The following is a 57671-nucleotide window of genomic DNA, read 5'->3' as shown; positions in this document are numbered from 1 at the left end:
GGCTTCGTTGTTCTCGTCGTGAGCCTTCACGTTCTTGTTGCGACGCATGACCTTGCCGTAAAGGGCGTGCTTAACACGGTCCTCAACGTCAACGACGATGGTCTTCTGCATCTTGTCGGAAACCACGTAACCACGGAGGGTCTTGCGGTCGTTGCGCTCTACAGCTGCGTCCACGACGTTATCCTTCTCGCTCATTACTTGGTTTCCTTGCCCTTCTTGGTCTCTTCAACCGGGACAACAACTTCCTTACGAAGACCCAGCTCGCGCTCACGCATTACGGTGTAGATGCGTGCGATGTCGCGCTTGATAGCCTTCAGGTTGCCGTGAGTTTCAAGCTGGCCGGTAGCCGACTGGAAACGCAGGTTGAACAGTTCTGCCTTGGCCTTCTTCAATTCCTCGTTCAAACGAGTATTATCGAAGCCGTCCAGGGAGTCGACGCTTAGATCCTTAGAACCAATAGTCATCCCTATTCACCACCCTCACGACGCACGATGCGTGCCTTCAATGGCAGCTTGTGGATTGCGAGACGCAATGCTTCCTTAGCTACCTCTTCTGAAACGCCATCAAGTTCGAACAAGATGCGTCCTGGCTTTACGTTTGCAACCCACCACTCCGGGGAACCCTTACCGGAACCCATGCGGGTTTCGGCTGGCTTCTTGGTCAGTGGACGGTCTGGGTAAATGTTGATCCAGACCTTACCGCCACGCTTGATGTGACGGGTCATCGCGATACGAGCTGCCTCGATCTGACGGTTCGTCACGTAAGCAGGAGTAAGAGCCTGAATGCCGTATTCACCGAAAGCAACAGTGGTTCCGCCCTTGGCAGCGCCGGAGCGCTTCGGGTGGTGCTGCTTACGGAACTTCACTCGACGTGGGATAAGCATTTAAGCCTGTCCTCCTTCCGCAGCCGGAGCTGCAGCGCCCTTACGCTCTGGACGACGACGACGCTCTCCACCACGTGGACGATCGTTGCCACCGCCGCGACCACCGCGAGCCGGAGCTGCTGCGGCCTGCTGTGCAGCAAGTTCCTTGGCGGTTACGTCGCCCTTGTAGATCCAGACCTTCACGCCGATACGGCCGAAGGTGGTCTTGGCTTCGAACTTGCCGAAGTCGATGTTCGCACGCAGGGTGTGCAGCGGCACACGACCTTCGCGGTAGAACTCCTTGCGGGACATTTCTGCACCGCCAAGACGACCGGAGCACTGAACGCGGATGCCCTTGGCACCAGCGCGCATTGCCGACTGCATGGCCTTCTTCATCGCGCGGCGGAAAGCCACACGCGAAGCAAGCTGCTCGGCGATGCCCTGGGCGACCAACTGGGCCTCCATGTCAGGGTTCTTGACCTCGAGGATGTTCAGCTGAACCTGCTTAGCCGTCATCTTCTCCAGTGCGCCACGGATGCGATCTGCTTCGGCGCCGCGGCGGCCGATCACGATGCCCGGACGTGCGGTGTGGATATCCACACGAACACGGTCACGAGTGCGCTCGATCTCGACGCGGGCGATGCCTGCACGATCCATTCCGGTGGACAGCAATGCGCGGATCTTTACGTCTTCTTTTACGTAATCTGCGTAGCGCTGTCCTGGCTTGCTGCTATCGGCGAACCAGTGCGAAACGTGGTCAGTGGTGATGCCGAGACGGAAACCGTTCGGGTTTACCTTCTGTCCCATTTAGTTCTCCCCACCCTTCTCCGGGGTTGAAACAACCACGGTGACGTGGCTGGTGCGCTTCTTGATCTGGAATGCGCGACCCTGAGCTCGCGGCTGGAACCGCTTCATGGTCGGACCTTCGTCAACAAACGCTTCGCTGATGATCAGCTCGTCCTCATTGAATGCTTCACCTGCACGGTCTGCAGCGGCACGGGCGTTAGCCACTGCCGATGCAACAACCTTGTACACTGGCTCCGAAGCTGCCTGTGGGGCAAACTTCAGGATAGCCAGCGCTTCGTTGGTCTGTAGACCACGAACAAGGTTGACGACGCGCCGGGCCTTCATAGGCGTCACGCGAATATGGCGCGCAATTGCCTTGGCTTCCATTGCTTTCCTTCTCTCGTCTCTCGAAGAGGGGTAAGCATCTCTAGATCCCTAACGGGACCTAGCGACGCTTGCCCTTCTTGTCGTCCTTTACGTGGCCACGGAACGTGCGGGTGGCTGCAAACTCTCCGAGCTTGTGGCCAACCATTGATTCGGTGACAAACACTGGAATGTGCTTACGACCGTCGTGCACGGCGATGGTGTGTCCCAGCATGTCCGGGATAATCATCGAACGGCGGGACCACGTCTTGATGACGTTCTTGGTGCCCTTTTCGTTTTCAGCTTCGACCTTAAGGAAGAGGTGCTGATCGACGAAGGGGCCTTTCTTCAGGCTGCGTGGCATGTTTCCAGGCTCCTATCGCTTGTTCTTGCCGGTACGACGGCGACGCACGATAAGCTTGTCGCTGTCCTTGTTCGGACGACGAGTGCGTCCTTCACGCTTACCATTAGGGTTGACCGGGTGACGACCACCGGAGGTCTTACCTTCACCACCACCGTGTGGGTGATCGATCGGGTTCATGGCGACACCACGCACGGTTGGGCGAACGCCCTTCCAGCGCATGCGGCCGGCCTTGCCCCAGTTGATGTTGATCTGCTCGGCATTGCCAACTTCGCCGATGGTTGCGCGGCAGCGCACATCAACGTTGCGGATTTCACCCGAAGGCAAACGCAGCTGAGCGAAGCGGCCCTCACGAGCCACCAGCTGGATCGAAGCGCCAGCGGAACGTGCCATCTTGGCACCGCCGCCCGGACGCAACTCGACCGCGTGGATTACGGAACCAACCGGGATATTGCGAAGCGGCAGGTTGTTACCTGGCTTGATATCCGCGTTTGGACCGGCCTCAACCTGGTCGCCCTGCTGGAGCTTGTTCGGAGCAACGATGTAGCGCTTGGTTCCATCAATGTAGTGGAGCAAAGCGATACGTGCGGTGCGGTTCGGGTCGTACTCGATGTGAGCAACGGTTGCCGGAACGCCGTCCTTGTCGTGACGACGGAAGTCGATCACGCGGTAGGCACGCTTGTGTCCGCCACCCTTGTGTCGGGTGGTGATCTTACCGGAGTTGTTGCGGCCGCCGCTCTTGGTGAGCGGGCGAACCAGCGACTTTTCCGGAGTCGATCGGGTGATTTCTGCGAAGTCAGCTACCGACGAGCCGCGAAGGCCCGGGGTAGTTGGCTTGTACTTACGAATTCCCATTTTTCTTATTCCTCGTTAAAGTGGTCTCCGCTTAGGAAAGCGGACCGCCGAAGATGTCAATCGATCCTTCTTTCAAGGTGATGATTGCGCGCTTGGTATCCTTGCGTGCACCCCACCCGAACTTGGTGCGCTTGCGCTTACCGGATCGATTCATGGTGTTTACGGACTCAACCTTGACGTTGAAGATAGCTTCAACGGCATTCTTGATTTCCGACTTGTTCGAACGTGGGTCGACCAAGAAGGTGTACTGACCTTCATCGATCAGGCCGTAGCTCTTTTCCGAAACGACTGGTGCGATGACCACATCGTGCGGAGCCTTTGAGAAGACGCTCACTTGGCTTCCTCCTTCTGGACCAGTGCTTCGAAGGCAGCCTTGGTGAAGACTACGTCATCCGAAACCAGAACATCGTAGGTGTTCAACTGGTCGACGTATAGGACGTGCACGGAATCAAGGTTGCGCACCGAAAGTGCTGCAACATCGTTCGCGCGATCAATTACGACGAGCAGGTTCTTGCGCTCGGTCAGCGAACGCAAGGTTGCCAGAGCTTCCTTGGTCGACGGGGTTTCACCGGCAACCAGGTTCTCGATCACGTGGACACGATCGAAGCGTGCGCGATCAGACAGGGCGCCGCGCAGTGCAGCAGCCTTCATCTTCTTCGGGGTACGCTGCGAGTAATCACGTGGGGTTGGACCGTGGACAATGCCACCGCCGGTCATGTGTGGAGCACGGATCGAACCCTGACGGGCGCGGCCGGTACCCTTCTGCTTGAACGGCTTGCGACCGGCGCCGGAAACTTCCGAGCGGTCCTTGGTCTTGTGGGTACCCTGGCGGGCAGCAGCAAGCTGTGCAACGACAACCTGGTGCAACAGCGGGACGTTGGTCTGTACGTCGAAGATACCTGCTGGCAGGTCGACGTTAAGTGCCTTAGTCATTTACTTATGCTCCCTTCACGGCGGTGCGTACGAGAACGACGCGACCGCGAGCGCCTGGAACGGCACCCTTGATCAGCAGAAGGTTCTTCTCAGCGTCGATGGCGTGAATGGTCAGGTTCTGAGTGGTTACGCGCTCAGCACCCATGCGACCGGCCATCTTCTGTCCACGGAAAACGCGACCTGGGGTCGATGCGCCGCCGATGGAACCTGGCTTGCGGTGGTTCTTGTGCGCACCGTGGGAAGCCGGAGCACCCTTGAAGTTGTGACGCTTCATAACGCCGGCAAAGCCCTTACCCTTCGAGGTGCCTACAACGTCGACCTTCTGGCCTGCGTTGAACAGCTCGACGGACAGTTCCTGTCCAGCGGTGTACTCGGCTGCATCTTCAGTGCGCAGCTCCACCAGGTGACGACGTGGGGTCACGCCGGCAGCTTCAAAGTGACCAGCCAGTGGCTTGGTGACCTTGCGTGGGTCGATCTGGCCGTAGCCGATCTGGACTGCGGTGTAGCCATCACGCTCAGCGTTAACTAGCTGGGTGACAACGTTGCTGTCAGCCTGCACGACGGTGACTGGGATCAGAATGTTGTTTTCATCCCAAACCTGGGTCATGCCGAGCTTCGTGCCCAACAGTCCCTTGACATTACGGGTTGCGGTCATAGTTTTCTCGCCACCTCCCCTTAAAGCTTGATTTCGATGTTGACATCCGCTGGCAGGTCGAGACGCATCAGCGAATCAACAGCCTTCGGGGTCGGATCAACGATGTCGATCAGACGCTTGTGCGTGCGCATTTCGAAGTGCTCACGGCTGTCCTTGTACTTGTGTGGCGAACGGATAACGCAGTACACGTTCTTTTCCGTTGGCAGCGGCACTGGGCCGACTACGGTTGCGCCTGCGCGCGTGACCGTCTCAACGATCTTCCGGGCCGAAACGTCAATGACCTCGTGGTCATACGACTTCAGCCGGATGCGGATTTTCTGTCCCGCCATGGCGTCATGCCTCTTTCTGTTAGCACTATCTAGAATTACTGTGCCTATATACGGGCCCTTGCGGACCGGCACGCCTTACGCTGCGGCTGAATCCGGATCAGATCCGGGTTCCTCACCCGCAGGTGGCTCCGACCCCCGCGGTCGGGCGTGTCGTGTAAATTTTAGTCACGACAAAACCGACAGGGTTTTCACTTTGTGCGAAGGTCTTTTGGTTTGCAACGGTTGTATCGATCCCGAACCCCAGGCATTATCCTGTGTGAGAGTCGATCCCGGTCGCGCAAACCACTACCGATTACCCCTCGCGGGGATCGGGTTGCAATCAAGCAACTTATCTAGTCTGACAGGTCGACCGCCGTGGCGCAAATCTTTTGCCCGGATTCGGGCCAGTGATCTTGACCTCACGAACCGGCATTGCCGCGATCTCGGCGTGCTTGCTCCGCGTCCCGCGGGTCAACCTCCTCGCTCTTGGGCTTGCGTTCAACGCGCACCAGCTTGAGCACCGCCGCGACAATCAGCGCGACGCCGGCAAGCACCAGCCAAAGGAATGCCAAGTACCGCAAGAACCACAGCACCGCCGCGGTAATGGCGATCGCGCCCCACCAGATGTAGCGCTTCTGCCCCAGCTTCAGGCCGAGAACGATCAATGCGGCAAAGAAGAAGAGGCTAAAGACCTGCGCCGCCCCATTGCCATCTGCCAGGGTGCTCAACTGGGTCAGCGAGGCAAGAACGGCGGACGCGACCAGATACCCATGGGCCACCGGGGAGCGTCTGCCCATGAAGTGGCGAACGGCCAGGATGCCGGCAACGAGCGTGAAGTACAGGAAGAAGATGCTGATATCTGGCAGGTGAAGGATCCGGGTGTAGCTGCTGAAGCCCAACAATGCGCCGAGCACTATCAGCACATCGCTCCCCCACCGAAGCCAGCGCGTCGGCAATTCGTACATCCGGACTAGAGCGGCGGCACCAAAGATCAGCACCGCACCGGCAATAGTCCACACCGCCCGCAGGTCGTTGAAATGCACCAACGCCCCGGCGATCAGGGTGCCAAGAATCATCGCCGCGAAATAGATACGCGCAGCGGCTCCGCTGGCCTCGCGGGTGGTCACCAGTTCTCGGGGAAAATGTGGAACCGGCTCGGCGAACCGGCCGTGCAAGAGCGAAATGATCAACAGCACCATTGCAGTGAATAGCAGCTGCCAGGTTGGGTCCATCCAGGGTTGCAGGCCTGATGGCCTAGTCCCCCGCCAGAACTCGATGCCTTGGCCAATGGCTCCCAGCAATGCAAGACTGGCGCCGGCGGCCAACCACGGGATTTTCCGGGTGTGAACCAAAAGCCCGAGCTGTAGCGCGGCAACCAGGAAGATCAGCGCGAACCACCCGGGGGCGGGAGCTACGAACCCAATGCAGAACAACGCGAAGACCGTGCCAAAGATCGGCGAGAAGCGCAGTGTGGCCGAATCGCGCAATCGCCACTGCATCGCCAGGCTGATCAGAGCCAGTGCCATGAGCAGAATCTGAATCATCTGCACAGACCACCACGGTCCGTGAATCCAGCCGGTGGCTGAGTAGCTTTGCACGCCTTGGACGTAGCACAGGCCGCACAGTCCCATGATCGCTGCGAAGAGCAGGAACTCCGCATGCTTCGACTGCCCCCTGATGCCCAAGAAGCCTGCCACCGAATGAATGATCCACAAGGACAATCCCAACAGCATGGTGCCACGGTCAGGCAACCCAAACATCGCATCACCGATGAGTAGGACTAGCGGCAGCAGGCAAACCAGTCCAACGGTAATCCACCGCATCTCGCGGCTCAACCGTCGTCCGGTTCGCATGACGAGGCACAAGCGAAGCAGTTGCGGGACCATAACCGATACCAGCAGCAGTGCGAAGCGACCATGGGAATCAAAATTCATCATGTCCACAAACCACCAGATGCTCAGGGTGAAGGTGATTTGTGCGGCGCCTGCGTAGCTCATCTTCCAGCGTGCTGACTGAACCAGCCGCGCACCACGCAGATAGAAGACTAGATTCACAAGTCCCACAAAAGGCAGGGTGTTTTGTGGCCCCTGGAAGCTGAGCAGGAAGAGTCCACCACTAGCCGCCAGCACCATGGTGCGCAATATTTGCACTGCGCGTTCCTGGCCGAAGCCATCGTTGCGCCAGCCGGCCAGAATCACGCTGGCCAACGTTAGTACGATTCCTGCGAAGAACCAGTTGCCGGCAGGTATTCCAAGGAAGCTTGCCGTCCCTGCATCCACGCCAGCAACTTGGTTCACCATAGCTCCGAGGTACCCCAGGGTGATCAACATCAGCAGCGCGGAAGCACCGAAACGAATGAGTTGCCCACGCGTCCGGTCGGCTAGCCGAGCGCCTTGGAGCGTCGAGAAGAGCCACAGCGCAAACAAAGGTACCCACAGGCCGACCACCCCCGCTAGCTGCAGCGAAACATTCTCCGACACGTTCATCGCGTACCAGCTTGACCTAGCCGTTTGGTGATCCAAACCGCTCAGCATCTGCTGCACCGTGCGACCGGCAAATCCGCCGAAGACAAGGAACCCGATCCACCGGGTCTGGTCTAGCGCCAGATGCCAGCGGCGATCCGTTTCGCTGCGCATCGCGAGCGTGAGTCCCACAAGAGCCACGGCTACCCCCGGCAACACCCGCCAGCCAAACAAATCGCTGGCGGTGATCGCCAGCAGGACAAGCGCTACGATGGCGACTGCTTCAATCTTTCCTCGCTTGCCCAAGGCTGGAACCGCGAAGAGCTGGAGCACGGGAATCAACAGCACCGCATACCACCAAGGAATGAGTTCTCCGGTGGCATTGAGCATAACCGCGAACGTTGAGGCGCAGACCAGCGCCCAGAGCAGCATCCGTTCGGCCCGCCACCAGTTGGCTGGCACCGTGAAAAGCCGGCGATAGCCTTGCGCATAATGCGTGATCGCTAAGGCCTGCGCCGCCCAAAGAAGCGCGATGAGCACCCACGTAGTCCCTGGTTCCCAGGCCAGATAATTTGAGGTGGCGAAAATCAGCAGCATGAAGCTCACGCGTGCCGCGTAGAGCCGATACAGCCGGAACCTCACCAGCAATCTGATGGAGAGCAGCAGGTGGGCTGTCACCAAGAAGAACACCCACACCAAGTCGCGGGCATGCAAGGTGGTCCATATGACTAATGCCAGGCCGAGCACCAACAGCGGCAGCAACTGCGCGGTGGCGGACACGGCCGAGTAGAAGAGCGAGGAGCGAACCTTTGCGCTGCGCACGGCCAGGACAAGCAACACCAGGGAGAGCAACAGTATGAAGAGCAGGTAGAACAAGATGCCGCGTTGCACCGTGGCCGCGCAGGCCATGGTGGTGGACACCAATACGAAGACCGCAATCCAAGCTAGTACCCGGGAGCGTAAACGGAGGGTGGCAAAACCCACGGCAAGGGTGCCCAGCACCGAGAAGACCAGCCACGCCACTGCCGCTGACACCGACAGCGTCAGGTAGGTCGCGATTCCCGATAATGGCAATAAGGCCAATCCGGTTCCGGCGAAGGCGCTGGCGGCAGGCTTGAGATTCTGCTTTGCGCCGTGCACATAGAGTCCTCCCCCGTAAAAGGCCGCGGCCAATGCGAACAAGGCGATGAGCTTAGGCAGCGGCGGTAATGCGAAACTCAGGAACAGGGCTCCGGCGGCCACGATCAGCAGGGCGGCCACGTAGAGGGTGACGTTGATATTGCGCAGTTCTCGTTCACGCGGGGTCAGCTGCTTCACCGGGCGGACAGGCGCTGCGGGTGCTTGGACCGGCGGCCGCGCATAGACCTGTGCAGAGGGGTTCGCCACCGGGGCACCCAGGGGCCAAGTGCTCGCCTCTTGGCTCGGTGGCGGCAGAACGTGCGTGGAAGGTTGCTGGGTGCGCGAAGGCATCGCCGACGGCTGCTGGGCGGTACGCGCCGCGTAATTAGTGGCGGCGTTGTAGCCTTCCTGCCAGGCTTGATGCTTAACCTCGGAGTTCACCGCGTGGTTCCTGCGGCCAACGCGAAAGCCTATGAAGAAGCTGGCTGCCACGAGCAGGAGAACCAAAATGAACCAGAACATGCCGCGACCTTAGATCGATGAACTCGCAGAGGGATATCCACGCAATCCAATTAGACCACTGTATTGACATACTTGGCACTTAACGCACGGATGTTAAGCAAAAAGATCTCCACCCCTTCCGAAGAAGTGGTGGAGATCTTTTTTGTCAGACCAGTAGGCCTAGATCAGTTAAGCAGCGAACTACTTGGTGATCTTGGTGACCTTGCCCGAACCAACGGTGCGGCCGCCTTCACGGATAGCGAAGCCGAGGCCATCTTCCATGGCGATTGGCTGAATCAGCTCAACCGACATTTCGGTGTTGTCGCCTGGCATGACCATCTCGGTGCCCTCTGGGAGGGTGATGACGCCGGTCACGTCGGTGGTGCGGAAGTAGAACTGCGGACGGTAGTTCGAGTAGAACGGGTTGTGACGTCCGCCTTCGTCCTTCGACAGGATGTAGACGTTGGCATCGAAGCCGGTGTGTGGGGTGATCGAGCCTGGGGCTACGATAACCTGGCCACGCTCGACATCGTCGCGCTTCAGACCGCGAAGCAGCAGGCCACAGTTCTCGCCGGCCCATGCTTCGTCGAGCTGCTTGTGGAACATCTCGATACCGGTAACGGTGGTCTTCTGGATCGGACGGATGCCGACAACTTCGACCTCCGAGTTGATCTTCAGGGTGCCACGCTCGGCGCGACCGGTCACAACGGTACCGCGACCGGTGATGGTGAAGACGTCTTCGATTGGCATCAGGAATGGACGATCGCGATCACGAACTGGGTTCGGGATGTAGGTATCGACAGCATCCATCAGTTCCTCGATGGACTTGGTCCACTCAGCATCGCCTTCCAGAGCCTTCAGGCCCGAAACGCGGATAACTGGTGCATCGTCGCCATCGAAGCCCTGCGAGGAGAGAAGTTCGCGAACTTCCATTTCGACGAGCTCAAGGAGCTCCTCGTCCTCAACCATGTCGGACTTGTTCAGTGCAACCATCAGTGTTGGCACGCCAACCTGGCGGGCCAGCAGAACGTGCTCGCGGGTCTGAGCCATCGGGCCGTCGGTAGCAGCAACCACGAGGATTGCGCCGTCCATCTGAGCCGCACCGGTGATCATGTTCTTGACATAGTCAGCGTGGCCTGGAGCGTCAACGTGTGCGTAGTGACGGGTCTCGGTCTGGTACTCAACGTGCGAGATATTGATGGTAATACCGCGCTGGCGCTCTTCTGGCGCCGAGTCAACCGACGCGAAGTCGCGCTGCTCGTTGAGATCAGGGTACTTTTCAGCAAGTACCTTGGAGATGGCGGCGGTCAACGTGGTCTTACCGTGGTCAACGTGACCAATGGTGCCGATGTTGACGTGCGGCTTGGTCCGCTCGAACTTTGCCTTTGCCACAGGTTCCTCCTAGAAACGTTTTACAGAAGACTTACTTTCGTTTGCGCGATTCGCAAACGAACTGGAATCAGTCTACTGGGGGCTTGGATATTTACGAAAATTTCGGTCCTGCGCGGGTCCTGCATGTGATGCAAATCCCTCGTTGGCCGTTTGCGAGGCCGGCTTCATTGGCAATAAAGCCGGCTTCGCGATCGGCCACTCCCCCACACTGGCGGGGTCACGGCCAAGTTTGCTTCCTGGACGATTACTCGCCGCGGGCCTTCTGGATGATCTCTTCGGCAACTGCCTTCGGGACCTCAGAGTAGCTGTGGAAGGTCATCGAGTACACTGCACGACCCTGGGTCTTGGACCGCAGATCACCAATGTAACCGAACATCTCCGACAGTGGCACGTGGGCATTGATAACCTTCACGCCAGCTGCATCGGACATCTCGGTGATCGAGCCACGGCGGGAGTTCAGGTCGCCGATAACGTCGCCCATGTACTCTTCCGGGGTACGAACTTCGACGCTCATCAGTGGTTCAAGCAGGATTGGGTTAGCGCGGCGTGCGCCTTCCTTGAATACCTGTGAGCCAGCGATCTTGAACGCCATTTCCGAGGAGTCAACGTCGTGGTAAGCACCGTCGATGACGGTAGCCTTCACGCCGACCATCTGGTAACCAGCAAGGATGCCGTACTGCATGGCGTCCTGGATACCGGCGTCGATGGATGGGATGTACTCACGAGGGATACGACCACCGGTGACGGCGTTCTTGAACTCGTAGGTAACTCCGTCGACAACCTCTAGAGGTTCGAACGATACCTGGACCTTTGCGAACTGGCCCGAACCACCGGTCTGCTTCTTGTGGGTGAAGTCAACCTTCTCCACAGCCTTCTTGATGGTTTCGCGGTATGCGACCTGTGGCTTACCAACGTTGGCTTCCACGCGGAATTCGCGCTTCATGCGGTCCACCAGGATATCCAGGTGAAGCTCGCCCATGCCGCCGATTTCGGTCTGGCCGGTGTCGTCGTTCAACGAAACGGTGAAGGTTGGATCTTCCGCAGACAGCTTCTGGATAGCGGTCGACAGCTTTTCCTGGTCACCCTTGGTCTTAGGCTCGATGGCCACGAAGATCACTGGTGCTGGGAACGACATCGACTCAAGCACGATCGGGTTCGCTGGATCGCAAAGGGTATCACCGGTGGTGGTATCCTTCAGGCCGATCACGGCGTAGATGTGACCTGCGTGGATCTCTTCAACAGGCTGTTCCTTGTTGGCGTGCATCTGGAAGAGCTTGCCAACGCGTTCCTTCTTCTGCTTCGTCGAGTTCAGCAACTGAGTACCTGAAGTTGCCTTGCCCGAGTAAACGCGGATGAAGTTCAGCTGGCCGAAGAATGGGTGAGCGGCAATCTTGAAAGCCAGTGCCGAGAATGGTGCATCCTCGGTAGGCTCGCGAGTGAGCTCAACTTCTTCGTCCTTTGGATCGTGGCCGATAGTCACGCCAACATCCATTGGGTTTGGCAGGAAGTCGATCACTGCGTCGAGCATTGGCTGCACGCCGCGGTTCTTGAAGGCCGAACCACAGTAGACCGGGTAGATCTCCGAGTTGATGACCATCTTGCGAATGCCGGCCTTGAGCTCGTCATTGCTGATCTCTTCGCCTTCGAGGAACTTCTCCATGAGCTCGTCAGAGCCCTCGGCGACATCCTCAACCAGCTTGGCGCGGTACTCGTTGGCCTTTTCCAGCATATCTGCAGGAATTTCGCGAGTCTCGTAGGCGGCACCCATGGTGACGTCACCCTTGGAGTCGCCTTCCCAGACGAATGCCTTCATGGTCATCAAGTCGACGACGCCGATGAATTCGTGCTCGGAACCGATAGGCAGCTGCATCACCAATGGCTTGGCACCCAAGCGCTTGACGATGGTATCTACGGTGAAGTAGAAGTCTGCACCCATCTTGTCCATCTTGTTGACGAAGCAGATGCGTGGAACGTTGTACTTGTCAGCCTGACGCCAAACGGTCTCAGACTGAGGCTCAACGCCTTCCTTGCCATCGAACACGGCAACGGCGCCATCGAGCACGCGCAGCGAGCGCTCCACCTCAACGGTGAAGTCAACGTGGCCAGGGGTGTCGATGATGTTGATCTGGTTGTTGTTCCAGAAACAGGTCACGGCCGCGGAGGTAATGGTGATACCGCGTTCCTTTTCCTGCTCCATCCAGTCGGTGGTCGACGCACCGTCGTGGGTCTCACCGAGCTTGTGATTCACACCCGTGTAGAACAGGATGCGCTCAGTAGTAGTGGTCTTACCAGCATCGATGTGTGCCATGATGCCGATATTTCGGACCTTATTCAGGTCAGTAAGCACGTCCTGTGCCACGTTGTCTCCCTAAAAGGTGAGGCTAGGATTGGCTGGGTGCCTTTTGACACCCAGCAATTCCAAGCGGTTCTTACCAGCGGTAATGGGCGAAGGCCTTGTTGGACTCGGCCATCTTGTGAGTGTCTTCGCGACGCTTCACAGCGGCACCCAGACCGTTCGATGCATCCAAGATCTCGTTCATCAAACGCTCGATCATGGTCTTCTCGCGGCGAGCCTTCGAGTAGCCAACCAACCAGCGCAGTGCAAGTGCGGTTGCGCGGCCTGGCTTGACCTCGACGGGAACCTGGTAAGTAGCGCCACCAACACGGCGTGAACGAACCTCGAGGGCCGGGCGGATGTTATCCATGGCCTTCTTGAGAGTCGTCACAGCGTCGGTGCCGGACTTTGCGGCCGCACCTTCGAGTGCACCGTAAACAATGCGCTCTGCAGTGGACTTCTTGCCGTCGACGAGAACCTTGTTGATCAGCTGAGTGACCAATGGGGATTCGAAGACCGGATCAGAAACTAGTGGGCGCTTTGGCGCCGGACCCTTACGAGGCATTACTTACCATCCTTCTTCGCGCCGTAGCTGGAACGAGCCTGCTTACGACCCTTAACACCCTGAGTATCAAGAGCACCACGTACAATCTTGTAACGAACACCTGGGAGGTCCTTTACACGACCACCGCGAACGAGCACGATGGAGTGTTCCTGCAGGTTGTGTCCGACACCTGGAATGTAAGCGGTAACTTCGATGCCACCGGCAAGGCGCACACGTGCGACCTTACGCAGAGCCGAGTTAGGCTTCTTCGGGGTGGTGGTGTACACACGGGTGCATACGCCACGACGCATTGGGTTGCCCTTGAGGGCAGGAGCCTTGGTCTTGACGACCTTAGGCGAGCGGCCCTTACGGACCAGCTGCTGAATAGTAGGCACTTTCGTGTCCTTCCATTGTCTAAGTTTGTCGGCACCACAACCGAACAGAATCTGCGAAGTTGTGGAGCTAGCTGCTTGCTTTGCGGCCAACAGGAACGGAAAGTCCCTAGGCGTGCGAAAGTGTGGCATTTGTTGCGCAACCTGCCCGCAACCCGGACCGAGTCCATTTTGCCACACCTAAAACAATTGATCTCAGTCTAGCATTAAACCGCCATCGCTCTAGTTTCCGTAAGCTATCTCACCAATGCACTGATCCTATCGAGCCAAGCTGAACGGCGGCGATACCGCAGGTGACCACGGGGTGAATCTAGCAGCGTAGTTTGCGGCAAATCATCTTTAGTAGACTATTCCCCCACTGATCTATCCTCTAATTGGACCCTGCTTAAATGGAACGCCCGCTCTTCTAAGTCAGGCCTAAGCCCGCGATGACGTTAGCGACCAGAGATCTGGAGCCAAGAAGCGAACAAGACTAGTCGATTCGTTGATCCGCCCATTCTTGTATGAGTGTCACCAACGCTGCAGAAGCGTTGGTGCTCAAATGCCCCGGCGCATCGTGTACCTCGCCGGCGGCAACAATGATCTTGTACTTACTCTCCGGAACCACCCGCACGGCGGCAACATCTATCGCAGAACGCGCCGTGCATAGCGGATCTTCCTTCAGGTCCCGACTTCTCAGATTCCGGTCGGTGAGCATCAGGCCATATACACCAGCGAGCGTACCGTCACTGAACGAGGCCAGAACCCGCTCCCCCGCATCCAATGGCATCTTCTTTGCAAATTTGGCGAAATGCTTGGCGTACTTCTTATCGTCTGCGTATTTCACCTCAGTGCCCAGACCCAGCTCTTTCACCCGCCCACGAATGTCGCTTGCGGTCCCCGGAGCTTCGCTGGCTACCTCACTCCCGGTACTCGTGAGCGTTTCAAGAATCATGGTGATGATGCTGACAAGCAACTGACCGAACGATTCGGAGTTCTGTTCATCAGCTAGCGACCTGGCATCATCCCAGTCGTAGCCTTTGATCGCCTCCGAAGCGATAGTGGCGGCAGACCCCGCGATACCGTTCGGTCCCACGTAGAGCGGGTACTGCCGTTCCTCACCCTTGCTAAACACCAGATCCATGGTGTCCTTCACGATCAGTCGCCGGTCCGTGACCAAGAATCCCTGCGCTTGCCGCTTATTGGTTAATTTTAGTGCCACGTCGTAACCGATCCAGATGATCGGCAATTCGTCATCCCCAGCAGGAGACACCAGCATCATCTGCTCTATCGCCCGCCATAACACGCCTTGGCCGTCTTCCCACGTAGGGTGCTTGTATCCGGGAACAAAAACAAAATCGGCAATGTCCGGATGCAGCACCGCCAGCTGGGATGCTTTGGCACTGAGCCTGCTCAGTACTTCTCTGCGCTCAGCTGGCAGGGACGACTCGTAGCTCTCAAGGTTCATGTCAGTCATCCTAACCACGAATCCTGGTGTTGGCACCACAATTAAACGAGGAAACGCCCGCCACACGCAAAAGCGTGTGGCGGGCGTTTTGACTAACTAGTCAGAATCCGTGTTTAGCGGAAGTCCGAACCGTGGTCGTAGTCGTCCATCGAGATGGCCTGGAACTCTGGCGAAAGGTTGCCCTCCAGCGCATCGTCGTACAGGCCCGAAGAGAAGGCCGAAGAACCGGTGAACAAAGTTGCCTTTGCTTCGTCGGTTGGCTCGACATTGATCTGGGTGTAGCGATCCAAGCCGGTACCGGCCGGGATCAACTTACCGATGATCACGTTCTCCTTCAGACCCAGCAATGGATCCGACTTGCCTTCCATCGCAGCCTGAGTCAGGACGCGGGTGGTTTCCTGGAAGGAAGCAGCCGACAGCCATGAATCGGTGGCAAGCGATGCCTTGGTAATACCCATCATCTCGTCACGACCGGCGGCCGGGCGCTTGCCCTCGGTGACTGCCTTCTTGTTCGCAGCGGTGAAGCGCGAACGGTCGGCCAGCTCGCCCGGAAGCAAGTCGGTTTCGCCGGATTCGATGACGGTGACGCGACGCAGCATCTGGCGGACGATGACTTCCACGTGCTTATCGTGGATGCCTACACCCTGGGACTGGTACACGTCCTGGACCTCACGGACCAAGAACTTCTGAGCTTCACGTGGGCCGAGGACTCGAAGAACCTGCTTCGGATCCAAGGTACCGCTGGTGAGCTGAGTACCGGCGACGATGCTTTCGCCCTCTTCAACCAACAGGCGAGCACGACGCAGAACCGGGTAGGCCTGCTTCTCGTCGCCGTTGTCTGGAGTGACGACAACGCGCAGCTGCTTCTCGTCGTCCTCGATCGACACGCGACCGGTGACCTCGGACATCGGAGCCACACCCTTAGGGGTACGGGCTTCGAACAGTTCCTGGATACGAGGCAGACCCTGGGTAATATCGTCAGCCGATGCGACACCACCGGTGTGGAAGGTACGCATGGTCAGCTGGGTACCAGGCTCACCGATGGACTGTGCGGCGATAATGCCCACGGCCTCGCCGATGTCCACGGTCTTGCCGCTGGCCAGCGAGCGACCGTAGCACAGAGCACAGGTTCCCACGGCCGAATCACAGGTCAGCACGGAGCGGACACGGATCTCATCGACGCCGGCTGCGTACAGCTGGTCGATGAGCACGTCGCCCACATCGGCGCCGGCTGCTGCCAGCACGTTGCCGTCCGCGTCCTTGGCCTCGGTGGCCAGAGTGCGGGTGTAAGCCGAGTTCTCGACGGTTTCGTGCATCATGCGCACACCAACGGAGTTGTTGGCGATCGGCACGGTCAGGCCGCGGCGGGTGCCACAGTCTTCTTCGCGCACGATAACGTCCTGTGAAACGTCCACCAGACGACGGGTCAGGTAACCCGAGTTAGCGGTCTTCAACGCGGTATCGGCCAGACCCTTACGGGCACCGTGGGTCGCGATGAAGTACTCCAGAACCGACAGGCCTTCGCGGTACGAAGACTTGATCGGGCGAGGAATAATTTCACCCTTAGGGTTGGACACCAGACCACGAATACCGGCGATCTGCCGCAGTTGCAGGTAGTTACCACGAGCCTTGGAAGTCACCATGCGGTTAATGGTGTTCAGCTCTTCCATGCCGTTCTTCATCGCCTCGGCAACCTCATCGGTAGCCTTGGTCCAGATGTCGATCAGGTCCTGGCGGCGTTCGGTATCGGCAATCAAGCCCTTATCGAACGAAGCCTGAACCTTCGCGGCACGAACCTCGTAAGGAGCAAGGATGGCTGCCTTGTCCATATTCGAGGTAATATCCGAGATTGCCACGGTGACGCCCGAGCGGGTTGCCCAGTAGAAACCGGCATCCTTCAGGTTGTCCAGGGTTTCGGCGGCGGTGATCTTCGGGTAGCGCTCGGCCAGATCGTTGACGATCTCCGAAAGCGCATCCTTGCCGGTCACGTGTGCAACCCATGGGTAGTCCGCTGGCAGGGTGTCGTTGAACAACACCTGGCCCAGCGAGGTCTCCAAGAGCGCATCGGTGCCTGGCTCCCAGCCTTCCGGAGCTGGCTGCTCCTCGGAAGGAACGAAGTTCGGTACGCGAATCTTGACCGGTGCGTTCAGGTGCAGCTCACGCAGGTCCATTGCCATAATGGCTTCGGCAACCGAGGTGAAGGTGCGTCCGGCACCGGCTTCGGTAGCGCGCTTGGTAGTCAGGTGGTGCAGACCGATGATCATATCCTGCGAAGGAAGTGCCACCGGGCGGCCGTCCGAAGGCTTCAAGATGTTGTGCGAGGACAACATCAGGATGCGCGCTTCGGCCTGGGCTTCTGGGCTCAGCGGCAGGTGAACTGCCATCTGGTCACCGTCGAAGTCGGCGTTGAAGGCAGCACAAACCAGTGGGTGCAGCTGCAATGCCTTGCCCTCGACCAGCTGAGGTTCGAACGCCTGGATGCCCAAACGGTGCAGGGTAGGTGCACGGTTCAGCAGTACCGGGTGCTCGGTGATGATCTCTTCGAGAACATCCCAAACCTGTGGGCGGTAACGCTCAACCATGCGCTTGGCGCTCTTGATGTTCTGTGCGTGGTTGAGGTCAACCAGGCGCTTCATCACGAACGGCTTGAAGAGCTCCAGGGCCATCTGCTTAGGCAGACCACACTGGTGCAGCTTCAGCTGCGGACCAACCACGATGACCGAACGGCCCGAGTAGTCAACACGCTTGCCGAGCAGGTTCTGACGGAAACGACCCTGCTTGCCCTTGAGCATGTCGCTCAGGGACTTCAGCGGGCGGTTACCCGGTCCGGTGACCGGACGGCCACGACGACCGTTGTCGAACAGCGAGTCAACAGCTTCCTGGAGCATGCGCTTTTCGTTGTTCACGATGATCTCGGGAGCACCGAGATCCAGCAGGCGCTTCAGGCGGTTGTTGCGGTTGATCACGCGGCGGTACAGGTCGTTCAGGTCCGAGGTGGCGAAACGGCCACCGTCGAGCTGAACCATCGGACGCAGCTCTGGCGGGATCACCGGAACGGAATCCAGCACCATGCCCTCTGGCGAGTTCTGGTTGACCAGGAAGGCGTTAACCACCTTCAGGCGCTTCAGTGCGCGGGCCTTCTTCTGGCCCTTGCCCTCGTCGATGATCTTCTTGAGCAGTTCGGCTTCGCCGGCAAGGTCAAAGTTCTGCAGGCGCTTCTGGATCGATTCTGCACCCATGGAGCCTTCGAAGAACAGTCCGTACTTCTCACGCATGGTGCGGTACAGGCCTTCATCGCCCTCAAGGTCAGCGACCTTCAGGCCCTTGAAGCGTTCCCAGACCGCACGCAGGCGCTCTGCTTCGAGCTTCGCGCGCTTGTCGATCTGCAGCACGGTCTTCTCTGCCAGGGTGCGAGCCTTGTTCAGCTCGGCGCCCTTGGCACCGTCGGCCTCCATGCGCTCAAGCTCGGTTTCGAGCTCGGCGGCAATGGCCTTCTTGTCGGCTTCCGCGTTGTTTGCCAGGTTGCGCAGTTCCAGATCATGCTGGGCCTGCAGGTTAGGCAATTCGGCGTGGCGACGCTCTTCGTTGACGCTGGTGATCATGTAGGCAGCGAAGTAAATGACCTTTTCGAGGTCCTTCGGAGCCAGATCCAGCAGGTAGCCCAAACGCGATGGAACGCCCTTGAAGTACCAGATGTGGGTCACTGGAGCGGCAAGCTCGATGTGTCCCATGCGCTCACGACGAACGTTAGCGCGGGTCACCTCGACGCCACAACGCTCACAGATGATGCCCTTGAAACGTACGCGCTTGTACTTACCGCAGTAGCATTCCCAGTCCCGGGAAGGGCCGAAGATCTTTTCGCAGAAAAGTCCGTCCTTCTCTGGCTTCAGGGTGCGGTAGTTAATGGTTTCCGGCTTCTTGACTTCGCCGTAGCTCCAACCGCGAATTTCTTCTGCGGTAGCAAGGCCAATGCGCATGAGGCCGAATGAGGAATCGCTGGACATAGGGTCCTTTTCTCTCTTCTTTGGTGTCTGAAGTCGATACGAATAAGTAAGTCTTGGTGAGCCGCTACGCTCGCTGGGCCCGCGGGCCGCTCAAGGCAGCGGTGGAACCTAGACCTCCTCTACGGAGTTTGGCTCCGACCGGGAAAGGTCGATGCCCAGCTCTTCCGCTGCACGGAACGATTCCTCGTCCGATTCACGCATTTCGATAGTGTTGCCGTCGGTACCAAGTACCTCAACGTTCAAGCACAACGACTGCATTTCCTTGATGAGCACCTTGAACGACTCTGGAACACCTGGCTCCGGAACGTTCTCGCCCTTGACGATGGCTTCGTAGACCTTCACACGACCGTGGATATCATCCGACTTGATGGTCAGAAGTTCCTGCAGGGTGTAAGCGGCGCCGTAAGCTTCCAGGGCCCAAACTTCCATCTCACCGAAGCGCTGGCCACCGAACTGGGCCTTACCACCAAGTGGCTGCTGGGTAATCATGGAGTATGGACCGGTGGAACGTGCGTGGATCTTGTCGTCCACCAGGTGGTGAAGCTTCAAGATGTACATGTAGCCAACGGATACCGGATCCGGGAATGGCTCGCCGGAACGACCGTCGAACAGACGGGTCTTACCGGTGTTGCCGATCAGACGGTCGCCGTCACGAGTGACGTTCGTCGAATCCAGGATTCCGCGGATTTCCTCTTCCGAGGCACCGTCGAAGACCGGGGTGGACACGGTGGTCGGACCGGACTGGCGAGGCAGGTTAGGCAGGTTTCGCACCCAAGCCGGCTCGTTCTCGATATTCCAGCCCTGCTTGGCAGCCCAACCCAGGTGGATTTCCATAACCTGGCCGACGTTCATTCGACCTGGCACACCCAGTGGGTTCAACACGACGTCAACCGCGGTTCCGTCCTCGAGGAAAGGCATATCCTCAAGTGGCAGAATTTTGGAGATAACGCCCTTGTTGCCGTGACGGCCGGCAAGCTTGTCACCGTTGGTGATCTTGCGCTTCTGTGCCACGTACACGCGGACTAGCTGGTTCACGCCTGGGGACAGGTCATCATCGTTGTCGCGATCGAAGATGCGCACGCCGATGACGGTACCGGACTCGCCGTGCGGCACCTTCAGCGAGGTATCGCGCACTTCGCGGGACTTCTCACCGAAGATCGCGCGCAGCAGGCGCTCTTCCGGGGTCAGCTCGGTCTCGCCCTTAGGAGTGACACGGCCTACCAGGACGTCGCCTGCTTCAACCTCGGCGCCGATGTACACGATGCCGCGGTCATCAAGCTGGGAGAGGATGTCCTCGGACACGTTCGGGATATCGCGGGTGATTTCCTCGGCACCAAGCTTGGTGTCGCGGGCATCGACTTCGTGCTCTTCGATGTGAATCGAGGTGAGCACGTCCTCGAAGATCATGCGCTGCGAAAGGATGATCGCATCCTCGAAGTTGTGCCCTTCCCATGACATGAATGCCACGAGCAGGTTCTTACCCAGGGAAAGCTCGCCCTTGTCGGTCGAAGGACCGTCGGCGATGATCGACTGGAATTCCAGGCGATCGCCCTCGGTGACCAGCACGCGCTGGTTGTACGCGTTGCCCTGGTTCGAGCGTGCGAACTTCATGATCGGGTACATCGACTCGGTGCCGTCATCGTTCATGACAACAACCAGGTCCGCGGAAACCTCGGTGACAACACCTGGCTTCAGGGCGACCACGGAATCGCCGGCGTCGATAGCGGCGTACTTCTCCATGCCGGTACCAACCAGTGGCGATTCGGAGGCCAACAGCGGCACAGCCTGGCGCTGCATGTTGGCGCCCATCAGTGCGCGGTTCGCGTCATCGTGCTCGAGGAACGGAATCAGTGCGGTGGCAACCGACACCATCTGGCGTGGCGAAACGTCCATGAAGGTCACTTCGCTCGGCTCAACGATGACGGGCTCGCCGCCACCGCCCTTTTCACGGACCAACACGGCATCTTCTTCGAAGCGGCCGTCTTCGCCCAGCGGAGCGTTGGCCTGTGCGATGAAGTGCTGCAGCTCGTCATCTGCGGTCAGGTACTCGACCTCGTTGGAGACAACGCCGTCCACTACCTTGCGGTAAGGGGTTTCGATGAAGCCGAAGGAGTTGATCCGGCCGTAGGTAGCCAACGAACCGATCAGGCCAATGTTCGGGCCTTCGGGAGTTTCAATTGGGCACATACGTCCGTAGTGGGACGGGTGAACGTCGCGAACTTCCATGCCTGCGCGGTCACGGGACAGACCGCCTGGGCCCAGTGCCGACAAGCGGCGCTTGTGGGTCAGGCCGGCTAGCGGGTTGTTCTGGTCCATGAACTGCGAGAGCTGCGAAGTACCGAAGAACTCCTTGATGGCAGCTACCACCGGGCGGATGTTGATCAGCGTCTGCGGGGTGATCGCCTCGACGTCCTGGGTGGTCATGCGCTCGCGCACAACACGCTCCATACGCGAAAGACCGGTGCGGATCTGGTTCTCGATCAGCTCGCCCACGGCGCGGATACGACGGTTGCCGAAGTGGTCGATGTCGTCCACGTTAACCGATACGTCGACGATCTCGCCCTTGCGGGTGCCGGAGATGGTCTTCTCGCCTGCGTGCAATGCAACGAGGTAGCGGATCATGGCGACAATGTCGTCTACCGACAGCACCGCAGGGCTCTCGGCGTCAACCGGAGTCTCGACACCCAGCTTGCGGTTGATCTTGTAACGACCGACCTTGGCCAGGTCGTAGCGCTTTGGCTCGAAGTACATGTTGCGCAGCAGACCCTGTGCGGCATCAACCGTTGGCGGCTCGCCCGGACGCAGCTTGCGGTAGATATCCAGCAATGCTTCGTTCTGGTCCTTGATGTTGTCCTTTTCCAAGGTGGCACGCATCGAGTCGTACTGACCGAACTCGGACAGGATCTTCTCTTCGCTCCAGCCAAGGGCCTTGAGCAACACGGTGACCGACTGCTTGCGCTTGCGGTCCAGGCGCACACCGATCTGGTCGCGCTTGTCGATTTCCAGCTCGAACCAGGCGCCGCGCGAAGGAATGATTCGCGAGGAGTAGATGGTCTTGTCACTGGTCTTGTCCGGAGCGGACTCAAAGTACGCACCAGGGGAACGGACCAGCTGCGACACAACAACACGCTCGGTGCCGTTGATGACGAAGGTGCCCTTGTCGGACATCAGTGGGAAATCGCCCATGAAGACGGTCTGCTGCTTGATCTCGCCGGTTTCATTGTTCATGAACTCGGCCTTGACATACAGCGGTGCCGCGTAAGTGGCGTCGCGATCCTTGCACTCAGCGATGGAGTACTTTGGGTCAGCGAATTCCGGATCGGAGAAGCTCAAGGACATAGTGTCCTGGAAGTCTTCGATCGGGGAAATCTCCTCGAAGATTTCAGCCAAGCCCGAGGTGTCTGGCACGCTGGTGTCACCAGCGGCTTCGGCCTTGGCTAGGCGAGCCTTCCAGAGTTCATTGCCGATGAGGCGGTCAAAGCTCTCAGTCTGCAATGCCAGCAGGTTAGGCACTTCAAGGGGTTCGTGAATCTTTGCAAAAGAAAGTCGGCCAGCGTATGCAGCATCGCGAGCCGAACTAGCGGTTTGGTTGTTAGGGTTGCTCGAGGCGACCAAGATGGATCCTTCCAAAGACCGTCAGGTTTCCGAACGCCAACCGTGCTAAGGTGCCTGTCATAGGACAAGCCCTCTTGTGACGACGCGAACCCACCGCTATATGAAGGCCGCGCGCAAACAGGTATGGCGCAAATTTCTACTCTACCGGAGTATTTTAAGCTTGTCGATATCCGCCGGAGAGATTCGTGCTATAGTTTCTTGCCGCCTTTTTAGGTCGCCGGAAATTTCCCGGAATTCGCAAGCGCACCCCTCTCCCGGCGGCGACCGCGGCCAAACCCAGTTCGCCCAACGCCTCAGCGTTTTCCCACGTGAACTGGCAAATAATCATCTGCTCCGGGGCTTCGAAGCACGACCACGCAGAACACGCTCGCTTCCCCATGGGCTCCATTGCATTTTTCTGTGTTGTTACTCACAGCAGGCGTTCCAGCTTCTGGTTTGGCCACCCTTACGGCCCATGCGGCTCACCTTCGAATCACCTTTATAAGCATCCGGGGACCGCTCCCCTGCCCTTCCGCACCCATTGAGGCTGCGTTCTCGGTATCGGCTTGCGTCACGATTCTGGCCTGGCGCACTTTTCCAGCAACGACAAACGCTTAACCTGGTGTCGTCTGAAATTCCGGACTGCTGATCTAAAAAGTCCCTACTACCAACCCTGTGATCACGATTACATAGACAGGTAGCTCGACGGGGACGCCGAGGAATTCGATATTCCAGCTCCCGCTCGAATCCCCTAGTTTTCCAAGGAGAGCAGTGAGAACCAGTCAACCAGCCCAGAGCCTCAAACGAGGCTTGAGCACTCGGCATATACGATTCATTGCCCTAGGATCAGCAATTGGAACGGGACTGTTTTACGGCTCGGCAGGCGCCATACAAATGGCTGGACCGGCAGTACTGCTCGCTTATCTTGTTGGTGGCGCCGTGGTCTTCATGGTCATGCGGGCGCTGGGCGAGATGGCGGTTCGCAATCCGGTCTCGGGGTCCTTCGGCAGCTACGCATCTACGTATGTCGGACGTTTTGCCGGCTTCGCCACCGGTTGGACCTACACCTTCGAAATGTTCGTCGTCGCCTTAGCTGATGTGACAGCCTTTGGCGTGTATATGGGCTTCTGGTTCCCCAACGTTGAACGCTGGATTTGGATCCTCGCAGTCGTCTTCTTCATTGCAGCGGTGAATCTGCTGTCGGTCAAGGTTTTTGGCGAGCTGGAATTCTGGTTTTCGCTGATCAAGGTGGTTGCGATCATCGCGATGATCGCCGGCGGAATCTTGGTCATCCTCTTCGGTCTTGGCAATCAAAGCGAAGGCGCCGCCGGGATCTCAAATCTCTTCGCACACGACGGATTCATGCCCCAGGGCATCTGGGGCGTACTGATGTCCTTCACCATTGTGATGTTCGCATTCGGTGGCACCGAGGTTATTGGCATTACCGCCGGAGAAGCGCAGAATCCTCGAAAGGTCATCCCGCAGGCGGTCAATTCGGTGCCCGTACGTATTCTGCTGTTTTACATACTGACTCTGGGCGTCATTATGAGCATCCAGCCTTGGAACACGATCAATGGCGAGGAAAGCCCCTTCGTCTCGATTTTCTCAAGCATCGGGCTCTCCTCAGCGGCTCACGTTTTGAATTTCATTGTGATTACCGCGGCCTTGTCGGCAATTAACGCAGATATATTCGGCGCCGGTCGCATGATCCACGGGATGGCACGGCTTGGACAGGCACCGCAAGTATTTACCAAGACCACCGCCAACGGGGTCCCCTGGGTGACGTCGATGTCAATGATCGGTGCGTTGCTGATCGGCGTGCTGCTCAACATTTGGTTCAAGGACCAGATTTTCTTCCTGATTGCAGCCCTAGCAACCTTTGCGACGGTCGTGGTTTGGCTAATGATCCTGATTTCGCATATCGCGATGAAGCGCAAGATCATGCAGAACAATCTTGCACCCTCGGCTTTCCCGGTACCGCTGTGGCCATTGGGAAGCTACATTGCCGTAGCGTTCATGGTCTTCGTGATCATCATGATTGGCATCGTTCCGCAGACTCGCAGCGCCTTGCTCACAGGCGTCGCCTGGATAGCCCTCTTGGCAATTTGCTATTGGTTCTTCGTGCGAGGCAAAGCCGTACCGGCCGGCGGCACCGATGAATATGACGGTGACCAACAGCAGAGCGATCCATTGGAGACGCAGGACGTACATAGCTAATCGACATAATCACAAGTCCAAAACAGCGAGCAGCGGGGCACCCGCCGCTCGCTGTTTTGGCTAGTACCGATCGTTTATGCGCCCCATGTCTCCAAATCGTGATGAATATGAGTTAGCCTCGGGGAAAGGCTAAAGCTCTTCGAGGAGAAAGCAGTTGGGTTACACGACCAGATTCTGGCACTGAACGCCATGGCTCGAACTCTAACCCGCCAGAGAACAGCAATGAACAACCAGGAGTGAAGAACATGCATCAGTCAAAAGTCAATGAAGCTCTCACCCGTGTCAGCCTCGATGCTTCACGCCGGGATATCTCGATCGAAATAGTGCCGCGTGAAGCGGCTTCCTCGCTCGAAGAAGCCGCTAAATTGCTGGGCGTCATTCCCGCGCATCTGCTCAAAACGCTAGTCATCAAGCGTTCCGACGACACGTATCTATTTGCGCTGATCCCAGGTGGTCGCAAATTGAGCTGGCCTAAGCTGCGAGCCGAGGTTGGAGTCAACAAGCTTTCCCTGCCAGAGGCGGATATAGCTTATGACGTCACCCGTTATGTGCACGGCACCATCACTCCGTTTGGTTCGCACACGGTTTTGCCGCTCTACATTGATTCCAGTGTCTTCCAAGAACCTGTCCCGGAAGTCATCGCCTTGGGCTGCGGCGAACCGGAGCACGGCTTGCTGGTGCATCCGCGCGATTTGGTTACCGGATTTGATGCCACGATTGCTGATATTTCCGTTCCCGAGTAGGAGATATTGCCGCTGGTTTCGGAAGCTTCTTGGCCCACCCATTGAGCGCGGTGAGCGACTTAATTGATTCGTTTCGCAGCCAAAGCCCGACTGGCTTCTCCACGAAGCGGGCCACGAGGTAGGCCACGATCAGCATGATGCTTATGGTCAACGCCAGGAGCACATATTTGTTCAAGCTGGCGCTCAGCGAGTGAATGATCCACCAGCCCCAGAGCTGGTGGAACAGGTACAGCGGGTAGGTCAGTGAGCCTGCCACGACTAGCCAACGAGCCTGGACAGACCTCAATGGTGTGAGCACGCAGAGCGCCAGCAACGCGATACACAGCACTGCCAATACCGAGAAATGCCATGCAGGCACGGTCAGGCCGGAAAGATAGTCGCTGTCAAAGCTTCCCTTGAGGCCAGTGAAGTAGGCGGACACTACCGCGTTGAATGCTACTAAGGCCCAGCGTCCGAGGGTATGCCCGTTCTGATAGATCAGGAACAAGACCATGCCCGCGGCAAACTGTGCCGCGTACTGACCGGCAAACCACTCTTGCAGCTTGGGCATCTCGGCCACATGCAAAAGGATTCCCAGAGCCGGCCAGATGAACGCCAGCCACATGATGTTTTTGGTCTTCACCAGTCCGAATACCAGGAGCAATCCGAGCAGGACGTAGAAACGGAATTCTACCCACAGCGTCCAGTAGACGCCGTCCAGATCCCGAACGCCCATCCCCTGCTGGACCATAGTGAGGTTTGGAACGATATCCCCGCTGCTTCGTCCGTCCTTCTCAGCCGGCCAGATTTTGAAGGTCAGAATCGCCGCCGCAATGACGGCCAACCAATAGGCCGGATATAGCCGGCCAAGTCTCGATCCGATGAAGTGGATGATGTTTTTCCCCTGGACAGACATCAGGATCACGAATCCGGAGATCAGGAAGAAAAGCTGTACGCCGATCGAGCCATACCGAGTGAACTCTGATAAGACAGGCCAAGCTTCTGGCGCTTTGACACCCCAGTGGCTATGCCCCCAGGTTGTGTAGTGGTAGAGCACAACGATCAAGGCAGCGCTAATGCGCAGCGCGTCTAGTAAGCCTAGCCGTGCACCCGTCTTCTTGGATTCTTGCGTTTCGGTTTTCGACACCTATTCACTGTAAACAATGAACTTGAATAAACCCTGTTAATAGAAACGTTATAAACTTATAAAGTTGTGATACGAGATTTTTTCACGTTAACGACCAAAGGGCCCATGGACACGAAGTCCATGAACCCTTTGGTAATAAGTTGCGAGTGACCGCTGAACTTACTACTTAACCGAGACGGTTGCGCCGGCAGCTTCGAGAGCTTCCTTTGCCTTCTCAGCAGCGTCCTTTGCGGCACCTTCGAGAACAGCCTTTGGAGCAGCGTCAACGAGCTCCTTGGCTTCCTTCAGGCCGAGGGAAGTCAATGCACGAACTTCCTTGATGACTGCGATCTTCTTGTCGCCAGCCGACTCGAGGATAACGTCGAATTCGGTCTGCTCTTCAGCTGCGGCTTCGCCACCGGCTGCTGGGCCTGCAACTGCAACAGCAGCTGCGGAAACCTCGAAGGTCTCCTCGAATTCCTTCACGAACTCGGAGAGCTCGATGATGGTCATTTCCTTGAATGCTGAAAGCAGCTCTTCAGTGCTGAGCTTCGCCATGGTCGGCGTCCTTTCGATTTTGGCCCTGGGGCCTATGAATTGGGTTTACGATGCGAGAGAGTCGCGAAAGCTTAGGCTTCTGCCGGAGCTTCCTCGGCAGCAGCGCCGCCGTCCTCTTCTAGCTTCAGACGCAAAGCGTCCACCACGCGTACAGCTGCGGCGGCCGGAGCCTGCAGTACTGCAGCAACGCGAGTGAGCTGAGTTTCGCGGGATTCCAAAGCTGCCAAAGCAGCGATGCCAGCCTTATCAAGGGCCTTGCCCTCGAAGAAGCCGGACTTGACGACAAGCTTCTCGTTAGCCTTGGCAAATTCCGTGAGGCTCTTTGCGGCAGCAACTGCGTCACCCTTAATGAAGGCGATTGCAGTCGGACCGGAAAGCTGACCATCGAATGCATCGATGCCAACTTCCTTCGCTGCGATAGCGGTCAAGGTGTTCTTCACAACTGCGTACTTGGTCTCCTGACCAAGTGAGCGGCGAAGTTCCTTGAGCTGTGCAACGGTAAGCCCACGGTATTCAGTCAAGACAGCCGCAGTTGATTCCTTGAAGTCTGCAGTGATTTCTTCAATCGCTACAGTCTTGGTAGGCGTTGCCATAACACTCCTTCCGGGGATTTGTTCGGTACCGTTTCATAACCGGCGGAGCCCATAAAAAAGGCCCCGCGCAGGAGCACAGGGCATTTCAACTAATTCAAGTCAAAACAAATCTATGAAACCTGCGTTGGCCGCTCTTTCGAGCTCTTAGGAGTTTATGCAAGCATGCACTCGGCCGACGGTCTTCGGTACATCTAGTCTAAACGGCCAAGGCAGCAACTTCCAAATCCAATGGCGCCAAGGCGGGCATGATTCGAATCACTCAATGGCCGTTAAAATGACAAGGCCTGAGGTCAGCACTTGGGGGACGCTGACAACAGGCTACTTGTCGACACGAAAGTTTTGGGGAAACTTCCGTATCCGGCTTCTACATGGTCTTGGGGGGCCCATGTAGAAACCGCCGATCAAGTCGGTCATTTAAGCTTATCACTACTCATTGCGACTACGGAACAGATCACAGGCAGATAACGGCGACAGTACAGGGAATTCACATATTTGGCACCCAATAGCTATCACCAGATGAATACCATCTAGTCAGCTCGGGTTTCCCTGGCAGTCTAGCTGCGAAACAGCAGAACAAATAGTGAGCGGTTTCCGTGACTGCCTCCACCTTTGCAATTCGCCAAGCGCGGACGTTGAACAAGCTTTTGACTAGGCCTTCAGGCGACTTGTTAGCCTGTCTAGGAAACCATGGAGAGCGAAAACAAAAACCGCGGGACGGACCAGATCTCTCTGGTCAGTCCCGCGGTTTTAGCGCTCGTTGGGCTTTAGGCCTCGATGCGAGTTACGTTCGAATCAACAGGGATGCCTGGACCGAAGGTGGTCGAAACGGTTGCCTTCGAGATGTAGCGACCCTTCGAGGAGGAAGGCTTCAAGCGAAGTACTTCTTCCAGAGCTGCTGCGTAGTTCTCGGTCAGCTGCTTGGCTTCGAACGAAGCCTTGCCGATGATGAAGTGAAGGTTGGCGTGCTTGTCGACGCGGAAGTCGATCTTGCCACCCTTGATGTCATTAACAGCCTTGGCGACATCCATGGTCACGGTGCCGGTCTTAGGGTTTGGCATCAGGTTACGAGGACCCAAGATCTTACCCAAGCGGCCAACCTTACCCATGAGGTCTGGGGTTGCCACGGCCGAGTCGAAGTCGGTCCAGCCGCCCTGGATCTTTTCGATCAGGTCGTCCGAGCCAACGAAGTCGGCGCCGGCTGCGATTGCAGCTTCGGCCTTGTCGCCATTGGCAAAGACAACCACGCGGGCGGTCTTACCGGTGCCGTGTGGAAGGTTCACGGTACCGCGAACCATCTGGTCAGCCTTGCGTGGGTCAACGCTCAAACGGAAAGCTACCTCAACGGTGGAGTTAGTCTTTTCGCCTGCGATTTCCTTAGCCAGGACAATTGCCTCGGTTGGATCGTAGAACTTGTCAGCCTCGATCTTGGCCGCGGCGGCTACGTATGCTTTGCTGCGCTTTGCCATCTGCGTTATCTCCTTATGCAGTCGTGGTCATATGGACCGCGCCCGGTCCTGCCACGGGCGGACAGGGTGTTCCCTGCTCGCCTTAGATTAAATTCTTTGTTGCAGTCACCGAAGTGAACTACGAAAAGCTAAAAATTAGCCTTCGACGGTGATGCCCATGGAACGGGCGGTACCGGCGATGATCAACGAGGCGGCAGCCAAGTCGTTGGCGTTGAGGTCAGCCATCTTGGTGGTGGCGATTTCTTCAACCTGAGCCTGGGACAGCTTGGCAACCTTGACGGTGTGCGGGGTAGCCGAACCCTTGGCAACGCCAGCAGCCTTCTTGATCAGCTCTGCTGCTGGAGGGGTCTTGGTGATGAAGGTGAATGAACGGTCTTCATACACGGTGATTTCAACTGGTACAACGTTACCGCGCTGCGACTCGGTCGCTGCGTTGTAAGCCTTGCAGAATTCCATGATGTTGACGCCGTGCTGGCCAAGCGCAGGACCAATTGGCGGAGCCGGGTTAGCGGCGCCTGCCTGGATCTGCAGCTTGATGAGTCCGGTGACCTTTTTCTTTGGGGCCATGTCGGGTCCTTATACTCTTGCAGTTCCCACAACACAGGAGCGTGCTGCGGGTTGTGGCCGTCGTGGCGCGACAGCCGGACGTGCCCTCACCCCGTAAAGCAAACGGAATGGGGCACGAAGACTTAATACTACTGGATCTTGGTGACCTGGTTGAAGTTCAAGGTCACTGGGGTCTCGCGCTCGAAGATCGAAACGAGAACAACCAGCTGCGCCGATTCCAGCTTGATTTCCGAGATCGTCGCCGGCATGGTCTCGAACGGACCATCGTTGACGGTAACCGATTCGCCAACCTCGAAATCGACGGTGACTTCGGTGATTGGTGAACGTCCCGGCTTGGAAGCCGATGGCTGCTCGACCGGATCGACCACCGTGTGCTCCAGCATGGAGAACACTTCGTCGAGGTTCAGCGGGTTAGGATCATGGGCGTTTCCTACGAATCCGGTAACACCTGGCGTGTGTCGAACGACACCCCAAGAAGCGTCGGTCAGCTCCATGCGAACCAGGACGTAGCCCGGGATGCGCACGCGGCGAACGATCTTGCGCTGAGTGTTCTTAACCTCAACGACCTCTTCCATCGGAACCTGGATTTCATAGATGAAATCGTCCATGTCCTGAGTTTGGATACGAGTCTCTAGGTTCAGCTTCACGCGGTTTTCGTAACCTGCGTAGGTGTGAATGACGAACCAGTCACCCGGCTGGCGACGCAGCTTCGAGCGGAATTCTTCCTTGAGCGCGGCGACTACGTCGACGTCGTCTGCTTCAGCGGCTTCGTCTTCTTCGGCTTCGCCCTGAACGTCTGCTTCAGCAGCTTCGTCCTCGTCGGCTTCATCCTGAACGTCTGCTTCAGCAGCTTCGTCTTCGTCGGCTTCGCCCTGAACGGCTTCTTCAGCAACAACGGCTGGAGCTTCGGTCTCGTCGGTTGCAACCTCGGCGGCGGTTTCTACCTGCGCGCCGTCAGCTTCAACGAACTCGTTTTCGACCTCGTCATTAATCTGCGGTTCGAGTTCCTTGTCGGACACTGCAGCTCCTGCTTTCTTTGACTGAATGACATCTACTACCTGCGGGCGATTATACCGCCGCGGCAAATAAATTACTGTTCTGGCTGATTGGTGAACAGGAGGATCGAACCTTGGCCCAGTACGAAGTCAAGGATCGTGACGATCAACATAACGACGCAAACAAAACCGATTACAACCAGCGTGTAATTGACGAGCTCGCTACGCGTTGGGGTAACGACCTTCTTCAGTTCTGAAATTACCTGGCGCAGGAATAGGAAGATGCGTCCGAAGAAGCCCTTCTTTGCCTTCTCACCATTTCCGGGGTTTACGGCAGCTGATTCGCTCAACCTGATCCTCGTTTCAATTTTTTTGGCCAGTTGAAACAATCACGGTGCGCCGCAGCCTGACCGACCACAACACACCGTGATTTGAGATTCGCTGTGCGATTATTACCATCGCTACTGCGCAGGGCAGACAGGACTCGAACCTGCAACCTGCGGTTTTGGAGACCGCTGCGCTACCAATTGCGCCACTACCCTTTGAGCTACCGCTCTTACTGAGAACATCTTAGCCGATCAGGACTTTTCCATGTCGGTTGCGATGTCTCAGCAACGAGAAATAACTTTACGCAACGAACCAGCAAATGTCGAACTGACTGCACCCTGTGTGTCGCACACCGCATTCTGAACACTAGTTAGTGATCAGTTGGTGTCATTTTTCGATTTCACTGAGCATCGGCAAATACTGGGAACTAGGATTGGAGCTAACAGCAGCTTACGTAACCGTCAGGATGCATTTTCTATGTCTAGAATTTCACGCCGCATCGGCGCCATTTCCGAGTCCGCAACGCTAGCGGTCGATGCCAAGGCGAAAGCGCTCAAGGCAGCCGGTCGTCCGGTCATCGGCTTCGGCGCCGGCGAGCCGGACTTCGCAACTCCGGATTACATCGTCGAGGCGGCGGTCAAGGCCGCCCAGGATCCGAAGAACCACCGGTACTCCCCCGCGGCGGGCCTGCCTGAACTGCGCGAAGCAATTGCCGAAAAGACTCTGCGCCACTCCGGATACGAGCTGGCTGGCGCGCAGGTGCTGGTGACCAACGGCGGCAAGCAGGCGGTCTACAACACCTTTGCCGCATTGCTCGACCCGGGAGACGAGGTTATCATTCCGGCTCCTTACTGGACCACCTACCCGGAGTCGGTGCAGCTGGCGGGCGGGGTGCCCGTATCCGTCTTCGCCGGCCCCGAGCAGGGCTACAAGGTCACCGTCGAGCAGCTCGAGTCCGTGCTGACCGAGCGCACCAAGGTCTTGCTCTTCGTTTCCCCCTCGAACCCTACCGGCGCGGTCTACACGGCAGAGCAGATCAAGGAAATCGGCCGCTGGGCGGCCGAAAAGGGCTTGTGGGTTGTCACCGATGAGATCTACGAGCACCTGACCTACGGGGACGCGTCCTTCAGCTCCATTGCGACGCTGGTTCCGGAGCTCGAAGACCGGGTGGTCATCCTCAACGGCGTGGCCAAGACCTACGCCATGACCGGTTGGCGTGTGGGCTGGATGGCCGGCCCACTGGACGTCATCAAGGCGGCCACCAACCTGCAGTCCCATGCGACCTCGAATGTTGCCAATGTGTCCCAGCGTGCCGCCTTGGCCGCCGTGGCCGGCCCACTGGATGCCGTCGAGGAGATGAAGGTCGCCTTCAACCGCCGCCGGCTGGCCATCGTCGAGGGCTTGAACGCCATCGACGGATTGCACTGCCCGATGCCTGAGGGCGCCTTCTACGCCTACTCGGACGTACGCGGGCTGCTGGGCAAGAAGATCCGCGGCGTGGTGAACCACACCAGCGCCGAGCTGGCCGCGTTCATCCTGGAGCAGGCGGAAGTCGCGGTCGTACCGGGCGAAGCCTTTGGGCCCTCGGGCTATATCCGCATGTCCTATGCGCTGGGCGATGCAGACCTGGCCGAGGGCGTCTCGCGGATGGCCCGGTTGCTGGGCGAAGCCGAGTAAAGCGGCATCCGAACAGTGCGGGCCCGATCCACCGGATCGGGCCCGCACTCGTTGACGCCTAGAGGATCTTCCGATCCACCGCCCAGCGCGTGAGTTCGTGGCGATTCGAGAGCTGCAATTTGCGCAGCACGTTCGAGACATGCGATTCCACGGTTTTCACCGAGATGAACAGCTCCTTGGCCACCTCCTTGTAGCTGTAGCCGCGGGCGATCAGGCGCATCACCTGCAGTTCCCGGTCCGAGAGCAGATCCAATTCCTCGTCGATGCCGGTCGCTTCGGCCACTTTTGCACCGCCGAATGCGTCAAGCACAAAGCCCGCCAGCCGTGGCGAGAACACCGCATCTCCCCCGGCCACCCGGCGCACCGCGTCCGAGATTTCGGTTCCGGAAATGCTCTTGGTCACGTAGCCCCGTGCCCCGGCCCGAATCACCGTGACCACGTCCTGCGCCGAATCCGAAACGCTCAGCGCCAGGAACTTGGTGGTTCCCAGCAGGTGCGCGCAACCGCGCAAGACCTCGGCGCCCCCGCCGCCGCGGCCGCCGGGCAGGTGCACGTCGAGCAGGACCACGTCCGGCCGCTGGCTTTCGATGACTTCGATAGCCTGTTCAACGGACCCCGCCTCACCGACAATGCGCAGATCCTCACCGAGATCCGCGCGGAGCCCGGAGCGGAAGATTCCATGGTCGTCTACCAACACCACAGTGAAGTTCTGCTGTTCGCTACTCATGATTCTGTATCTTCCTGACTGCTGTTCCTTGGCATTTTCAACTCTACTTCGGTGCCCGTCTCGCCGCTGCGAATAGAAGCCTGCCCGCCGGCACGCTGCATCCGCCCGATAATCGATTCGCGCACCCCATAGCGGTCCTTGTCGATCCCGCCTACGTCGAAGCCCTTTCCGCGATCCCTGATGAACACCTCGATCAGCTGCTCGCTGCATTCGACATACACCGAGATCGTCCCCTCGGCATGTTTTGCGGCATTCATCATCGCTTCCCGGCTCGCCGCCACGAGCGCCTGCTGCCCGTCGAAGCCCCTGGCATTGCCGACGGTAATCACATCGACATCGCGCAGCAGCAATTTCTCGACGTTGTCGGCCTCGGCCTGGATTTCGACGACCACGTCTTTCTCGTCGAGCTCCTCGGCCTCATAGAGCCAAGCGCGCAGCTCGCGTTCCTGCACGCGCGCCAGGGTTCGCACCGCGGCCGGGTCATCGCTGCGTTTTTGGATCACGGCCAGCGTCTGCAGCACCGAGTCGTGCAGATGCGCGGCAAAGTCCGCGCGCTGCGCCGCGGCCTGCCGATTGCTTCTCTCCGAAAGATAGTCGCGCCACAACCTGGCGCCCCAGGGCAGCAGCACCACCACCGCGCCGGTGATAATCGCCAGCGCCGCCCACATCCCGCCGAGCAGATCGGAGGTGCTCACGCTCCCGCTGAGAATCGCCAGCAGCCCGCCGATCGCGAGCAGCAGGCCCAGAATCAAGCGCCCGAAGACGAGCGCCTTGGCCTTGCGGTCACCGTCGAGGTGCTGCCCATCAACCTGCAGCCAGGCGAGCAGCACGCCGGCGATGATGCCCAAGCTGGGCCAAATCAGATCCCAGCGAATATTCAGCCCGAGCCACTGCCCCAGCGCCAGCAGCGCCACCAGCAGCAAGGCGGCGCCGATGAGGGTTTCACGCCAGGAGGAAAGCTTCTCGCTCATCTCGCGCGGGGAAAATATGCCCTGCTGCACGCGGCCCATTTCCTCCGCGAGCGTGCGCGGCCCCGTACCCCGGGAGCGCAGCGCTCCGGCCTTGGATTCTTCGGCGCTGGGAGTGAACACCCACAGCCAGGCGTAGAGCAATACGCCGGCCCCGCCCAGGGCGGTAAGCCCCAAGAACCCGATACGCAGGTAGTTCACCGGTATGCCAAGGTGCACAGCGAGGCCGCCGCACACCCCGGCGATCAGCCGGGATTCACTGCGTACGATCTGATTTCGCTGCTCGGTTCGTTCCATACTGACAAGTCAAGCACGTTCCCGGGCAGAAAACCGGGTCGCTGCCGGAAGTCAGGGCGGCCCCTAGGGAAGAATCAGGGTAGCCCCTCATAGCGCTAAGCCCGCCCCCGGGAGAAGATTTAAGCATGGACAACGAGAACTCTCCGCGCAGCAACGTTTTCGACCAATTACGCAAAATTGGCATCGAACGGCAAGATTCCCAGTGGCTGGGCGGCGTTGCGGCGGGCATCGCACAGCGATTCAACATCGATGTGGTGCTGGTGCGCGGGGTATTCGTCGCGTTGAGTTTGCTCGGCGGAACCGGCTTCCTGGTTTACGGGCTGGCTTGGGGGCTCTTGCCCGGCCCCAAGGGCACGATCCCCTTGGAGCGGGCGGTGCACGGCAAGGACTGGACCAGCGCGCTCACCGGAGCCCTGGTATTTTTGCTCATCGGCTTCTTCCTCGCCCCCTGGCTGCTCAGCACCGTGGCCCCGATTCTGTGGCCGCTGCTGGTGGTCGCCGGAATCCTCTTCGTGATCTTCAGCCGACGCGACACCAAGTTTGCCGGCACCTCCAAACCCCGCCGCACGCCGAAGCCCAGCGCCCCGGCACCCGGCTCCGTCGTTGAAAAGCCTTGGCGAGCGCAGCGTGCCCAGTCCTTCAGCACGCAGGCAACCGTTTATCCCGAACAGTTCCCACCGGCTACGAAGCCGCTGCGCAATCCAGAAACCACGCACCCGCACACCGACAAGAGCAACGCAGACTCCGAGGAGGACTCCATGGACCCCGAACCTCGCGGCTTCGGCCATATCCCGCAGGACCACGGTCCGCAGCTGGATCCACATTTCGCCAAGGCGAATAAAAAGCTGCGCAATGCTCCCCCGGTTCCCGGCTGGGTTGCCACCATCATCGTCGGCGTCACGATCCTGACGGTGGCGTTGGTGCTCGCCGCGGATTACCTCGGGGCGATCGCGCTGCCGGGCAACGGGTGGGGCACGGCATTTGCCATCGGCTTGTTCGTGGTCGGCTTGGCGCTGGTCTTCGTCTCCCTCGCGCACCGCACCAGCGGCGGGCTGCTCGGGCTGGCCATTCCATTGCTGGTACTCACGGTGATCTTCGGTGGCAACGATTTCCGCGGCATGCAGGGCGAAACGGTCGGCGTGGCCACGGATTCGAACCAGTACAGCTCGGTGTTCAGCAAGTCGACGGTGGACCTGCGCCACCTGTCCACGATCACCGAGCCGACGACGGTGGAGGTCTCCTCGGTCTTCTCCAAGGTGGATCTCGAACTGCCCACGAACATTCCGGTGCAGATCCAGGCCGACGGGCTGTTCCTCTCCTCGCTCAACGAAAACAATTCGCAGCCGGCGGGCGGCTTCGCCGCAGATGCCCCCACGCTCACGGTCGTGATCAATGGCGTATTCTCTGGATACGATCCCGAGTACTCAAGCGATGGAACCGGCGCCTCCAACCCAACGTTCTAAGGAGCGGACAGCATGAATTCTGATCAGCAAACCGAAGCAAAATTTCCTGCCGGCACCTTGGTGTTTGGCCTGATCCTCGTCGTGGTCGCGCTTGCGACGCTCAGCCGAACCCTATTCAGCTGGCACTTCGACACCCCGTTGTTCTTCATCGCGCTGGTTGCCCTGGCCGGGGTGGGGATGATCTTCGCGGGCATCTCCTCGGCACGCAAGGCCAGCGGCAAGAACACCGAACTACCTTCCCACAACGACTAGCACCCACCTTTTTTAGGAGCACTCATGGATACCTTCTTCAACCAGATCCGTTCGATCCCGCTGCGCCGCGGCCCCTCGCGCATGGTTGCCGGGATCGCCGGCGGCATCGCGGATAAGTTCGGCTGGGATGTCACCTTGGTCCGCATCGGGCTGCTGCTCTCCTTCCTCCTGCCGGTCATCGGCATCGGCGCGTACATCGTGGCCTGGCTGCTGATTCCGGCCCAGGATGACAGCATCGTGCTGCAGAAACTGCTGCGCAAGTTCTAATCCCACGGAGTATCTCTGAAACAGAGCGGGTTGTTCGCTACCTCAGGTGGCAAACAACTCGCTCTTGTGGTTTTAACCACGTAGAATCTTAGACAACTCGATGCTCAATGGTGCGCGGAATCGAATGAAGTCCGAAGGGTTTTCCTCGGATACCCGGCCCGCTCCGCAGCAGCATTCAGCAAGGAACCCGTCGTGTATCCGAAGTCTTCCCTACTTACTAAGTGAGGGTAAATGCGCATTGGAATCATGACTTCGGGAGGCGACTGCCCGGGATTGAACGCGGTGATCCGCGGTGCGGTGCTCAATGGCATCAAAAGCTATGACTACGAATTTGTTGGCTTCCGCGACGGCTGGAAGGGAGTCAAGGAAGGCGACTTCTTCGAGCTTCCCCGGACCGCCGTCCGCGGTATCGCCAAACAGGGCGGAACCATTCTAGGCACCTCGCGCACCAACGCGTTCGAGGGAGAAAATGGCGGAGCCGAGCATATCGCCGCCACGCTGAAGCAGAACAATGTCGACGCCTTGATCGCGATCGGCGGCGAGGGGACCCTCGCCGGCGCGCAGCGCCTGTGCGAGGCCGGGCTGCCGGTGGTTGGCGTCCCGAAGACCATCGACAACGACCTGGACGCCACCGACTACACCTTCGGTTTCGACACCGCAAACCAGATCGCCGTGGAGGCCATCGACCGGCTGCGCACTACCGGGGACTCGCACCATCGCTGCATGATCGCCGAGGTCATGGGCCGGCACGTCGGCTGGATCGCCATGCACGCCGGCATGGCCTCCGGCGCCCATGCGATCCTCATCCCCGAGGTTTCCACCACCATGGAAGAGATCTACCAGTGGGTGCGCGAAGCCCACGAGCGTGGCCGTGCACCATTGGTCGTGGTCTCCGAGGGGTTCGTCCCCGAGGGCCTGGACGAGGCGTTCTCGGTGCGTGGGGTGGATACCTTCGGCCGGGCGCGGCTCGGTGGAATCAGCGAAATGCTCGCCCCGCTGATCGAGGAGCAAACCGGCCTCGAAACCCGCGCCACCGTGCTGGGCCATATCCAGCGCGGCGGAGTGCCCACCGCGTTCGACCGCGTGCTGGCCACGCGGCTTGGCATGGCCGCGGTGAATTCGGTCGCCGATTCGGCCTGGGGCACCATGGTCGCGATCCACGGCACCAAGGTCAACCGCGTCCCGCTGCGCGCGGCGCTGAACAACCTCAAGCGGGTTCCGATGGACCGCTACAACGAGGCCCGGATCCTCTTCGGCTAAATTCCGCACCGGCAAAGCAACAGCGGTCCGGCACCTCCCGCGGGAGGTGCCGGACCGCTGTTGCGTTAAGCTGCTCAGGCCGGGGGCGGGGTCCGCAGGAAACCGGTGAACCGGCCCGCGGTCTGTCCGGCGTCCGTGGCCACGATGACCTCTTGCGCGGCCGGGTAGACGCTCTCGCCGTCCACGACGCTCAGCACCGCTTCGGGGTCAACATTGCGTTTGATCACGCCCAGCGCGATCGGTCCGGCTTCATAGTGCAGGGAGGCCGAGGTCAGCTTGCCGACGGTGCGCTCACCGAGCTTGATCTCCGAACCGGCGGCCGGCAAGGTGTGCATCGACCCGTCGAGGTCGAGGAACACCAGGCGACGCGGCGGGTGGCCGATGTTGTGCACGCGGGCAACGGTTTCCTGCCCCTTGTAGCAGCCCTTGTCCATGTGCACCGCGGTGCGCAGCCAATCCAGTTCATGCGGGATGGTCTTGTCATCATTCTCGAAACCGAAGCGCGGCTCCCAGGCGGCGATGCGCAGGGACTCGACCGCCATGCTCCCGGCAAGCTCTTCCTCGCCGACGGCTTCTTCCAAGCGCTCAAGTTCAACAACATGCAAGAACCACGGTCGTTCCAGACCCGGGTGGTCCTCGCGTGAATAGGCCCATCCCCCGGCGCTGACCTGCGGCCACGGATTGCGCCACACCAGCTCGTTGCAGCTGGGAATCTCGCGCACCGCGCCGAGCACGCCATGGGTGCTCGAAAGGTTTGCCAGTTCCACCCGCAGCATGAACCGCATCGATTCGAGGAATTTCTGCAGCGGCTCGGCGCGCCCCTGCTCGACGATCAGCAGCACCCGATCGGTGTCGATGAGCACCTTCATCTCGTGCTCGATACGCCCCTGAACCGAAAGCAGCAGCGCCTGGCTGGAGGCCCCCGGCTTCAGCCCGGTGAGCGACTGGCTGCTGAGCGTGTTCAACCAGCTCTGCCGGTCCTCGCCACGCAGTTCCAGCACGTCAAGGTGGCTCAGGTCGGCAATCGCCTGGCCTTGGAATAGCTTGCGGGCCTCGCGGGTGGGCGCGCCATAATGCGCTGCCACGCCGGCATCTGCCCCGGATGCCTCGATTGCTGCCGCACGATCCAGCAGCACCGAACGATATTGATTTTCGCTCATGTCAGGAATCCATCGCCTCTGTAGTAACACGTTTCAGCGCGGCTGAGGCATGAGCCTTGAGATCTTGATTGCCCAAGGACACATCCCAACGCCAAAATAGATCTCCGCCGACAAGCCCGTACATCCGGGTCGAGGAGGCGTACTGCTTCGCGTTCTTGCTGCGCAACAACGCTTCGGTGGCCAGGTGCACCCGCGGACCGTCGATCAGCCCGTAGTAAAGTTCGCTGATCCCGCCAGGCTGCAGGATCTGCGCCTGAATTTTGAAGCCCTCTGCGGTGTGCAGCTGCTGCACGTCGTCGGCCGAGCGCAAGGCCGGGACGATCTCTCCCGGGGTCATTCCTGGGCCCGCGTCTGCATCCTGCTGCTCACGGTCAAGCGACCAGAAGCCGTTTTCAACGGCCAGGATCCGCAGCTTGGTGCCGTCGGCTTCGGTGAGCCACGCTTCGCTGCGGTATTCCAGATACGGGGCGCCGACCTCGCGGAAGGTGACCTGCTGCCAAAAGTGCGGGTCCGCATCCTCCCCGTCGCCGAGGCGCCCGCTTCCTTCCCAGCTGCCGATGAGCCACGAGAAGGGCACGAGTTCCGGCATGAGGTCCGTGGGAATGTCAAAAGCCATAGACTAGCTGCTCCTAAGTTGCCCGGTTAAATGGAAACAGCGCACACGTTTTTGTGTGCGCTGCTTCTACTTCTGCCCCTTGAAGAGACGCTTTACTACAAGTCCGGCGAATCCGGCCATGCCCAGACCTGCAATGGTCAGCAAGGCGAGGAAGAAAATTTCGAGTGCAAGGTAATTTTCATTCATGCCTACATCTTAGCCCGAGCAATTCGGTATTTCCGACACTCGTGACGAAGCAGGCATCACATTTCATGATTAGCTCAGCAGGGCCATCACGTACCAGCTCATCGCTCCGGCCAGGATCAGGATCCCGCTAGCCAGGGCGAGCACACCGGAGAGCGTGCGGATGCTGCGGGTGGACAAGGCCAACGCACGCAGGCTGCCCACCAGCAGCCCCGCCAGCACCCCGATGGTCAGCGCCTGGTACCAGGTGGGGCCGAAGGTCAACGCGCTGGCCGCCGCCCCGAGCGCCCCGCCGATCAAGGGGGCCAGCACGAAGGTAATCCGGTCCGGCAACCGGGTAATGGCGATCGCCCCGGCGCCAACGAGCGCGATGAGAGTGAAGACGGTGACCCCCAGCGCCCCCTCGCCAAGGCCCATGGCGGCCCATCCCGAGCCTTGCGCCACGATGGCCAAACCGGTGATCCCCGAAACCACTCCGGCTAGCCGCCCATCGGCGGTGGAGCCGCGCATGACCTGCGTAATGAAAATCATCAGCACCCCGGCGGCAATGACCTCGACGCTATGCGAGGTCTGCGTGGCCCCCGGCATGAAGAGCGTCGCCGCGGTGGAGGCCAGGGCGGCGATCGCGAGGATGATGCTGATCGTCCAGGGAGTCTCCGAACGCGTCATCCGCGGCCAGGTATAGGCAAAAACTAGCTGCAGCACCACGGCGACCGCCGCCATCGCAAAGTTCAGCGAACTGAGGCTGGCGGCGCCAGCCAACAGGGCCGCGGCGAGCAGCCCACTAATCAGTACCTTGATTCGCAAACTAAATTTCCCATCGGTAATAGTCCGGGCACTTGCTCGTTCACATGCGCACTTTGAGTGATTCTTTCTTTATACTGTGACACGTAAAAACGATTTTTTCGCACACCACTGGCAGGAGGAACTCCATCATGGCGCACCTACTGCTCCTGAGTAATAATGCAAGCACCGGTGCCGAGGTGCTTCCGGCGCTGGAACTGCTGCTTCACGAGAACCGCTGCTTGCCGGCCAACACCGAGGCGCTGAGCCAAATCGGCGACGCCGAAGCGGTCATTCTCGACGCGCGCACCGAGCTGATTGCCGCGCGAGCCCTGGCGCAAACCATCCACTCTACCGTCAATTTACCGTTGTTGCTGGTCATTGGCGAGGGTGGCCTGGGCGTTCTGAATTCCGCTTGGCATGCCTCCGACTTCATTTTGCCTACCGCGGTCCCCGGGGAGCTCGAGGCCCGGATCCGGCTGATCCTTTCGGCCGCACCGGAGGTGGTGGTCCAGGAGAATACCTCCGGGCTGACCATCGATGAGCTGAGCTACACCGCGCGCATCGATCGCCGCATGCTGGATCTGACCTACAAGGAATTTGAGCTGCTCAAGTACCTCTCGCAGTTCCCCGGACGCGTCTTCACCCGCGAGCAGCTGCTCCACGAAGTGTGGGGCTACGACTACTACGGCGGTACCCGCACCGTCGACGTTCACGTGCGTCGCTTGCGCGCCAAACTCGGCACCGATCATGAACAGCTGATCGGCACCGTGCGAAATGTCGGCTACCGCTTCTACACCGAAGTTTAAGTTTCTCCCGCCACTGGTAGCTGCACGGAATCACCGGCTAAGGTGAAGGTATGAGCGAACTGCCACAAACTACTTTGTCCATCGAGAAAACACAAGGTGAGCTGGAAGAACGCGAACTTGCTGAGGTACGCAAGCTTGCCGCCGCAGCTCAGGAACACGACGGCAACCCGCCGCTGAGCGACCAGACCCTGGTCGCCCTTGGCTCCGAGGAATTCTCGGACAAGGTCTTCTCGCTGCGCGCCGAGCAGCAGGCGGACCCCGGAGAGTCCACGCTGGTCGGCGTGGTGGCCGCGGTGCGTGATCCGGAGGCCGATTCCTGGGTGGTCGAACTCGTGGTGCACCCGCAGCATCGCCAGCAAGGCATCGCCTCGGCCCTCGTGCAGCGCCTCGGCGAAGAGCTGGAACTGAGCCGCATTCAGGCGTGGGCCCACGGCGGGCATCCCGCGGCCAAGAAGCTGGCCGAGGCAATCGGCCTGGCCACCGTGCGCGAACTCCATAAGCTGCGCCGCGAAAGCCCCGAAGCGCTGGAAGTTCCGCAGCTGGACCGCGGCAGCAACGTCCGCACCTTCCGGGTGGGCGAGGACGAGCCGGCCTGGTTGGCCGCCAACGCGGCGGCATTCGCGGACCATCCGGAGCAGGGTTCGCTCACGCTGGCTGATTTGGACTCGCGCATGGCCGAATCCTGGTTTGATCCTGCGGGCTTCTTCTTGGCTTTCGACGCCGCGGAGCAGGTCATCGCCTTCCACTGGACCAAGATCCACCCGGCCACCGGGGATTCGGTCCGCCCGCTGGGCGAGGTCTACGTGGTCGGCGTGGTCCCCGAAGCCCAGGGCCTGGGCCTGGGCCGCGTGCTCACCGCCCTCGGCGTGAACTACCTGCTGGAAATGGGAGTGGGCGCCGTCTTGCTCTACGTTGACGCCGAGAACCAGGCGGCGGTCAGCCTGTACCGTTCGCTGGGCTTCACACTCTGGGACACCGACATCATGTACGGCCCGCAGCCGATAGAATCGTAGGGTACCGGGCAGAGCAGAGCCTCTGGCCAGCGCAATGAGGTGCAACTAGGTTTCCACTTGCAGAAAGAAGCGAGTTCAGTAGATGACTACCACCCCGAAGCAGCCGGCCTCACAGTTACGTGATGTGCCAGCGTCGAAGATGAACGAAGACCGCATCGAGCCGGCCATCAAATCGCCGGCCCGGCATCCCGAGGGTGGATTCAACAACGAACGATTCCTGGATCGGGAGTTGTCCTGGCTGCACTTCAACGCGCGCGTTCTGGAACTCGCCGAAGACAAGGATCTCCCGCTGCTGGAGCGGGTGAACTTCCTCTCAATTTTCGGCTCGAACCTCGACGAGTTCTTCATGGTGCGCGTGGCCGGGCTCAAGCGCCGCATCGCCACCGGCCTGGCGGTGCCCGCAGCCAACGGGATGAACCCGGTCGACCAGCTCGAACTGCTGCTCAATTCGGCCCACGAGCTGCAGACCCGGCATGCCCTGGTCTTTTCCGAGCAGGTCCGCCCGGCCCTCGCGGAGGAAGGCATCCGGATTACCCGCTGGGATGAACTCGGCGAATCCGAGCGCCAGCACCTCTCCTCCTGGTTCGTTTCCCAGGTGTTCCCGGTGCTCACCCCGCTGGCGGTCGACCCGGCGCACCCCTTCCCCTACATCTCCGGGCTGTCGCTGAACCTCGCGGTGGTGGTCCGCAACCCGCTGACCGGCAAGGAGCTCTTCGCCCGGCTCAAGGTGCCCGATACCATCGCCCGGCTGGTCGGCATCGACGGAGCCAAGGCGGCGCACTCCTCGCAGCGCACCGCCCGGTTCATCCCGCTCGAAGCGCTGATCGCCGTGCACCTGGACCTGTTGTTCCCGGGCATGGAAATCGTCGAGCACCACTTCTTCCGCGTCACCCGCAATGAGGATCTGGAGGTCGAGGAGGACGACGCGGAGAATCTGCTCCAGGCCCTGGAGAAGGAATTGCTGCGCCGCCGCTTCGGCCCGCCGGTGCGCCTGGAGGTCGCCGACGACATTGACCCGCAGGTGCTCGAACTGCTGGTGCGCGAGCTGAATATCGAGGAAGACGAGGTCTTCCGGCTGCCGGCCCCGCTGGATCTGCGCGGGCTGGGCGTCATCGCCGCGCTGGACCGCACCGAGCTGCACTACACCAAGCATGTGGGCCACACCTCCAGGTTCCTGAACGAATCGGAGACCGCGAAGGCCGCGAATGTCTTCGGCGCGGTGCGCCGGCGCGACATCCTGCTGCACCACCCCTACGATTCCTTCTCCACCTCCGTGCAGGCGTTTTTGGAGCAGGCCGCCGCGGACCCGAAGGTGATGGCGATCAAGCAGACCCTCTACCGTACCTCCGGGGACTCCCCGATCGTCGACGCGCTGATCGACGCGGCCGAGGCCGGCAAGCAGGTGCTGGCGCTGGTGGAGATCAAGGCGCGCTTCGACGAGCAGGCGAACATCACCTGGGCGCGCAAGCTGGAGCAGGCCGGGGTGCACGTGGTCTACGGCATCGTGGGCCTGAAAACCCACTCGAAGCTCTCCCTGGTGGTGCGCAAGGAAGGCGACAAGCTGCGCCGCTACTGCCATATCGGCACCGGCAACTACCACCCGCGCACCGCCCGCTACTACGAAGACTTTGGCTTGCTGACCTGCGACGAAGCCGTAGGCGAAGATGTTTCGCGGCTGTTCAACCAGCTCTCTGGCTACGCGCCGCGGTCCACCTACCACCGGCTGCTGGTGGCCCCGCGCACGGTGCGCACCGGGCTGCTGGAGCTGATCGAGAAGGAAATCGCCAACGCGCAAAACGGGGTCGCGGCCTACGTCTGCATCAAGGTGAATTCGATGGTCGACGAGGCCATTATCGATGCCCTGTACCGGGCCAGCCAGGCCGGGGTGAAGGTGGATGTGATCGTCCGCGGCATTTGCGCGCTGCGCCCGCAGCTGCCGGGCCTGAGCGAGAACATCCGCGTCCGCTCGATCCTCGGCCGCTTCCTGGAGCACAGCCGCGTGTTCTTCTTCGGCAATGCCGGCGACCCGCTGGTCTACATCGGCAGCGCCGATATGATGCACCGGAACCTGGACCGCCGCGTGGAGGCGCTCGTTTCGCTGCACGCCCAGGAGGACATCGACTCCCTCACCGACCTGCTGGGGCGCTATATGGACGATTCAACCATGAGCTGGCATCTGGGCTCCGATGGCGCGTGGACCCGCCACCACCAGGATGCCGAGGGCAAGGCGCTCACCGACATCCAGTTCTGGCTCACCGAAGAGCACACCCGGCGCCGGCAGAGCGGACTGCACAACTAGTGACCGCTTCCCAGTCCCAGCATTCACGTCTGCAGCTGTGCGAACTACAGCGCTCAAGCGATGCCGAAGAGATCCGCCTGGGCGAATTCGATGTGGTCGCCGCCGGAGCGATCCCCTGGCAGCTGCGCGACGGCGAACTGCACGTGCTGCTGATCCACCGCCCGCGCTATGACGATTGGTCCTGGCCCAAGGGCAAGCTCGACTCCGGCGAGTCGATCCCCGAATGCGCCATCCGCGAGCTGCGCGAAGAGGTCGGCCTGCGGCTGAACCTCGGCATCCCGCTGGCGGCCACCGCCTATTCGGTCAAGGGCAAAACCAAGGTCGTCTACTACTGGGCGGCCAAGGTGGACCCTGCGCTGCAGGCGGAGCCCGACGGCGTCGAATGCGATGAGCTGCGCTGGGTCGCGGCGGCCGAGGCCGCGGCGCTGCTGACCAACCCCTCGGATCTCGCCCCGCTCGAGGATCTGCTCAAGGCCCACCAGAAGCAGCGCCTGGAGAGCCTGGCCTTCATCATCCTGCGCCATGCCAAGGCCAAGCCGCGCGGCAAGTGGACACGCGCCGAGGGCGAACGCCCGCTGGCGGCCACCGGCCGCCGGCAGGCGCAGGCGGTGGCGCGCATGCTCGACGCGTGGGGCCCGGAGCATGTGGCTTCCTCCCCGTGGACGCGCTGCGTGCAAACGGTGACCCCGTACCTGGTGCTGCACGCGCTGAAGCTGAAAACCATCCGCTCCATCACCGAGCACGAGGCCAAGCGCAAGCCGCACAAGGCCCAACGCGCCATCGAGAAGCTCGTGGCCAAGTCGCGTTCGCAGGTGATCTGCACGCACCGCCCGGTGCTCCCGCTGATCATCGAGGTGCTGCGCGCCCGGGTTTCGGCGAAGGTCGCGGCCCTGCTGCCGGCCCAGGACCCCTTCCTGGATCCGGGCGGGGTGATCGTGGCCCAGCAGGCCATCGGCGCGAAGCATCAGTTCGTGTCCGTGGAGATCCACGCGCCCTATCACGACTGACTCGCGCGCGGTCGTTGCATCTATCCCCGAATGCGACTATGACTAGAGGTGAGAGAAGTCACGTTCGAGGAGGCAACCGCCATGACTGCCCAACAGCCAGAACACCCGGTGCAGAAGATCGTGCATCAGGGCTTGCGCATGGACCACGACCCGGGGCGCGGGCGCTACTCGCTATGGCACGGCTCCACCTTCATCGGTTTCATCGGCTACCACCGCGAGGAGCAGCTGGTGACCTTGCAGCATACGATCGTGAACGAGGAGTTCGGCCGCCGCGGCTACGCCCGCGCGCTGGTGACCATGGTGCTCGATGAGCTGCGCGCCGAGGGAGCCAAGATCGTCCCCGAATGCAGCTACGTGCAGGATTACCTCTCCCGCTACCCGGAGTACCACGATATGCTCGCCTGAGCCGGCGCCGCTTTTAGCGCGATCGGGCCATGGAAAGCTAGGATGGAACGGTGACTTCACAGACTATCGCCACACCGTATGAAGACCTGCTGGCCGACGTGCTCGCGAACGGCGCCGCGAAAGAGGACCGCACCGGCACCGGCACGCGCTCCGTCTTCGGCCGCCAGCTGCGCTTCGACCTGAGCGAATCCTTCCCGCTGATCACCACCAAGCGGGTGCATTTTAAGTCGGTTGCCGCGGAACTGCTCTGGTTTTTGCGCGGTGAATCAAATGTGAAATGGCTGCAGGACCAGGGTGTGCGCATCTGGAACGAATGGGCCGATGAAGACGGCGAGCTCGGCCCGGTCTACGGGGTGCAGTGGCGCAGCTGGCCGACCCCGGACGGCGCGCATATCGACCAGATCTCCCAGGTCATGGATTCCCTGCAAAGCAACCCCGATTCGCGCCGGCACCTCGTGTCGGCCTGGAATGTGGCCGAAATCCAGAAGATGGCCTTGCCTCCCTGCCACGTGTTCTTCCAGTTCTACGTCGCCGAGGGCAAGCTCTCCTGCCAGCTCTACCAGCGCAGCGCCGACATGTTCCTCGGCGTTCCCTTCAACATCGCTTCCTACGCCCTGCTGACCCTGATGGTCGCCCAGCAGCTGGATCTGGAACCGGGCGAATTCATCTGGACCGGCGGCGACACCCACATCTACACCAACCACCTGGAACAGGTCCGCGAGCAGCTGCGCCGCGAACCCTACCCCTACCCGAAGCTGGAATTCGCGTCCAAGCCGGCCTCGCTCTTCGACTACACGCTGGAAGACTTTGTGCTCAAGGACTACCAGCACCACCCGACCATCAAGGGGGCCGTGGCCGTATGAGTCCACGCCACGCCACCGGCCAGGCACCGCTGATCGGCGCGATCTGGGCGCAGGGCGCCAACTCGATCATCGGCGCCGCCGGCTCCATGCCCTGGCATGTGCCCGAGGATCTGGCCCATTTCAAGGCCGTCACCGCCGGGCACCCGGTGATCATGGGACGCAACACCTGGGAATCCTTCCCGGCCAAGTTCCGCCCGCTGCCCGGGCGCAGCAATATCGTGCTGACCTCCCGCAAGCAGGATCAGCTCCGCGCCGACGGCGGCATCCCGGCCGGCGGCCTGCGCGAAGCGCTGGATATCGCCCGGCAGAGCCCGGGCAGCGAAGAGATCTGGATCATCGGCGGCGGGCAGCTCTACGCCGCGGCCCTGGAGCTGCTCGATGTTGCGGTGGTCACCCGGCTTGATCTGAGCCCGGCCGGCGATACCAAGGCCCCGGCGCTCCCGGAAGATTTTAAGCTCTCCGCGGCCGACCCGGCCGAGGCCTGGCATAGCTCAAAGAGCGGTATCGGCTACCGCTTCGAATCCTGGATCCGCGAAAAGGACTAACCGACGTGAAAAAATATCTTGGCGAGCTCAAGGCGCACCCCGAGGCGCTGTTCATCCTCGGCTACATGCTCTTCCCCCTGCTGGCGCTGGTGGTGGCGGCCCTGGGCTTCTTCATGGTGCTCAGCGGAAACAAGGTCTTCGGGCTGATCATGCTGCTGGTCCCCACCCAGCTGTTCATCTTCGGCGCGATGTGGGCCATCAACAATCGCAAGAAGCTGCTGGAGGAAAAGTAACTCTTCGGCTTCCGCGAATCACACTCGAGCCCTGCTGGGCCTCGGGTGTGATTCTGCTTTAACTGCTGTAACGAACCCGGCCCAGATGGCCCGCGCGCCCTACCATGGAGATATGACTTCATCTGTTGGATTTGTTGGTTACCGCGGCATGGTTGGCTCCGTGCTGATGCAGCGCATGCTCGACGAAGGCGATTTTGCGCACCTCGACCCGGTCTTCTTCTCGACCTCGAACGCCGGCGGCGCCGCCCCGGCATTCGCCGAAGGCTCCGGGGCGCTGCAGGACGCCTACGATCTTGAAACCCTGGCCAAGCTGCCCATTATCGTCACCGCGCAGGGCGGGGACTACACCTCCAAGGTCCACAGCGAATTGCGCAAGTCCGGCTGGGATGGGCTCTGGATCGATGCGGCCTCCACGCTGCGCATGAACGAGGATTCGGTGATCGTGCTCGACCCGGTCAACCGCAGCGTGATCGATCATTCCCTCGTCGCCGGGGTCAAGGACTTCGTCGGCGGCAACTGCACCGTCTCGTGCATGCTCATGGGACTCGGCGGGCTGTTCAAGAACAACCTGGTCGAATGGGGCACCTCGATGACCTACCAGGCCGCCTCCGGCGGCGGCGCCCGTCACATGCGCGAGCTGCTCACCCAGTTCGGCGACATCAACTCCCACGTCGCCTCCGAGCTGGACGACCCGGCCTCCGCGATCCTGGAGATCGACCGCAAGGTGCTGACCGCGCAGCGCGGCGGGCTGGACGCCACCCAGTTCGGCGTGCCGCTGGCCGGCTCGTTGATCCCGTGGATCGACGCGGACCTGGGCAACGGCCAGTCCAAGGAAGAGTGGAAGGCCGGGGTCGAGACCAATAAGATCCTGCAGACCAGCGGAGAGCGGCACGTGGCGGTGGACGGGCTGTGCGTGCGCATCGGCGCGATGCGCTCGCACTCGCAGGCGCTGACCCTGAAGCTGAAGGAAGACCTGGCGGTCTCCGAGATCGAATCGCTGCTGGACTCCGACAACGAGTGGGCCAAGGTCGTGCCCAACACCAAGGAAGCCACCGTCGACGCGCTGACCCCGGTTGCCGCCTCGGGCACCCTGGACATCCCGGTGGGCCGCATCCGCAAGCTGGAAATGGGCCCACAGTACATCTCCGCCTTCACCGTGGGCGACCAGCTGCTCTGGGGCGCCGCGGAGCCGCTGCGCCGCATGCTGGCCATCGCCCAGGGCCGCCTCTAGGCACACGGCAAAGCCCCTTCGAGCCATCGGCTCGAAGGGGCTTTTTGCGCGCTCTAGAGGGCGAGGCCGATCAGCAGCGGTTCGTTGACCAGCATGATGCCAAAGCGCTCGTGGACCCCGGCGCGCACCGCCCGGGCGATGGCCAGCAGATCCGCGGCGCTGGCCCCTCCCCGGTTGGTGATCGCCAGGGTGTGCTTGGTGGACAGGGCCGCCCGCCCGCCGGCCAGCTCGTAGCCCGCGCTGCCTTGAAGCCCGAAGCCCTTGGCGAAGCCGGCCTGGTCGATCAGCCAGGCCGCCGACAGCTTCACCAGGCCCGCCTCGGGCACCGGGTAGTGAGGTGCGTCCGCCGGTAGCCGCTTCAGCACCTCGGCGGGCAGGATCGGGTTGGTGAAGAAGGAGCCGGTGGAGTGCGAGTCGGGATCGTTCGGCTCGTACACCATGCCCTTGGAGCGCCGCAGCTCCAGCACGCTCTGGCGCACCTTTGCGGCCGGCGCGCTGTCCCCGGCTTCCACGCCGAGCCGCCGGGCCAATTCCGCATAGCGGATCGGCGCGGAGGCCTCCGTGCGGCGCAGTGCGAAGCCTACTTCCAGCACCACGTAGCGCGGCGAACCGTTCTCGCTCGTGCGCTTGATCAGCGAGTCGCGATAGCCGAAGGAAAGCTGCTCCTTGTCCATGGTGAGCCGCTCGCCGGTTTCCCGGTCGTAGAGCCGCACCCATTGAAGGGTCTGCGATATGTCGGCGCCATAGGCCCCCACATTTTGCACCGGAGTGGCTCCGGCGCAGCCCGGGATGCCCGAGAGTGCCTCCAGCCCGCTCAGTTCCTGGGCCAGGCTGAATTCCACCACGGCGTCCCAGTTCTCCCCGGCGGCCACGCGCAGCAGCGCGGTGTGCGGGCTCTGCTCTTCCACGCGCACCCCGCGGGTGGCGATCTGGATGACGGTCCCGGGGAATCCCGCATCGGAAACGACCAGGTTCGAGCCGCCGCCGACGAGCAGCATGCGCTGCCCGGCGGCGTCGGCCGCCGCGATGGCCGCGACCAGCTCGTCCTCGGCGGTGGCGACCACCAGCGACTGGGCCGGGCCGCCGACCTGCGATGTCGTCAAATTCTTCAGCATGCTCCTACTTTCGGATAATTACGTGTGCTAGTGGTCTTCGGCCTGGCGGTACCCTGCCATATTGGCGGAAAGGCAGAAGGCAAGCACCACCAGAATCGAGATGCTGCCCAGCGCCGGCAGCAGCCCGATCGCCCCGGCCAGCAGCCCCAGCAGCGGCGGGCCGCCCAGGAAGGCGCCGTAGCCGATGGTGGAGACCACCGAGACACGGGTGGCCGCATGCAGCGGATCCGCGGAGGCGGCGCTCATCGCCAGCGGGAAGGTCAGCGCGACGCCCATCCCCCACACGGCCAAGCCGAGGAAGGCCAGCGGCAGGCTGCCGCCGAAGGCGAAGAGCAGCACGCCGGCCAGCGCGGCGATCGCGCTGGCCTGGATCATGCGCACCCGGCCCAGCCGGAGGATCAGATCCCCAGACAGCAACCGGGTCAAGGTCATCGTGCTCACGAACACCCCGTAGCCGATGGCGCCCACCGCCGCGCTGCTCTGGTAGCCGTCGGCCAGGGCGAGGGCCACCCAGTCGCCGGCGGCCCCTTCGGCCAGGGCCATGCCCAGCACCAGCACGCCGAGCAGCACCGTGCGCGGTTCCCGCCAGGCCGCCTTCAGCGAAGGCCCGGAGTGCGTGCGCGGGGTCCTGGCGAAGTCCTCGCCGAAGAACCGCGCGCTGTAGAGCACCGTGCCCACGATGAGCAGGCCCATCGCGCCGTAGTGGTATTGCACCGGCAGCGCCAGCGCGGCCGAGGCGGCACCGATTCCGGCGCCGAGCACGGTGCCGATGGAGAAGAATCCGTGCAGCGCGGGCATGATGCTTTTGCCCAGGGCCCGTTCCATGGCCGCGCCCTGCACATTGGAGGCCACATTCCACGCGGCGGTCCCCAGCCCCTGGGTGAAGAGAAATACTCCGGTCAGCCAGGTGGAGCCCAACGCCCCGGAGCCCAGCCCGACCAGCAGCAGCGAGCTGCCCGCCACGCTCGCCGCGACGCGCATGACGTTGGTGGCACCCACGCGCAAGACGGCCTGCCCCGAGAGGGCTACCGACAGGAAGGAGCCGGCGCTGAGGCAGAGCAGCAGCAAGCCGACATTCGCGTGATCCAGCGCCAGCGCGTCGCGCACCGCCGGCAGCCGGGAAACCAGAGCGGAGATCAGCAGGCCGCTGGCCAGGTAGGCCGCCATCAGCGAATTGCGCCAGGCGATGACCGCTCCGGGCGCTTCGCCTACCGGGTGCTTGTTCAGAGCTGCACCACGGCCTGGCACTTCATCAGCACCTTGGTTCCGTTGGCCGATACGGTCAAGTCCACGCGCGCGGTGCGGGCTTCGGCATCCAGCGCGCCGATCTTGCCTTCGATGTCGATGGCGGTGCCCGCCGCGTCGCCCGGGTTGCTCCCGGCCGGGTCTTCGACGATGACCGGCTTGGTGAAGCGGGTCTGGTAGTCCAGGATCGCTCCGGGGTTTCCCACCCACGCGCTGACCAGTTCGATGACCGAACCCATGGTGAACATGCCGTGGGCGATCACCGAGTCGAGCCCAACTTCCTTAGCGAAGCGCTCGTTGTAGTGGATCGGGTTGAAGTCCCCCGAGGCGCCGGCATAGCGCACCAGATCGCCCCGGTTCACGCTCACCGTCTTCGAGCCGATGACTTGTCCCTTTTCCAGGGTGGAGAATTCGATCATGGCCTAGTCCTCTGCTCGTACCAGTAGCGATGAAGTGGTGGTGGCGACCTTCTCGCCGGCCACGGTGGTGATCTCGGAGCGGGTGGTGATCATCGCCCCGGCCCCCATTTCGCGCACCTGGTCCACGTAGAGCTCGGCGAGCAGTTCGTCGCCGGCAACGATCGGCCGGTGGTGGGTGAACCGCTGGTCGGCATGCACCACGCGGGAGAAGTCGATTCCCGAGGCCGGATCGGCGATGAGCTGGGCATCGGCACGCTGCGCGATGATGATGGCGAAGGTTGGCGGGGCAACCAGATCCGCGTACCCCAGATCGCGGGCCGCGCTCACCTCGAAATGCGCCGGCGAGCTTGCCTTGGTTGCGGTGGCGAATTCACGAATCTTTTCGCGTCCTACCTGGTAGGACGCACCGGCGGGGTAGATACGCCCCACGAGGTCAGGGTTGATACCCATTAGTTCTCCTGCACGTTGTGAGTTGCTAAGTAGCTTTTGGTGGCTCTGTTACTTCTGCTTCTTGGCGCGCGGGGTCGCCAGTCCATTGGCGATGCGCCAGTTGCGGGTATCCCGGGCGCGGACAGCCAGCGCCACAATATGGCACAGCATGCCAACGACCATAATGCAGATCGCGGTGTAGACCAGCGGCAGCGAAGGAATGTTCGCACCGATGATTGCCAAGATAATCCCAAAGCCCATAACACCCATGGCGGTGAACACAAGCTTCTTGTAACGCGGAGAGGCCGCTTCCCATGGAGTGTTGGTCATGGCATCCAGTTTAGTTGACGGTGCGCGCCACGGTGCCCAGCGCGAAACGAAATTGCGCGTGAAACTCAGAACAATGGAGATTGTTCCTCGAAGAACTCACCGCGCTGCTCTTTCACGCTCACCACGCGAGTCTTCAGTTCCGCGGCATCGAGCAATCTTAGAGTCGTCTCCGCGCCGCTGTCCACGAGAATCACCTGGCCAAGCACCCCGCGAATGCGCAGATTCAGTTCGCTTCCCGGAACCGCTCCCGCCCATGGGTGGACGGACTTGGCATCCCATGCGCGGATTACCTCACGCGCAAATGCGGGCTGTTCCCAACGCTGATCCATCAATTCCACGCCATAGGCCGATAGGTCCCCCTGCGATTCGAGGAAGGTTTGCGTGCGCCGCGCGGCCGATGCATTGGCAGCGTCCAGACTCGCGGCATCCATGTCCCACGAGGTCAGCCCTTTAACCTTGGATTTTTGTCGAATCTGCTGCTTCAGACCCACATGCTCGGTGACAAGGTCCTCCAACACGCGGATCGCTGCGCCATCTACCGCCCGGGCGACGTAGCGTGCGGCTACCGCCCCTTGCTGCGCCAGTCGCGTCCACTTGCTCTGCATCGAGGTGGTTCCGACCTTGGTAGCACCTTGAGCGAAACTTGCGACGTACAGGAAATGCGGTTGCTCCAGGTATTTGCGCAGCCCCTCGGGCGCTTCTCCGGTCTTGTGGAACTGGTGCATGAATTTGCTTTGGTCCAAACGGCGGCAGCCATCGCATTGCGTGCCGGTGTTCAGTCCCTTGAGCTTCGGGCAGGGATGCAGGCTGCGTGAACCATCGGCACGCATGCTCACATATCCCAGACAGAACTTCGTATCCCCCACGCTCAGCGTGATCGATCGGTTTTCGCGAAGCGGTTCATTGATCCAGTCATCGCCACGGCGCAGGCGCAACATTGGATCTGGCTCATTTTGCGAAAAACTAATTCCATGGCAGAGCTGCCGGTTTTCACGTTCGAGAATCATCCGACCCTTTCAAAAGTCCTGCACTCAACGTTAGAGCGTTATACACCGCGACAATGCACTACCAACATGTATCTCGTTCATGCCTAATTCTTAGTGGACAGCATTAGTGTGGAAGAAGATGACGAAATATTGGTATGCCCTCGGGCCTACTACTTTATGCAGAGGTGGCCGAAATTTCTCCCCATTCAGATGATCACCACGCCGTCCTACCTACTCCGATCAGCAATTCCGCCGGCGGCGACGGGCCGCTTGCCTATGACTTCGCGCTTTCCCTGCGGCAGTCGCTTCCAAAGTTCATGATGGAATACCGCTTCGCCGCGGACGAAGTGCTGACCAAGGTTTCGATCCTGCGCGAGGAATTCTTGTATTTGCACAAGTACAACCCGATCGAGCATGTCACTTCACGCGTGAAATCACCGGAGAGCATTCTTCGAAAAGTAGTCAAGCGCGGCATCGATCCAGCCCTCTCTTCAATTCGCGCGAACATTACCGATATCGCCGGAATCCGGATTACCTGCAGTTTCATCAAGGACACCTACAAGATCCTTAATACGCTCACTTCACAGAACGATCTCAAGGTGCTTCAGGTCAAGGACTACATCAAGAACCCGAAACCGAACGGCTATAAAAGCTTGCACGTAATCCTGGAGATTCCGGTGTTCCTCTCGGAGGGGCCAGTCCCGGTGATCGTCGAGGTGCAGATTCGTACCATCGCCCAAGATTTCTGGGCCAGTTTAGAACACAAGATTTTCTACAAGTACGAAGGCTCAGTGCCGAGCCATTTGGTCGAGGAACTGACCGAAGCGGCCGGCGCAGCCGAAAAACTTGATTTCCAGATGCAGCGGCTTCACACGGCCGTGCATGGGCACGATGCGAATGCGGGAGACCCGGCTACCGGTGAACCATTCGATGAAGAGCTGCTCGAGCAGGTCCGCACATTGGCGCTGAAAGCATCGAGGAACACGGCCGATAATATCGGCCAGCCTTAGAAAACGAAGAAAGCCTCGAAAACTCAACGAGTTTTCGAGGCTTTTGTCGGTAGCGGCGCCGGGACTCGATCCCGGGACCTCACGATTATGAGTCGTGCGCTCTAACCAGCTGAGCTACGCCGCCACAAGTGGGAAGTCATCCTGTAGAAGCCAAGAAGACTTCCCACTCAGAGCCCCCTGCCGGAATCGATCCGGCGACCTCGTTCTTACCAAGAACGCGCTCTACCACTGAGCTAAGGGGGCAACGAGTAAATACTCTACACGGATTTCTCAGCAAAGAAAAATCGGACCAACCCCGCGTGAACCAAACCCCAATTTCCCATAAAGATCCAAGTGAAAACGGTTATTCACTTTCTCTGTTCGCGGACTTTGAATGGCCCTCACCAAAAACCTTGCCCGTGACGCTACTCACTCAAAGCTAGTCTTCTCGGCTATGCGCCCGCACTCTTCCCCGCAGTCCCAGTTCCGCCCAATTTTGCCCTCGCAACCAAGGCGGCTGGTTGCATTGGCCGACCATCACGCCGCCGCTGCGCAGGCAAGCAACCAGTGTCCATTGAATTCAGAGAACCCCTACTGAGCATGGATTTTGTGAGGTCAAGCACTAAGCGGTGCCTGATTTTGAAAACACATAATTTGTGTGTAAAGTATTTACCTGTTGCCCCCTTAGCTCAGTGGTAGAGCGCGTTCTTGGTAAGAACGAGGTCGCCGGATCGATTCCGGCAGGGGGCTCGGATAAAAGGGAGAAAATCTGTTCGCAGATTTTCTCCCTTTTTGCTTGCCAAAATACTTTCCGAATCAGAGCACGGGCCACGATCCCGCTATAGGCGCAGCCCCCAGGCCAGCAGCTTGCGCATTGCGGGGACAATACCTGTCAACTCATTCAACGCCTCTAGAGCTTCAAGCCACAGCGATTTATTGACGTTTTCCACAGGCGCTCAGCCAGGTAAGTTTCCACTAATCCACAGTTGGTAAACGCCACCCCAAACCCTCCACGCCACCCACGTACAGTGGAAATATGTTCGAAGAACACAACGAAGACAACAAACACTTCGAAACCCAGCCCCCACCCAGGCCACCCACCCCAGGCGTCCTGAACCAACCCATGCCCTTCATCGAGGACCTCAACACCCGCCTAGCCACCATCCTGGAACACGGCAACCAAACCACCCTCACCCAAACCATCGACGACCTCGAACGACTCAAAGCCAGCTGCAGCGCAGCCCAAGCCAAACTCGCCTACCACTACGAAAAAACAGTCGTCCGCGACCACGAAGACCGCGGCATCCACATCGACCACAGCGCACGCGGCGCCGCCGCAACCATCGCCATCAACCGCCGCCAAACCACCCACGGCGCCTGCAACTACCTCACCTCCTGCCGCATCCTCAACGAAGACACCCCACACCTGGCCCACGCCTTCGAACAAGGAGAGCTCACCGAACGCCAAATACTGGCCATCACCGCACCACTGCAAGAAATCGACACCAACCCACGCCGCGAATTCGACGCTCTCTTCGCAACCCACCCCGACATGTTCAACCACCTCGGCCCCAACGCCATCACCGACACCGTCCGCAAATTCACCGAACGCTACCAAAGCAGCGAAAAAGCCATCCAAGCCGAAGACGAAGCCGCCAAACGCTACATCCGCTTCCGCAAAGGCAAAAACTGCGTCATGCTCAGCGCCAAGCTCCCCCTCATCGAAGGCACCGCACTGGCCAAATCCATCAAACAACGCGCCAAAGCAATCCACCGCACCGGAAACGACCCCCGCACCAAAAAGCAGCTCCAAGCAGATCTGCTCATCTGCAGCCAACTCAACGGCTTCCCACCCAAAATCCCGCTCTTCCTCGACGTCAAGCTCATCATGACCGACAAGGCCCTGTTCCTCGGCGACCGGGAACCGGCGAACCTGCCCGGCTACGGCATGCTCCCGTGAGCTGGTCAAGTTTCTGAGACACGAACTTTGATTTTTTCTTATTAAACTCAGGCCGCGAGAGCCAAAGAATTCTGCTCCCAATACCAGTCGAGCAACATCTGAGGACTCAACCCGCCATTAGTCGTATGCGGACGCTTCCTGTTGTACCAAATCTCAATGAACTCCATAACCGCGGTACGCGCCGCAACCCGGCTCGTAAACGCCCGATGATGGTACATCTCGTTCTTGATCGTCGAGAACGCCGACTCGGCAACGGCATTGTCCCAACACACTCCGGTACGGCCCATTGACTGCCGCACACCATTCTCAGAGCACCACGCTTGAAATGCATCTGACGTGTACTGAGTTCCGCGGTCTGAATGAAAAACAGTCCCAGCGCTGATGAAACCACGCGACATCGCGAGCTGCATCGCATCGATAACCAGTTGCGTTTGCATGTTCGCACCCATTGACCACCCAACGATCTGACGTGAATACAAGTCGATCACCGTCGCCAGATACAGCCACCCTTCACCGGTTCGCAAGTAGGTAATATCGCCCACCAACTTGGTTCCAGGTCGGGACGAACGAAAATCACGGCGGCCGAGCTTATCGACCATGTGATTCTTGATATGAGCGGTCCTGGCTTGCTGGTCATGCACCGTGGTGACTTTGAA

55 protein-coding genes, 4 tRNA genes and 1 pseudogene (1 of these 60 running past the window's edge) are annotated in these 57671 nt (G+C 60.1%); 19 read left to right on the top strand and 41 right to left on the bottom strand.

Features of this window, described 5'->3' with window-relative positions:
- From rpsQ to rpoB, 19 genes are all read right to left on the bottom strand, one after another.
- Nucleotides 1-195, bottom strand: partial view of a 30S ribosomal protein S17 gene (gene rpsQ, locus CQ015_RS14205; RefSeq protein WP_096256894.1) — the 5' portion only. The gene continues 93 nt to the left of window position 1, outside the view; 195 of the gene's 288 nt are visible here — the first part of the coding sequence; its start codon is at nt 193-195; its stop codon lies beyond the left edge, outside the window.
- Nucleotides 195-464 carry a 50S ribosomal protein L29 gene (rpmC, locus tag CQ015_RS14200; protein ID WP_096283676.1) on the bottom strand — a complete coding sequence of 90 codons (270 nt, stop codon included), beginning with the start codon at nt 462-464 and terminating at the stop codon, nt 195-197. Before rpmC ends, rpsQ begins: the two co-directional genes overlap by 1 nt.
- Before the next feature lie 2 nt (nt 465-466).
- Nucleotides 467-883: a 50S ribosomal protein L16 gene (gene rplP / locus CQ015_RS14195; RefSeq protein ID WP_096283678.1), complete on the bottom strand. Its 417-nt coding sequence runs from the start codon at nt 881-883 to the stop codon at nt 467-469.
- Nucleotides 884-1669 carry a 30S ribosomal protein S3 gene (gene rpsC / locus CQ015_RS14190; RefSeq protein WP_096283680.1) on the bottom strand — a complete coding sequence of 262 codons (786 nt, stop codon included), beginning with the start codon at nt 1667-1669 and terminating at the stop codon, nt 884-886.
- Nucleotides 1670-2035, bottom strand: coding sequence for a 50S ribosomal protein L22 (gene rplV / locus CQ015_RS14185; RefSeq protein WP_096256898.1), 366 nt, complete (start codon nt 2033-2035; stop codon nt 1670-1672).
- 58 nt (nt 2036-2093) lie between these two features.
- Entirely contained in the window at nt 2094-2375 is a 282-nt protein-coding gene (gene rpsS, locus CQ015_RS14180) for a 30S ribosomal protein S19 (protein WP_096283683.1), read from the bottom strand.
- 12 nt (nt 2376-2387) lie between these two features.
- A complete protein-coding gene (gene rplB / locus CQ015_RS14175) occupies nt 2388-3227 on the bottom strand; it encodes a 50S ribosomal protein L2 (RefSeq protein ID WP_096283685.1) in 840 nt (279 codons plus the stop codon).
- A 31-nt stretch (nt 3228-3258) separates the two neighbouring features.
- Nucleotides 3259-3561 carry a 50S ribosomal protein L23 gene (gene rplW / locus CQ015_RS14170; protein WP_096283687.1) on the bottom strand — a complete coding sequence of 101 codons (303 nt, stop codon included), beginning with the start codon at nt 3559-3561 and terminating at the stop codon, nt 3259-3261.
- Complete coding sequence (gene rplD / locus CQ015_RS14165) at nt 3558-4160, bottom strand: 50S ribosomal protein L4 (protein WP_096283689.1); 603 nt, start codon at nt 4158-4160, stop codon at nt 3558-3560. Before rplD ends, rplW begins: the two co-directional genes overlap by 4 nt.
- A 4-nt stretch (nt 4161-4164) precedes the next feature.
- Nucleotides 4165-4815, bottom strand: a complete 651-nt coding sequence (rplC, locus tag CQ015_RS14160; protein WP_105553135.1) for a 50S ribosomal protein L3 — start codon at nt 4813-4815, stop codon at nt 4165-4167.
- Between the two features lie 20 nt (nt 4816-4835).
- Complete coding sequence (gene rpsJ / locus CQ015_RS14155; RefSeq protein ID WP_013349689.1) at nt 4836-5144, bottom strand: 30S ribosomal protein S10; 309 nt, start codon at nt 5142-5144, stop codon at nt 4836-4838.
- Nucleotides 5145-5542: 398 nt separating this feature from the next.
- Complete coding sequence (locus CQ015_RS14150) at nt 5543-9145, bottom strand: hypothetical protein (protein WP_146114070.1); 3603 nt, start codon at nt 9143-9145, stop codon at nt 5543-5545.
- 261 nt (nt 9146-9406) lie between these two features.
- Nucleotides 9407-10597 (bottom strand): elongation factor Tu, encoded by a 1191-nt coding sequence (gene tuf / locus CQ015_RS14145; protein WP_105553137.1) that lies wholly within the window; start codon nt 10595-10597, stop codon nt 9407-9409.
- A 244-nt stretch (nt 10598-10841) separates the two neighbouring features.
- Entirely contained in the window at nt 10842-12956 is a 2115-nt protein-coding gene (gene fusA, locus CQ015_RS14140) for an elongation factor G (protein ID WP_105650427.1), read from the bottom strand.
- A gap of 70 nt (nt 12957-13026) precedes the next feature.
- A complete protein-coding gene (gene rpsG, locus CQ015_RS14135) occupies nt 13027-13497 on the bottom strand; it encodes a 30S ribosomal protein S7 (RefSeq protein WP_096283700.1) in 471 nt (156 codons plus the stop codon).
- Nucleotides 13497-13871, bottom strand: a complete 375-nt coding sequence (gene rpsL / locus CQ015_RS14130) for a 30S ribosomal protein S12 (protein ID WP_096283780.1) — start codon at nt 13869-13871, stop codon at nt 13497-13499. Before rpsL ends, rpsG begins: the two co-directional genes overlap by 1 nt.
- A gap of 469 nt (nt 13872-14340) precedes the next feature.
- Nucleotides 14341-15315: a hypothetical protein gene (locus CQ015_RS14125; protein ID WP_146114069.1), complete on the bottom strand. Its 975-nt coding sequence runs from the start codon at nt 15313-15315 to the stop codon at nt 14341-14343.
- A 113-nt stretch (nt 15316-15428) separates the two neighbouring features.
- On the bottom strand, nt 15429-19319 hold the full coding sequence (locus CQ015_RS14120) for a DNA-directed RNA polymerase subunit beta' (RefSeq protein ID WP_105553139.1): 3891 nt from the start codon (nt 19317-19319) through the stop codon (nt 15429-15431).
- Between the two features lie 108 nt (nt 19320-19427).
- Nucleotides 19428-22934: a DNA-directed RNA polymerase subunit beta gene (gene rpoB / locus CQ015_RS14115; RefSeq protein WP_105650461.1), complete on the bottom strand. Its 3507-nt coding sequence runs from the start codon at nt 22932-22934 to the stop codon at nt 19428-19430.
- Between the two features lie 750 nt (nt 22935-23684).
- Here rpoB and CQ015_RS14105 point away from each other — a divergent pair.
- A complete protein-coding gene (locus CQ015_RS14105) occupies nt 23685-25130 on the top strand; it encodes an amino acid permease (RefSeq protein ID WP_105553140.1) in 1446 nt (481 codons plus the stop codon).
- A 245-nt stretch (nt 25131-25375) separates the two neighbouring features.
- Entirely contained in the window at nt 25376-25873 is a 498-nt protein-coding gene (locus CQ015_RS14100) for an aminoacyl-tRNA deacylase (protein ID WP_105553353.1), read from the top strand.
- Here CQ015_RS14100 and CQ015_RS14095 read toward each other — a convergent pair.
- The 8 genes from CQ015_RS14095 to CQ015_RS14060 form a co-directional block, all read right to left on the bottom strand.
- Complete coding sequence (locus CQ015_RS14095; protein WP_105553141.1) at nt 25827-26999, bottom strand: acyltransferase; 1173 nt, start codon at nt 26997-26999, stop codon at nt 25827-25829. The genes CQ015_RS14100 and CQ015_RS14095 overlap by 47 nt on opposite strands.
- A 162-nt stretch (nt 27000-27161) precedes the next feature.
- Complete coding sequence (rplL, locus tag CQ015_RS14090) at nt 27162-27536, bottom strand: 50S ribosomal protein L7/L12 (protein ID WP_105553142.1); 375 nt, start codon at nt 27534-27536, stop codon at nt 27162-27164.
- A gap of 71 nt (nt 27537-27607) precedes the next feature.
- Nucleotides 27608-28129: a 50S ribosomal protein L10 gene (gene rplJ / locus CQ015_RS14085; RefSeq protein WP_105553143.1), complete on the bottom strand. Its 522-nt coding sequence runs from the start codon at nt 28127-28129 to the stop codon at nt 27608-27610.
- Nucleotides 28130-28893: 764 nt separating this feature from the next.
- Nucleotides 28894-29595, bottom strand: coding sequence for a 50S ribosomal protein L1 (rplA, locus tag CQ015_RS14080; RefSeq protein ID WP_105650424.1), 702 nt, complete (start codon nt 29593-29595; stop codon nt 28894-28896).
- A 135-nt stretch (nt 29596-29730) separates the two neighbouring features.
- Complete coding sequence (rplK, locus tag CQ015_RS14075) at nt 29731-30162, bottom strand: 50S ribosomal protein L11 (protein WP_096283716.1); 432 nt, start codon at nt 30160-30162, stop codon at nt 29731-29733.
- 128 nt (nt 30163-30290) lie between these two features.
- Entirely contained in the window at nt 30291-31181 is an 891-nt protein-coding gene (gene nusG, locus CQ015_RS14070) for a transcription termination/antitermination protein NusG (RefSeq protein WP_105553145.1), read from the bottom strand.
- A gap of 71 nt (nt 31182-31252) precedes the next feature.
- Nucleotides 31253-31507, bottom strand: coding sequence for a preprotein translocase subunit SecE (secE, locus tag CQ015_RS14065; protein WP_105553146.1), 255 nt, complete (start codon nt 31505-31507; stop codon nt 31253-31255).
- 119 nt (nt 31508-31626) lie between these two features.
- Nucleotides 31627-31699 (bottom strand) — tRNA-Trp (locus CQ015_RS14060).
- A 262-nt stretch (nt 31700-31961) separates the two neighbouring features.
- On the opposite strand from CQ015_RS14060, the gene CQ015_RS14055 reads away from it, so the two are divergent.
- Complete coding sequence (locus CQ015_RS14055; RefSeq protein ID WP_105553147.1) at nt 31962-33161, top strand: pyridoxal phosphate-dependent aminotransferase; 1200 nt, start codon at nt 31962-31964, stop codon at nt 33159-33161.
- Nucleotides 33162-33219: 58 nt separating this feature from the next.
- Here the strand turns inward: CQ015_RS14055 and CQ015_RS14050 are convergent, their stop codons facing one another.
- Both CQ015_RS14050 and CQ015_RS14045 read right to left on the bottom strand, forming a co-directional pair.
- Nucleotides 33220-33888 (bottom strand): response regulator transcription factor, encoded by a 669-nt coding sequence (locus CQ015_RS14050; protein WP_105650423.1) that lies wholly within the window; start codon nt 33886-33888, stop codon nt 33220-33222.
- A complete protein-coding gene (locus CQ015_RS14045) occupies nt 33885-35153 on the bottom strand; it encodes an ATP-binding protein (RefSeq protein WP_105650422.1) in 1269 nt (422 codons plus the stop codon). The genes CQ015_RS14050 and CQ015_RS14045 overlap by 4 nt, the downstream gene beginning before the upstream one ends.
- A 125-nt stretch (nt 35154-35278) precedes the next feature.
- On the opposite strand from CQ015_RS14045, the gene CQ015_RS14040 reads away from it, so the two are divergent.
- The 4 genes from CQ015_RS14040 (at nt 35279) to CQ015_RS14025 (ending at nt 38395) form a co-directional block, all read left to right on the top strand.
- A complete protein-coding gene (locus tag CQ015_RS14040; RefSeq protein ID WP_105650421.1) occupies nt 35279-36616 on the top strand; it encodes a PspC domain-containing protein in 1338 nt (445 codons plus the stop codon).
- Nucleotides 36617-36628: 12 nt separating this feature from the next.
- On the top strand, nt 36629-36868 hold the full coding sequence (locus CQ015_RS14035; protein ID WP_105553151.1) for a hypothetical protein: 240 nt from the start codon (nt 36629-36631) through the stop codon (nt 36866-36868).
- 24 nt (nt 36869-36892) lie between these two features.
- Nucleotides 36893-37135 (top strand): PspC domain-containing protein, encoded by a 243-nt coding sequence (locus CQ015_RS14030; RefSeq protein ID WP_096283732.1) that lies wholly within the window; start codon nt 36893-36895, stop codon nt 37133-37135.
- Between the two features lie 231 nt (nt 37136-37366).
- On the top strand, nt 37367-38395 hold the full coding sequence (locus CQ015_RS14025; protein WP_105650420.1) for a 6-phosphofructokinase: 1029 nt from the start codon (nt 37367-37369) through the stop codon (nt 38393-38395).
- Between the two features lie 74 nt (nt 38396-38469).
- On the opposite strand, the gene CQ015_RS14020 is transcribed toward CQ015_RS14025, so the two are convergent.
- The 3 genes from CQ015_RS14020 to CQ015_RS14010 all read right to left on the bottom strand — a co-directional run bounded on the left by CQ015_RS14020 (nt 38470) and on the right by CQ015_RS14010 (nt 41161).
- Nucleotides 38470-39555: a folate-binding protein YgfZ gene (locus CQ015_RS14020; RefSeq protein ID WP_181148212.1), complete on the bottom strand. Its 1086-nt coding sequence runs from the start codon at nt 39553-39555 to the stop codon at nt 38470-38472.
- 1 nt (nt 39556) lies between these two features.
- On the bottom strand, nt 39557-40171 hold the full coding sequence (locus tag CQ015_RS14015) for an FABP family protein (protein WP_105650419.1): 615 nt from the start codon (nt 40169-40171) through the stop codon (nt 39557-39559).
- Between the two features lie 255 nt (nt 40172-40426).
- The gene (locus CQ015_RS14010) at nt 40427-41161 is read right to left on the bottom strand and encodes a hypothetical protein (protein ID WP_105553154.1); all 735 of its coding nucleotides are present in this window, start codon (nt 41159-41161) and stop codon (nt 40427-40429) included.
- Nucleotides 41162-41289: 128 nt separating this feature from the next.
- Between CQ015_RS14010 and CQ015_RS14005 the strand changes: the two genes are divergently transcribed.
- The 9 genes from CQ015_RS14005 (at nt 41290) to asd (ending at nt 49542) form a co-directional block, all read left to right on the top strand.
- Complete coding sequence (locus tag CQ015_RS14005) at nt 41290-41946, top strand: response regulator transcription factor (protein WP_105553155.1); 657 nt, start codon at nt 41290-41292, stop codon at nt 41944-41946.
- Nucleotides 41947-41996: 50 nt separating this feature from the next.
- A complete protein-coding gene (mshD, locus tag CQ015_RS14000) occupies nt 41997-42959 on the top strand; it encodes a mycothiol synthase (protein ID WP_105650418.1) in 963 nt (320 codons plus the stop codon).
- A gap of 82 nt (nt 42960-43041) precedes the next feature.
- Nucleotides 43042-45258, top strand: a complete 2217-nt coding sequence (locus tag CQ015_RS13995; protein WP_105650417.1) for an RNA degradosome polyphosphate kinase — start codon at nt 43042-43044, stop codon at nt 45256-45258.
- Nucleotides 45258-46265, top strand: coding sequence for an NUDIX hydrolase (locus CQ015_RS13990; RefSeq protein ID WP_105650416.1), 1008 nt, complete (start codon nt 45258-45260; stop codon nt 46263-46265). Before CQ015_RS13995 ends, CQ015_RS13990 begins: the two co-directional genes overlap by 1 nt.
- An 81-nt stretch (nt 46266-46346) precedes the next feature.
- On the top strand, nt 46347-46670 hold the full coding sequence (locus CQ015_RS13985; protein ID WP_105650415.1) for a GNAT family N-acetyltransferase: 324 nt from the start codon (nt 46347-46349) through the stop codon (nt 46668-46670).
- A gap of 50 nt (nt 46671-46720) precedes the next feature.
- Nucleotides 46721-47533, top strand: coding sequence for a thymidylate synthase (locus CQ015_RS13980; RefSeq protein WP_105650414.1), 813 nt, complete (start codon nt 46721-46723; stop codon nt 47531-47533).
- On the top strand, nt 47530-48078 hold the full coding sequence (locus CQ015_RS13975) for a dihydrofolate reductase (protein WP_105553161.1): 549 nt from the start codon (nt 47530-47532) through the stop codon (nt 48076-48078). The genes CQ015_RS13980 and CQ015_RS13975 overlap by 4 nt, the downstream gene beginning before the upstream one ends.
- 5 nt (nt 48079-48083) lie before the next feature.
- Complete coding sequence (locus CQ015_RS13970; RefSeq protein WP_096283756.1) at nt 48084-48311, top strand: NF038396 family protein; 228 nt, start codon at nt 48084-48086, stop codon at nt 48309-48311.
- Between the two features lie 112 nt (nt 48312-48423).
- Nucleotides 48424-49542 (top strand): aspartate-semialdehyde dehydrogenase, encoded by a 1119-nt coding sequence (gene asd, locus CQ015_RS13965; protein WP_105553162.1) that lies wholly within the window; start codon nt 48424-48426, stop codon nt 49540-49542.
- 53 nt (nt 49543-49595) lie between these two features.
- Here the strand turns inward: asd and CQ015_RS13960 are convergent, their stop codons facing one another.
- The 6 genes from CQ015_RS13960 to CQ015_RS13935 all read right to left on the bottom strand — a co-directional run bounded on the left by CQ015_RS13960 (nt 49596) and on the right by CQ015_RS13935 (nt 54018).
- Nucleotides 49596-50657 (bottom strand): UDP-N-acetylmuramate dehydrogenase, encoded by a 1062-nt coding sequence (locus CQ015_RS13960; protein ID WP_105650413.1) that lies wholly within the window; start codon nt 50655-50657, stop codon nt 49596-49598.
- Nucleotides 50658-50684: 27 nt separating this feature from the next.
- Nucleotides 50685-51905 (bottom strand): MFS transporter, encoded by a 1221-nt coding sequence (locus CQ015_RS13955; protein WP_258138588.1) that lies wholly within the window; start codon nt 51903-51905, stop codon nt 50685-50687.
- Nucleotides 51881-52321, bottom strand: coding sequence for a MaoC family dehydratase (locus tag CQ015_RS13950; RefSeq protein WP_105553164.1), 441 nt, complete (start codon nt 52319-52321; stop codon nt 51881-51883). The genes CQ015_RS13955 and CQ015_RS13950 overlap by 25 nt, the downstream gene beginning before the upstream one ends.
- A 3-nt stretch (nt 52322-52324) precedes the next feature.
- Nucleotides 52325-52771 carry a MaoC family dehydratase N-terminal domain-containing protein gene (locus CQ015_RS13945; protein ID WP_105553165.1) on the bottom strand — a complete coding sequence of 149 codons (447 nt, stop codon included), beginning with the start codon at nt 52769-52771 and terminating at the stop codon, nt 52325-52327.
- 48 nt (nt 52772-52819) lie between these two features.
- Complete coding sequence (locus CQ015_RS13940; RefSeq protein ID WP_096283766.1) at nt 52820-53080, bottom strand: hypothetical protein; 261 nt, start codon at nt 53078-53080, stop codon at nt 52820-52822.
- A 65-nt stretch (nt 53081-53145) separates the two neighbouring features.
- Complete coding sequence (locus CQ015_RS13935) at nt 53146-54018, bottom strand: DUF2797 domain-containing protein (RefSeq protein ID WP_105650459.1); 873 nt, start codon at nt 54016-54018, stop codon at nt 53146-53148.
- Nucleotides 54019-54221: 203 nt separating this feature from the next.
- Here CQ015_RS13935 and CQ015_RS13930 point away from each other — a divergent pair, with 203 nt between their 5' ends.
- Nucleotides 54222-55076: a GTP pyrophosphokinase family protein gene (locus tag CQ015_RS13930; RefSeq protein ID WP_105553167.1), complete on the top strand. Its 855-nt coding sequence runs from the start codon at nt 54222-54224 to the stop codon at nt 55074-55076.
- A gap of 50 nt (nt 55077-55126) precedes the next feature.
- On the opposite strand, the gene CQ015_RS13925 is transcribed toward CQ015_RS13930, so the two are convergent.
- Both CQ015_RS13925 and CQ015_RS13920 read right to left on the bottom strand, forming a co-directional pair.
- A tRNA-Met gene (locus CQ015_RS13925) sits at nt 55127-55200 on the bottom strand.
- A 47-nt stretch (nt 55201-55247) separates the two neighbouring features.
- A tRNA-Thr gene (locus CQ015_RS13920) sits at nt 55248-55319 on the bottom strand.
- Between the two features lie 414 nt (nt 55320-55733).
- Between CQ015_RS13920 and CQ015_RS13915 the strand changes: the two genes are divergently transcribed.
- Nucleotides 55734-55805, top strand: a tRNA-Thr gene (locus CQ015_RS13915).
- A gap of 286 nt (nt 55806-56091) precedes the next feature.
- Nucleotides 56092-57015 carry a DUF222 domain-containing protein gene (locus CQ015_RS13910; RefSeq protein ID WP_105650412.1) on the top strand — a complete coding sequence of 308 codons (924 nt, stop codon included), beginning with the start codon at nt 56092-56094 and terminating at the stop codon, nt 57013-57015.
- 47 nt (nt 57016-57062) lie between these two features.
- Here the strand turns inward: CQ015_RS13910 and CQ015_RS13905 are convergent.
- Nucleotides 57063-57671, bottom strand: a pseudogene (locus tag CQ015_RS13905) (IS3-like element ISAar37 family transposase); the annotation flags it as partial.

Origin of the sequence: Arthrobacter sp. MYb221, from assembly GCF_002979835.1 — a bacterium.
GTDB lineage: Bacteria > Actinomycetota > Actinomycetes > Actinomycetales > Micrococcaceae > Glutamicibacter.
Note: the sequence above shows the minus strand (reverse complement) of the source record. Positions and strands in the feature narration are given on the sequence as shown.

Bases quoted from the DNA above. Each gene is read 5' to 3' on its own strand.
- rpmC (WP_096283676.1), bottom strand. From the start codon at position 464: ATGACTATTGGTTCTAAGGATCTAAGCGTCGACTCCCTGGACGGCTTC.
- rplP (WP_096283678.1), bottom strand. From the start codon at position 883: ATGCTTATCCCACGTCGAGTGAAGTTCCGTAAGCAGCACCACCCGAAG.
- rpsC (WP_096283680.1), bottom strand. From the start codon at position 1,669: ATGGGACAGAAGGTAAACCCGAACGGTTTCCGTCTCGGCATCACCACT.
- rplV (WP_096256898.1), bottom strand. From the start codon at position 2,035: ATGGAAGCCAAGGCAATTGCGCGCCATATTCGCGTGACGCCTATGAAG.
- rpsS (WP_096283683.1), bottom strand. From the start codon at position 2,375: ATGCCACGCAGCCTGAAGAAAGGCCCCTTCGTCGATCAGCACCTCTTC.
- rplB (WP_096283685.1), bottom strand. From the start codon at position 3,227: ATGGGAATTCGTAAGTACAAGCCAACTACCCCGGGCCTTCGCGGCTCG.
- rplD (WP_096283689.1), bottom strand. From the start codon at position 4,160: ATGACTAAGGCACTTAACGTCGACCTGCCAGCAGGTATCTTCGACGTA.
- rplC (WP_105553135.1), bottom strand. From the start codon at position 4,815: ATGACCGCAACCCGTAATGTCAAGGGACTGTTGGGCACGAAGCTCGGC.
- rpsJ (WP_013349689.1), bottom strand. From the start codon at position 5,144: ATGGCGGGACAGAAAATCCGCATCCGGCTGAAGTCGTATGACCACGAG.
- rpsG (WP_096283700.1), bottom strand. From the start codon at position 13,497: ATGCCTCGTAAGGGTCCGGCGCCAAAGCGCCCACTAGTTTCTGATCCG.
- CQ015_RS14125 (WP_146114069.1), bottom strand. From the start codon at position 15,315: ATGAACCTTGAGAGCTACGAGTCGTCCCTGCCAGCTGAGCGCAGAGAA.
- CQ015_RS14120 (WP_105553139.1), bottom strand. From the start codon at position 19,319: ATGTCCAGCGATTCCTCATTCGGCCTCATGCGCATTGGCCTTGCTACC.
- CQ015_RS14100 (WP_105553353.1), top strand. From the start codon at position 25,376: ATGCATCAGTCAAAAGTCAATGAAGCTCTCACCCGTGTCAGCCTCGAT.
- rplL (WP_105553142.1), bottom strand. From the start codon at position 27,536: ATGGCGAAGCTCAGCACTGAAGAGCTGCTTTCAGCATTCAAGGAAATG.
- rplJ (WP_105553143.1), bottom strand. From the start codon at position 28,129: ATGGCAACGCCTACCAAGACTGTAGCGATTGAAGAAATCACTGCAGAC.
- rplA (WP_105650424.1), bottom strand. From the start codon at position 29,595: ATGGCAAAGCGCAGCAAAGCATACGTAGCCGCCGCGGCCAAGATCGAG.
- rplK (WP_096283716.1), bottom strand. From the start codon at position 30,162: ATGGCCCCAAAGAAAAAGGTCACCGGACTCATCAAGCTGCAGATCCAG.
- CQ015_RS14055 (WP_105553147.1), top strand. From the start codon at position 31,962: ATGTCTAGAATTTCACGCCGCATCGGCGCCATTTCCGAGTCCGCAACG.
- CQ015_RS14050 (WP_105650423.1), bottom strand. From the start codon at position 33,888: ATGAGTAGCGAACAGCAGAACTTCACTGTGGTGTTGGTAGACGACCAT.
- CQ015_RS14045 (WP_105650422.1), bottom strand. From the start codon at position 35,153: ATGGAACGAACCGAGCAGCGAAATCAGATCGTACGCAGTGAATCCCGG.
- CQ015_RS14040 (WP_105650421.1), top strand. From the start codon at position 35,279: ATGGACAACGAGAACTCTCCGCGCAGCAACGTTTTCGACCAATTACGC.
- CQ015_RS14035 (WP_105553151.1), top strand. From the start codon at position 36,629: ATGAATTCTGATCAGCAAACCGAAGCAAAATTTCCTGCCGGCACCTTG.
- CQ015_RS14030 (WP_096283732.1), top strand. From the start codon at position 36,893: ATGGATACCTTCTTCAACCAGATCCGTTCGATCCCGCTGCGCCGCGGC.
- CQ015_RS14025 (WP_105650420.1), top strand. From the start codon at position 37,367: ATGCGCATTGGAATCATGACTTCGGGAGGCGACTGCCCGGGATTGAAC.
- CQ015_RS14020 (WP_181148212.1), bottom strand. From the start codon at position 39,555: ATGAGCGAAAATCAATATCGTTCGGTGCTGCTGGATCGTGCGGCAGCA.
- CQ015_RS14015 (WP_105650419.1), bottom strand. From the start codon at position 40,171: ATGGCTTTTGACATTCCCACGGACCTCATGCCGGAACTCGTGCCCTTC.
- CQ015_RS14005 (WP_105553155.1), top strand. From the start codon at position 41,290: ATGGCGCACCTACTGCTCCTGAGTAATAATGCAAGCACCGGTGCCGAG.
- mshD (WP_105650418.1), top strand. From the start codon at position 41,997: ATGAGCGAACTGCCACAAACTACTTTGTCCATCGAGAAAACACAAGGT.
- CQ015_RS13995 (WP_105650417.1), top strand. From the start codon at position 43,042: ATGACTACCACCCCGAAGCAGCCGGCCTCACAGTTACGTGATGTGCCA.
- CQ015_RS13985 (WP_105650415.1), top strand. From the start codon at position 46,347: ATGACTGCCCAACAGCCAGAACACCCGGTGCAGAAGATCGTGCATCAG.
- CQ015_RS13975 (WP_105553161.1), top strand. From the start codon at position 47,530: ATGAGTCCACGCCACGCCACCGGCCAGGCACCGCTGATCGGCGCGATC.
- asd (WP_105553162.1), top strand. From the start codon at position 48,424: ATGACTTCATCTGTTGGATTTGTTGGTTACCGCGGCATGGTTGGCTCC.
- CQ015_RS13960 (WP_105650413.1), bottom strand. From the start codon at position 50,657: ATGCTGAAGAATTTGACGACATCGCAGGTCGGCGGCCCGGCCCAGTCG.
- CQ015_RS13950 (WP_105553164.1), bottom strand. From the start codon at position 52,321: ATGATCGAATTCTCCACCCTGGAAAAGGGACAAGTCATCGGCTCGAAG.
- CQ015_RS13945 (WP_105553165.1), bottom strand. From the start codon at position 52,771: ATGGGTATCAACCCTGACCTCGTGGGGCGTATCTACCCCGCCGGTGCG.
- CQ015_RS13940 (WP_096283766.1), bottom strand. From the start codon at position 53,080: ATGACCAACACTCCATGGGAAGCGGCCTCTCCGCGTTACAAGAAGCTT.
- CQ015_RS13935 (WP_105650459.1), bottom strand. From the start codon at position 54,018: ATGTTGCGCCTGCGCCGTGGCGATGACTGGATCAATGAACCGCTTCGC.
- CQ015_RS13930 (WP_105553167.1), top strand. From the start codon at position 54,222: ATGCCCTCGGGCCTACTACTTTATGCAGAGGTGGCCGAAATTTCTCCC.
- CQ015_RS13910 (WP_105650412.1), top strand. From the start codon at position 56,092: ATGTTCGAAGAACACAACGAAGACAACAAACACTTCGAAACCCAGCCC.